The sequence below is a fragment of the Halorientalis brevis genome (assembly GCF_023077655.1).
Window position 1 is genome coordinate 1 of record NZ_JALLGV010000007.1, and the last position, 57671, is coordinate 57671.

Annotated in this window: 52 protein-coding genes, 1 tRNA gene and 2 rRNA genes (1 of these 55 running past the window's edge); 32 read left to right on the forward strand and 23 right to left on the reverse strand. The window is 65.8% G+C overall.

The window, feature by feature from the left end; all coding sequences use genetic code 11:
- The 4 genes from MU553_RS15525 to MU553_RS15540 form a co-directional block, all read right to left on the reverse strand.
- Positions 1 to 107, reverse strand: a 23S ribosomal RNA gene (locus tag MU553_RS15525); the annotation flags it as partial.
- Between the two features lie 262 nt (positions 108 to 369).
- Positions 370 to 441: transfer RNA gene (locus tag MU553_RS15530), tRNA-Ala, on the reverse strand.
- A gap of 140 nt (positions 442 to 581) precedes the next feature.
- Positions 582 to 2053, reverse strand: a 16S ribosomal RNA gene (locus MU553_RS15535).
- 856 nt (positions 2054 to 2909) lie between these two features.
- On the reverse strand, positions 2910 to 3221 hold the full coding sequence (locus MU553_RS15540) for a non-histone chromosomal MC1 family protein (protein ID WP_247379064.1): 312 nt from the start codon (positions 3219 to 3221) through the stop codon (positions 2910 to 2912).
- 281 nt (positions 3222 to 3502) lie between these two features.
- Between MU553_RS15540 and MU553_RS15545 the strand changes: the two genes are divergently transcribed.
- From MU553_RS15545 to MU553_RS15555, 3 genes are all read left to right on the forward strand, one after another.
- A complete protein-coding gene (locus tag MU553_RS15545) occupies positions 3503 to 3700 on the forward strand; it encodes a hypothetical protein (RefSeq protein ID WP_049995293.1) in 198 nt (65 codons plus the stop codon).
- Positions 3701 to 3754: 54 nt separating this feature from the next.
- A complete protein-coding gene (locus tag MU553_RS15550; protein WP_247379066.1) occupies positions 3755 to 4810 on the forward strand; it encodes a quinone-dependent dihydroorotate dehydrogenase in 1056 nt (351 codons plus the stop codon).
- Positions 4811 to 4924: 114 nt separating this feature from the next.
- Positions 4925 to 5914: a hypothetical protein gene (locus MU553_RS15555; RefSeq protein ID WP_247379068.1), complete on the forward strand. Its 990-nt coding sequence runs from the start codon at positions 4925 to 4927 to the stop codon at positions 5912 to 5914.
- A 210-nt stretch (positions 5915 to 6124) separates the two neighbouring features.
- Here MU553_RS15555 and pheT read toward each other — a convergent pair whose 3' ends face one another.
- Both pheT and pheS read right to left on the reverse strand, forming a co-directional pair.
- Positions 6125 to 7840 carry a phenylalanine--tRNA ligase subunit beta gene (pheT, locus tag MU553_RS15560; protein WP_247379070.1) on the reverse strand — a complete coding sequence of 572 codons (1716 nt, stop codon included), beginning with the start codon at positions 7838 to 7840 and terminating at the stop codon, positions 6125 to 6127.
- On the reverse strand, positions 7840 to 9351 hold the full coding sequence (pheS, locus tag MU553_RS15565; protein ID WP_247379072.1) for a phenylalanine--tRNA ligase subunit alpha: 1512 nt from the start codon (positions 9349 to 9351) through the stop codon (positions 7840 to 7842). The genes pheT and pheS overlap by 1 nt, the downstream gene beginning before the upstream one ends.
- 373 nt (positions 9352 to 9724) lie before the next feature.
- On the opposite strand from pheS, the gene MU553_RS15570 reads away from it, so the two are divergent.
- Positions 9725 to 10162 carry a hypothetical protein gene (locus MU553_RS15570; RefSeq protein ID WP_247379074.1) on the forward strand — a complete coding sequence of 146 codons (438 nt, stop codon included), beginning with the start codon at positions 9725 to 9727 and terminating at the stop codon, positions 10160 to 10162.
- 14 nt (positions 10163 to 10176) lie between these two features.
- Here the strand turns inward: MU553_RS15570 and MU553_RS15575 are convergent, their stop codons facing one another.
- From MU553_RS15575 to MU553_RS15595, 5 genes are all read right to left on the reverse strand, one after another.
- The gene (locus MU553_RS15575; protein ID WP_247379076.1) at positions 10177 to 11823 is read right to left on the reverse strand and encodes a tryptophan--tRNA ligase; all 1647 of its coding nucleotides are present in this window, start codon (positions 11821 to 11823) and stop codon (positions 10177 to 10179) included.
- Positions 11824 to 12038: 215 nt separating this feature from the next.
- Positions 12039 to 13064: a tRNA-intron lyase gene (gene endA / locus MU553_RS15580; RefSeq protein ID WP_247379078.1), complete on the reverse strand. Its 1026-nt coding sequence runs from the start codon at positions 13062 to 13064 to the stop codon at positions 12039 to 12041.
- A gap of 47 nt (positions 13065 to 13111) precedes the next feature.
- Positions 13112 to 13837 (reverse strand): PDDEXK family nuclease, encoded by a 726-nt coding sequence (locus MU553_RS15585; protein ID WP_247379081.1) that lies wholly within the window; start codon positions 13835 to 13837, stop codon positions 13112 to 13114.
- A gap of 241 nt (positions 13838 to 14078) precedes the next feature.
- Positions 14079 to 14369 carry a DUF8028 family protein gene (locus MU553_RS15590; RefSeq protein WP_465262014.1) on the reverse strand — a complete coding sequence of 97 codons (291 nt, stop codon included), beginning with the start codon at positions 14367 to 14369 and terminating at the stop codon, positions 14079 to 14081.
- 210 nt (positions 14370 to 14579) lie between these two features.
- The gene (locus tag MU553_RS15595; RefSeq protein WP_247379085.1) at positions 14580 to 16970 is read right to left on the reverse strand and encodes a DEAD/DEAH box helicase; all 2391 of its coding nucleotides are present in this window, start codon (positions 16968 to 16970) and stop codon (positions 14580 to 14582) included.
- A gap of 259 nt (positions 16971 to 17229) precedes the next feature.
- On the opposite strand from MU553_RS15595, the gene lipA reads away from it, so the two are divergent.
- Entirely contained in the window at positions 17230 to 18159 is a 930-nt protein-coding gene (lipA, locus tag MU553_RS15600; RefSeq protein WP_247379087.1) for a lipoyl synthase, read from the forward strand.
- Positions 18160 to 18174: 15 nt separating this feature from the next.
- Here the strand turns inward: lipA and MU553_RS15605 are convergent, their stop codons facing one another.
- Positions 18175 to 19317, reverse strand: coding sequence for a hypothetical protein (locus tag MU553_RS15605; RefSeq protein ID WP_247379089.1), 1143 nt, complete (start codon positions 19315 to 19317; stop codon positions 18175 to 18177).
- 284 nt (positions 19318 to 19601) lie between these two features.
- On the opposite strand from MU553_RS15605, the gene pdhA reads away from it, so the two are divergent.
- Genes pdhA through MU553_RS15620 form a run of 3 tightly spaced genes read left to right on the forward strand, consistent with a single transcriptional unit; the run spans position 19602 to position 23320 of the window.
- Complete coding sequence (pdhA, locus tag MU553_RS15610; protein ID WP_247379091.1) at positions 19602 to 20708, forward strand: pyruvate dehydrogenase (acetyl-transferring) E1 component subunit alpha; 1107 nt, start codon at positions 19602 to 19604, stop codon at positions 20706 to 20708.
- A 15-nt stretch (positions 20709 to 20723) separates the two neighbouring features.
- On the forward strand, positions 20724 to 21725 hold the full coding sequence (locus MU553_RS15615) for an alpha-ketoacid dehydrogenase subunit beta (protein ID WP_282594335.1): 1002 nt from the start codon (positions 20724 to 20726) through the stop codon (positions 21723 to 21725).
- A 2-nt stretch (positions 21726 to 21727) separates the two neighbouring features.
- Entirely contained in the window at positions 21728 to 23320 is a 1593-nt protein-coding gene (locus MU553_RS15620) for a 2-oxo acid dehydrogenase subunit E2 (protein WP_247379093.1), read from the forward strand.
- A 3-nt stretch (positions 23321 to 23323) separates the two neighbouring features.
- On the opposite strand, the gene MU553_RS15625 is transcribed toward MU553_RS15620, so the two are convergent.
- A complete protein-coding gene (locus MU553_RS15625) occupies positions 23324 to 24310 on the reverse strand; it encodes a DMT family transporter (RefSeq protein ID WP_345893393.1) in 987 nt (328 codons plus the stop codon).
- 229 nt (positions 24311 to 24539) lie between these two features.
- Here MU553_RS15625 and MU553_RS15630 point away from each other — a divergent pair, with 229 nt between their 5' ends.
- The gene (locus MU553_RS15630; RefSeq protein WP_247379097.1) at positions 24540 to 25334 is read left to right on the forward strand and encodes a helix-turn-helix transcriptional regulator; all 795 of its coding nucleotides are present in this window, start codon (positions 24540 to 24542) and stop codon (positions 25332 to 25334) included.
- Positions 25335 to 25353: 19 nt separating this feature from the next.
- Here the strand turns inward: MU553_RS15630 and MU553_RS15635 are convergent, their stop codons facing one another.
- Positions 25354 to 25587 (reverse strand): YgaP family membrane protein, encoded by a 234-nt coding sequence (locus tag MU553_RS15635; RefSeq protein WP_247379099.1) that lies wholly within the window; start codon positions 25585 to 25587, stop codon positions 25354 to 25356.
- Between the two features lie 189 nt (positions 25588 to 25776).
- Here MU553_RS15635 and MU553_RS15640 point away from each other — a divergent pair, with 189 nt between their 5' ends.
- From MU553_RS15640 to MU553_RS15685, 10 genes are all read left to right on the forward strand, one after another.
- On the forward strand, positions 25777 to 26244 hold the full coding sequence (locus MU553_RS15640) for a hypothetical protein (RefSeq protein WP_247379101.1): 468 nt from the start codon (positions 25777 to 25779) through the stop codon (positions 26242 to 26244).
- A gap of 43 nt (positions 26245 to 26287) precedes the next feature.
- The gene (gene lpdA / locus MU553_RS15645) at positions 26288 to 27712 is read left to right on the forward strand and encodes a dihydrolipoyl dehydrogenase (RefSeq protein ID WP_247379103.1); all 1425 of its coding nucleotides are present in this window, start codon (positions 26288 to 26290) and stop codon (positions 27710 to 27712) included.
- Between the two features lie 204 nt (positions 27713 to 27916).
- Positions 27917 to 28543 (forward strand): hypothetical protein, encoded by a 627-nt coding sequence (locus tag MU553_RS15650; RefSeq protein WP_247379105.1) that lies wholly within the window; start codon positions 27917 to 27919, stop codon positions 28541 to 28543.
- 47 nt (positions 28544 to 28590) lie between these two features.
- Entirely contained in the window at positions 28591 to 29397 is an 807-nt protein-coding gene (gene pheA, locus MU553_RS15655; protein ID WP_247379107.1) for a prephenate dehydratase, read from the forward strand.
- A 91-nt stretch (positions 29398 to 29488) separates the two neighbouring features.
- Positions 29489 to 29917, forward strand: a complete 429-nt coding sequence (locus tag MU553_RS15660) for an Hsp20/alpha crystallin family protein (RefSeq protein ID WP_247379110.1) — start codon at positions 29489 to 29491, stop codon at positions 29915 to 29917.
- 169 nt (positions 29918 to 30086) lie between these two features.
- A complete protein-coding gene (locus MU553_RS15665; protein WP_247379112.1) occupies positions 30087 to 33287 on the forward strand; it encodes a PAS domain S-box protein in 3201 nt (1066 codons plus the stop codon).
- 49 nt (positions 33288 to 33336) lie between these two features.
- The gene (locus tag MU553_RS15670; RefSeq protein WP_247379114.1) at positions 33337 to 33744 is read left to right on the forward strand and encodes a DUF7344 domain-containing protein; all 408 of its coding nucleotides are present in this window, start codon (positions 33337 to 33339) and stop codon (positions 33742 to 33744) included.
- Positions 33745 to 33904: 160 nt separating this feature from the next.
- Complete coding sequence (gene leuS, locus MU553_RS15675) at positions 33905 to 36826, forward strand: leucine--tRNA ligase (RefSeq protein WP_247379116.1); 2922 nt, start codon at positions 33905 to 33907, stop codon at positions 36824 to 36826.
- 234 nt (positions 36827 to 37060) lie between these two features.
- A complete protein-coding gene (locus MU553_RS15680) occupies positions 37061 to 38530 on the forward strand; it encodes a methyl-accepting chemotaxis protein (protein ID WP_247379118.1) in 1470 nt (489 codons plus the stop codon).
- 125 nt (positions 38531 to 38655) lie between these two features.
- On the forward strand, positions 38656 to 38865 hold the full coding sequence (locus tag MU553_RS15685; protein ID WP_247379120.1) for a DUF7535 family protein: 210 nt from the start codon (positions 38656 to 38658) through the stop codon (positions 38863 to 38865).
- Here MU553_RS15685 and MU553_RS15690 read toward each other — a convergent pair.
- Positions 38862 to 39854, reverse strand: a complete 993-nt coding sequence (locus MU553_RS15690) for an ornithine cyclodeaminase family protein (protein WP_247379122.1) — start codon at positions 39852 to 39854, stop codon at positions 38862 to 38864. The genes MU553_RS15685 and MU553_RS15690 overlap by 4 nt on opposite strands.
- Before the next feature lie 309 nt (positions 39855 to 40163).
- On the opposite strand from MU553_RS15690, the gene MU553_RS23955 reads away from it, so the two are divergent.
- Complete coding sequence (locus tag MU553_RS23955) at positions 40164 to 40448, forward strand: DUF8011 family protein (protein ID WP_465262013.1); 285 nt, start codon at positions 40164 to 40166, stop codon at positions 40446 to 40448.
- 296 nt (positions 40449 to 40744) lie between these two features.
- On the opposite strand, the gene hisG is transcribed toward MU553_RS23955, so the two are convergent.
- Positions 40745 to 41593, reverse strand: coding sequence for an ATP phosphoribosyltransferase (hisG, locus tag MU553_RS15695; protein ID WP_247379124.1), 849 nt, complete (start codon positions 41591 to 41593; stop codon positions 40745 to 40747).
- A 95-nt stretch (positions 41594 to 41688) separates the two neighbouring features.
- Between hisG and MU553_RS15700 the strand changes: the two genes are divergently transcribed.
- From MU553_RS15700 to MU553_RS15720, 5 genes are all read left to right on the forward strand, one after another.
- On the forward strand, positions 41689 to 42981 hold the full coding sequence (locus MU553_RS15700; RefSeq protein ID WP_247379126.1) for an amidohydrolase: 1293 nt from the start codon (positions 41689 to 41691) through the stop codon (positions 42979 to 42981).
- Between the two features lie 129 nt (positions 42982 to 43110).
- Positions 43111 to 43962 carry a hypothetical protein gene (locus MU553_RS15705; protein WP_247379128.1) on the forward strand — a complete coding sequence of 284 codons (852 nt, stop codon included), beginning with the start codon at positions 43111 to 43113 and terminating at the stop codon, positions 43960 to 43962.
- 123 nt (positions 43963 to 44085) lie between these two features.
- Complete coding sequence (locus MU553_RS15710; RefSeq protein ID WP_247379131.1) at positions 44086 to 45363, forward strand: adenosylhomocysteinase; 1278 nt, start codon at positions 44086 to 44088, stop codon at positions 45361 to 45363.
- Between the two features lie 89 nt (positions 45364 to 45452).
- A complete protein-coding gene (locus tag MU553_RS15715; protein ID WP_247379133.1) occupies positions 45453 to 45881 on the forward strand; it encodes a CBS domain-containing protein in 429 nt (142 codons plus the stop codon).
- Between the two features lie 59 nt (positions 45882 to 45940).
- Entirely contained in the window at positions 45941 to 46729 is a 789-nt protein-coding gene (locus MU553_RS15720) for a class I SAM-dependent methyltransferase (protein WP_247379135.1), read from the forward strand.
- Positions 46730 to 46738: 9 nt separating this feature from the next.
- On the opposite strand, the gene MU553_RS15725 is transcribed toward MU553_RS15720, so the two are convergent.
- A complete protein-coding gene (locus tag MU553_RS15725; RefSeq protein ID WP_247379138.1) occupies positions 46739 to 47287 on the reverse strand; it encodes an iron transporter in 549 nt (182 codons plus the stop codon).
- Between the two features lie 90 nt (positions 47288 to 47377).
- The gene (locus MU553_RS15730) at positions 47378 to 48274 is read right to left on the reverse strand and encodes an EamA family transporter (RefSeq protein ID WP_247379140.1); all 897 of its coding nucleotides are present in this window, start codon (positions 48272 to 48274) and stop codon (positions 47378 to 47380) included.
- A gap of 118 nt (positions 48275 to 48392) precedes the next feature.
- On the opposite strand from MU553_RS15730, the gene hjc reads away from it, so the two are divergent.
- A complete protein-coding gene (gene hjc, locus MU553_RS15735; RefSeq protein ID WP_247379142.1) occupies positions 48393 to 48920 on the forward strand; it encodes a Holliday junction resolvase Hjc in 528 nt (175 codons plus the stop codon).
- Here the strand turns inward: hjc and MU553_RS15740 are convergent.
- Positions 48917 to 49600 (reverse strand): SWIM zinc finger family protein, encoded by a 684-nt coding sequence (locus tag MU553_RS15740; RefSeq protein WP_247379144.1) that lies wholly within the window; start codon positions 49598 to 49600, stop codon positions 48917 to 48919. The genes hjc and MU553_RS15740 overlap by 4 nt on opposite strands.
- A gap of 78 nt (positions 49601 to 49678) precedes the next feature.
- On the opposite strand from MU553_RS15740, the gene MU553_RS15745 reads away from it, so the two are divergent.
- Positions 49679 to 49948 carry a DUF7472 family protein gene (locus MU553_RS15745; protein WP_247379146.1) on the forward strand — a complete coding sequence of 90 codons (270 nt, stop codon included), beginning with the start codon at positions 49679 to 49681 and terminating at the stop codon, positions 49946 to 49948.
- A 1-nt stretch (position 49949) separates the two neighbouring features.
- Here MU553_RS15745 and priL read toward each other — a convergent pair whose 3' ends face one another.
- On the reverse strand, positions 49950 to 51050 hold the full coding sequence (priL, locus tag MU553_RS15750; protein ID WP_247379148.1) for a DNA primase regulatory subunit PriL: 1101 nt from the start codon (positions 51048 to 51050) through the stop codon (positions 49950 to 49952).
- Positions 51051 to 51274: 224 nt separating this feature from the next.
- Between priL and MU553_RS15755 the strand changes: the two genes are divergently transcribed.
- A complete protein-coding gene (locus tag MU553_RS15755) occupies positions 51275 to 51550 on the forward strand; it encodes a hypothetical protein (protein ID WP_247379150.1) in 276 nt (91 codons plus the stop codon).
- Between the two features lie 52 nt (positions 51551 to 51602).
- Here MU553_RS15755 and MU553_RS15760 read toward each other — a convergent pair whose 3' ends face one another.
- From MU553_RS15760 to MU553_RS15770, 3 genes are all read right to left on the reverse strand, one after another.
- Complete coding sequence (locus tag MU553_RS15760) at positions 51603 to 52217, reverse strand: alkaline shock response membrane anchor protein AmaP (RefSeq protein ID WP_247379151.1); 615 nt, start codon at positions 52215 to 52217, stop codon at positions 51603 to 51605.
- A gap of 62 nt (positions 52218 to 52279) precedes the next feature.
- Complete coding sequence (locus MU553_RS15765; protein ID WP_247379154.1) at positions 52280 to 54124, reverse strand: formate/nitrite transporter family protein; 1845 nt, start codon at positions 54122 to 54124, stop codon at positions 52280 to 52282.
- 89 nt (positions 54125 to 54213) lie between these two features.
- Entirely contained in the window at positions 54214 to 54957 is a 744-nt protein-coding gene (locus MU553_RS15770) for a DNA polymerase sliding clamp (protein ID WP_247379156.1), read from the reverse strand.
- 238 nt (positions 54958 to 55195) lie between these two features.
- Between MU553_RS15770 and MU553_RS15775 the strand changes: the two genes are divergently transcribed.
- From MU553_RS15775 to MU553_RS15790, 4 genes are all read left to right on the forward strand, one after another.
- Positions 55196 to 55816, forward strand: coding sequence for a hypothetical protein (locus MU553_RS15775; RefSeq protein ID WP_247379158.1), 621 nt, complete (start codon positions 55196 to 55198; stop codon positions 55814 to 55816).
- Positions 55817 to 55846: 30 nt separating this feature from the next.
- The gene (locus MU553_RS15780) at positions 55847 to 56410 is read left to right on the forward strand and encodes a hypothetical protein (protein WP_247379161.1); all 564 of its coding nucleotides are present in this window, start codon (positions 55847 to 55849) and stop codon (positions 56408 to 56410) included.
- Positions 56411 to 56454: 44 nt separating this feature from the next.
- A complete protein-coding gene (locus MU553_RS15785) occupies positions 56455 to 57225 on the forward strand; it encodes a 23S rRNA (uridine(2552)-2'-O)-methyltransferase (RefSeq protein WP_247379164.1) in 771 nt (256 codons plus the stop codon).
- A 211-nt stretch (positions 57226 to 57436) separates the two neighbouring features.
- Positions 57437 to 57671: the 5' end (the start) of a methyl-accepting chemotaxis protein gene (locus MU553_RS15790; protein WP_247379166.1), read on the forward strand. 2153 nt of this gene lie beyond the right edge of the window; only the first 235 of its 2388 coding nucleotides appear in the window; its start codon is at positions 57437 to 57439; its stop codon lies off the right edge, out of view.

The window sequence follows — 57671 nt, forward strand, 5'->3', positions numbered from 1 at the left end:
GTGGTTCTTAGCCTCCGTGCGGCTTCCCACGGCTTATCGCAGCTTGGCACGTCCTTCGTCGGCACCTGAGCCGAGCTATCCACCAGCTGGCATAGTAGCCAATCTGATAGGTGACCCGGACTAGGTCCGGGTCGAATAGTGACTCGGAATGATTCCGAGTCGCGTCATAAGACTCGATAAACTGCACACGAGTCCAGTGGACGCCTGGATCGCACGTACACACAGTCTCATCTGCGCCGCCCGGTGGTAGCCGGTGCGTGCATCAACCCTTCCCACCCGCGTTCACACGGGGTGGTGCATCGGTCGTCCGTACCCATTCGCAACGCCGTATCCCACTTAAGGGACACGGTTCGGAGCGGGCACGGGGTATGGACCCACTGGGATTTGAACCCAGGGCTTCCTCCTTGCAAAGGAGGTGCTCTGCCGCTGAGCTATGGGCCCGTACGGTTCCGCCGACAATGTTAGCCCTGGCAGTTCATAGGTGCTCGGTCGGCGCGAGTGCGTCGAGTAGTGAAGTCACCAGTGCCTGTCCGAAGACAGGACTTGAAAGTGGGCTGGGGCGAACCCCAGTCCCGTACGTTAGGAGGTGATCCAGCCGCAGATTCCCCTACGGCTACCTTGTTACGACTTAAGCCCCCTTGCGAAGCCCAGATTCGACCAGCGCATGCTGGCCTCATCCGGACCTCACTCGGGTGCTTTGACGGGCGGTGTGTGCAAGGAGCAGGGACGTATTCACCGCGCGCTTCTGACACGCGATTACTACCGAATCCAGCTTCATGCGGACGAGTTTCAGTCCGCAATCCGAACTACGACCAGGTTTCGGAGATTAGCGCCCCCTCTCGGGGTGGCTTCCCACTGTCCTGGCCATTGTAGCCCGCGTGTTGCCCAGCACATTCGGGGCATACTGACCTACCGTTGCCCGTTCCTTCCTCCGCTTTAGCAGCGGCAGTCTCCCTAGTGTACCCAGCCACGACAAGCGTGCTGCTGGCAACTAGGGATGCGGGTCTCGCTCGTTGCCTGACTTAACAGGACGCCTCACGGTACGAGCTGACGGCGGCCATGCACCTCCTCTCAGTAGGTCAGGTAAGGTCATCAACCTGACCGTCACTCCTACTGTCGGTGCTGGTGAGATGTCCGGCGTTGAGTCCAATTAAACCGCAGGCTCCTCCGGTTGTAGTGCTCCCCCGCCAATTCCTTTAAGTTTCATCCTTGCGGACGTACTTCCCAGGCGGCTCGCTTCTCGGCTTCCCTACGGCACAGCGCAGGCTCGTAGCCTGCGCCACACCTAGCGAGCATCGTTTACGGCTAGGACTACCCGGGTATCTAATCCGGTTCGAGACCCTAGCTTTCGTTCCTCACCGTCGGGTCCGTTTTTCCAAGGTGCTTTCGCCATCGGTGGTCCGTCCAGGATTACGGGATTTCACTCCTACCCCGGACGTACCCCTTGGATCTCCCGGCCCCAAGCCACTCAGTTTTCGCCGGACGCCTGCCCGTTAAGCGGGCAGATTTCCCGACGAACTTGAGTGGCCGGCTACGAACGCTTTAGGCCCAATAATAGCGGCCATCACTCGTGCTGCCGGTATTACCGCGGCGGCTGGCACCGGTCTTGCCCAGCACTTGTTCCTGTACCACCTTACGGTACAGAAAAGCGAGGACTGTATGCCCTCGCACTCGGAGTCCCCCTATCGCACTGTCGTGCAGTGTAAAGGTTTCGCGCCTGCTGCGCCCCGTAGGGCCCGGTATCTTGTCTCAGATACCGTCTCCGGGTTCTTGCTCTCACAACCCGTACCGATTATCGGCACGGTGGGCCATTACCCCACCGTCTACCTAATCGGCCGCAGCCACATCCTATGGCGCCGGAGCGTTTCCAGCTCCCTGCATTCCAGCATGGGAGCTGTATTCGCGATTAGCCTCAGTTTCCCGAGGTTATCACGATCCATAGGGCAGTTTGGCCACGTGTTACTGAGCTATCTGCCACGGGTCTAAACCCGTGCGACTAGCATGGCTAAATCGGACTCCGATAGCAATGGCCTCCGGCAGGATCAACCGGAATGGTCCCTGGCACAAGGCCAGGGGGGCTGGCGGGAAAACTCTCGTAAGAGAGTATTCCGCTATCGAAGGTTCACGTAGTTCGACGACACACGGACCGACCGAGTGTCACCGAACTGCCAGGGCTAACATCAGATCCCATCTATACGGCGGACCGCAGGGGTGGAATCCTCATTTACTACGGATCCAAACATAGACCACGACAGGGTATAAACCCATCGAAGTCCATCGATCCGTCGGCCGGGCGATCTCGGCCCCGACCGGGCCGCGTCTGCAATCATTCCGAGCGCCCTTAACCACTTAAGGGCGTCGGATCGGTCGTGGCCGGAAATCGACATCCGGCGGGACCGTGCGTATTCATTCGGAAGCCCACGTTAGTACATAAGGGCACCGATGCAGACTGCCGCACGGCAGGTCGCTCCCACCGCGCCGCGTTCGTATTTCTACGGATGGGGGTGATTTACTTAAGAGCGTCGAACCACGGCCACATCGTGAGGAAATTTCATGGTTGAGGCTCACGCGCGATCGCGTTACTGATAGATTTTGTATGTGAGTGTTTTCTGGTAAGTTGGCATCAGAGCGAGCTCGCGAGAGTGCAATGATATCGCGTGGGAGGAGACCGACGAGTCATTCCGCGCGTCTCACGTGCGGTCGGGTCGGGTGCTGTCCACGCACGTGACGCTTCGGGTCGACAGTGGTTATACTGTCGGTTGGCACCGAGAGAGACCAAGACGAATCCAGCGACGGAACAATGGCAGTCGCGATGTCAGCAGACCGAGCTCGCAGCTGCTACGTGGTCGTTGTGTATCTGTACACGCCCACACGCGTGAGTGCGCAAAAGAATCGCCAATCGGAGCGGCTTATATGTCTTCTAAGTGTTCGACACCTTGTTTCTCGACGTTCCCTTTGGTGATCTCGTTCGGCATCCAGTCGGGCTTGTCGTCGGGCGCTTCCTCTTCCCAGGCCCACGCTTCGTAGATGTGGACCTTGTGGGTGCCCTTCTCTCGAAGTCGGATCGTTGTTCTGTCAGCCGCGGACTCGCTGCCTGCAGGATCGAGCCGTCGGGCTGCCTTGAGTGCCGCCTGCCGGGGTGTGCCACCGGAGAAGACACTCGACTCCTCACCACTGTCGTCTCGAAGCGCAAAGTTGCGCTTATCTTCGTCACGTGCCATGGTTTTGGCCTCTCCGTGTCAAATCAGCACATGACCCACCATAAATATACCCCCCAATACTGCCGCCGTCTGGCGGTACATTTTTATACAAGAACGTAAACCGGTCGACAGTTCAGTCGAGATACAGGTATTAGAGCGTGATATTTCGCTCGCCCGCGGGCTGCGGAGTGCCTGTCACCGGTAGAATCATGCGGAAGCAACGACGTGGTGAGTATCGGGACCGGCAGTCGCACGGTAAGCTTAAGTATATCCTACGGCGAACCACGACGTACGATAACGCGATGGTGCGAAAAAAGAAGTTGAGTCCCAGTGGCGCCAAAGACGAGGATGGCGAATACCACAACGTCCACATCAACTTGCACGAGGACGAACTGGCCGTCGCGGGCATGGAAATCGGTGATGAAGTGTTCGTACGGGTCCGTGACAACAAGATCATTATTCAGAAAGCGGACCCGGAGGACGTAGAGCACGAGTTCTAACGTGCCCAGGTACACGAATTCTTTGCGGAGCCGCCCCGTTCAGGAGCTGATGCCGTGACCGTCTACGATCTCGCGAAACCGCTGTTGTTCCAACTCCCACCGGAGACGGCACACGGGCTCGGCCACGGGATGCTCGCGCTCGTCGACGGAACCCCCATAGAGCAGCTACTGGCCCACAGGTACGTCGTCGACGACGAGCGACTCCGCGTCGACGCGTTCGGGCAGTCGTTTCGCAACCCTGTCGGCGTCGCCGCCGGGTTCGACAAGAACGCCGAAGCGCCGGGAGCGCTCGCCGCCCTCGGCTTCGGTCACGTCGAGGTCGGCGGCGTCACCGCAGAGCCACAGGCCGGCAACCCGCGGCCGCGGATGTTTCGACTCCCCGAGGACGGCGGCGTCATCAACCGGATGGGATTGAACAACGACGGTGCGGCCGCGGTCGGTCGGCGACTGGCCGCCGCGGACGTGGACGTGCCGGTCGGCGTCAACATCGCCAAGACCGAACACGTCGACAGTGCGGACGCCCCGGCCGACTATCGAGAGACCTACGAGCGGGTCGCCGAGGGCGGCGACTTCTTCGTCGTCAACGTCTCCTGCCCGAACTCCGAGGGGTTCCGCGAACTCCAGAACCGCGACTCGATGGAAGCGATTCTCGGGGCGCTGGTCGACGCGGGTGCAGCGCCACTTCTGGTGAAGCTCTCGCCGGACCTGCCCGAGCCGGCGGTCGAGGACGCGCTGGAGTTGGTCGACGAACTGGATCTCGACGGCGTCGTCGCGACGAACACGACGACCGACAGACCGGCGTCGCTCCGCAGCCCGAACCGCGTCGAGAAAGGGGGCCTCTCCGGGAAGCCCGTCGAGCATCGGGCGACGAAGATGGTCCGGTTCGTCGCGGAGCGAACGGACGTCCCCGTCGTCGGCGTCGGCGGCGTCTCGACCGCCGAGGACGCCTACCGGAAGATACGGGCGGGCGCGAGCGTCGTGCAACTCTACACCGGCCTGATCTATCGTGGCCCGTCTATCGCACGCGACATCAACCGCGGCCTGCTCGAGTTGCTTGAGCGGGACGGGTTCGACTCGGTCACGGACGCCGTCGGCGTAGACCTCGACTGACGGTGCGACCACCGCCAGCCCACCAGCCGTTCACGGCTGCCGACGAAACCAGTTGTACGACACTACTAATTTAGAGTGGTTTTATTTTTCTGCCGACAGGAAGGGCAGTCGCACATGGCCCTCCACTCTCGTCGGGAGTTCGTTGCGTTGTTCGGTACGGCGGCTGCGACCGGTGTCGCGGGATGTTCCCGACAGGAAACCGATCAACACCCGGAGACCGGACAGCCGACTGAACACGCGACAACTGGGCAAACGACAGCACCGACCGAGCCTGCCGCCGACGCGATGACGACGGACTCGGCGTCGACAACCTCGGCCGAGCAGCCACCGACGGTCGCCAGCGTTCCCATCGGTGAGACGATCGAGTACAGGGACGCACGACTGACGGTAGCGAACCCTCGCGTCCGTCGCTGTGTGATGGCGCGGACCGGCCCCAGTCGCTTCCTTGGCGTACACGACGGCCAGTACGTCGTCGTCGACGTGACGGTCGACGGGACGCTCGACGCGGACCGGTGGACCTTCGGACTGCGGGGGAGTGCCGGCGGAAGTTTCGTCTCGACAGACGAGTCGCACTTCCTCGTCGAGTCCATGCTCGAAGACGACTCCCTCCGAATGGACCCGTCGACGTGGACCGAGCGGCCGGTCGCCGTGCCGTTCCCGGCGCGGTATCTCCCAGCCGCGAGCGTCCAGTGGCGACACGACGACGGTGAGACAGTCGAAACCCGTGGCGAGTGGGAACTCGACACCGAAACTCGGCGGGCGCTCACGCACGCGCCACAGTTCACGCTGAAACGGTACGAGGTACAACGGACGGACGGTGGCGTCCGCCTCGACGTCGTCGTTGAAAACGTGGGCGTCAGTGATGGTCGGTTCCTCGCACGCGCACTCCCGGGTCCGAACATCGCCGACGTGAGCGCCGTCATCGAACTCGACGTCCCCGCCGGCGAAACTGCACGGTACCGTGACGTTCCGTCTCTCTTCGAGCAGTGGCTCGACTCCGTCGAGATCGGCAACGTCACACTCGAGTATCCGGAGCGTGGCCAACGGACGCGCGTCCACCGGGAACTGCCGGAATCGACCGGAACTAGGACCAGCAAGGAGTGACAGCGGCCGTTTTCCCGAACTTTCGTCCCGTTCCGATCAAAAAGCCGCTCGCCGTTCCGAGGTCAGATCACTGCAGCGCGTCCAGTCGGAACTCGAACGCCGCCACCAGCCCACCTTTTTCGGCGTCGGGTCGCGCTCCTCGCGACCACTCCTTGAAAAAGCTGGACCAAAAAATCCACTCGGTCCCGGAGGTCACTCGCGGGTCTACGTCTACGACTGCAGCGCGTCCAGTCGGAACTCGAACGCCGCAACCGGCAGCTCCAGATCGTGTTCGACGATGATTTCGGGATGGACCTCGCCGATGACGCCCACGTCCTCGCCGTCGAGGACGACGCTCGCGGTTCGGCCGGGGATGAACGTGGGGTGTTCCGTCGACGGCGTCTCGAGGTCCTTGTCGAAGGCGTCGGCGATCGCCTGCAGGCGGGCCTTCGCGTCCTCGTAGGACGCCCCGTCGTGACACAGCGCCGCGGCGACGGTGCGGTGTTCGGCGACGTTCGTGTTCTCGGACTCGTCGACCTCGACCGCGAGGCCGATCTCCGCTAAGTCCTGCGGGTACGCGCGGTGCGTGTTGTTCTCCAGGACCATCATGATCGAGGGGAGCGCCCACGAGCGAACCATCGTGAAGTCCTCGCTGTAGGGCTCCTGAATGGTGACGGCCTCGCCGCCGCCGACGACGTCACTCCCTTGTTCGACGCCCATTCGCTCGTAGTTCTGCTCCTCGTCGATGAGGTAGAAGTTCAGCAGGTCCTCGAAGCCGAGGCCGACGAGCGTCTCGCGTGCAGCGCGTTCCAGTCGGGAGCGTTCGTGGCGACCGCCGACCGTCGACACGTCGGGATAGCGGGGTTCGAGTTCGTTGAACCCGTACGCGCGCCCGACGTCGTCGATGAGGTCGACTGGGTGGAGCACGTCCGTCCGGTAGGGCGGCACCTCGACCTCGTAGGACACCGTGTCGTCGGTCTCTTCGGTCGTCGCGTCCATCCCGGCGCGTTCGACGAGGTCGACGACGTCCGTCGGGTCGAGATCGACGCCGAGCATCGTCTCGATGTCGTCGTGGGTGACGGTCTTGGTCTTCGTCTCAAAGTCCGGGCGCACGAGATCGCGGTCCTCGTAGACGACGCGGACCTCCTCGACTTTCCCGCCGCGGGCCTCCAGCGAGTAGCAGACGATGTTCAGCATCTTGTCGATCGTCCACTGGTCGGTGCCGGTCATCTCGATGAACAGGTCCCGGGAATCCTCCGAGACCTCGGTCCGGCGACCGTTGACGACCGGTGGGAACGAGAACAGGCCGATCTCGTCGTAGATCGCCGGGAACGAGTCGTAGTCCTCGACGAGGTCGGCGTACTCCTGGCCGATGTGGTGGTCGGTCAGGACCTCCGCGAGCGTCAACTCGGCGTCGCCCTCTAGCGGGACCATCGTGTCACCCTCCGGGTCGATCCCGGTGTAGGTCACCGACTTCCGGGAGTCCTCGTCGCCGAGGTCCTCACCTTTCAGCATCGTCAGGTCGTGGACGCCGATGGCGCCCTTCGCGCGCTGACGACCCATCGTCGCGTGGAGTTTCTCCTGGACCTGGATCAGGGATTCGAGGGCCTCCTCGTCCATGTCCAGCCCGCGAACGATGGCGCCCGTCACGTAGGGGCGCTCGTCGGGCACGTCCTCGACGTGGATGGACCACTCGGCGCTGTTGGTGTTCGGGACGTAGACGCCCCGGTCGTCGCCGTACTGATACCTGAGAGAGCGGGCGACCCCCTCGACGGAGAGCCGGTCGAGTCGGTCGGGGGCGAACTCGAGCTCAAACTCGCCGTCCTCGGTCTCGCCTTCGAATTCCAGTCCGAGGCCGAACAGGTCGTCTTTCAGCTGTTCGTCGTCTTTCTCGTCGTGGCCGGTGAGCCGGCGGAGTTCGTCGGGATCTACCTCTACTGTAGGCATCAGTAAATCACCTCCTCGCTTCGCAGGTAGTCAAGGTCCAGCAACGTGCCGTGCACGTCGCGGATGTCCTCGGCGCCGGTGACGAGCATCATGAGTCGCTCCAGGGCCAGCCCCCAGGCCATCACGTCGCAGTCGACGCCGAGCGGTTCGAGCATCTCCGGCCGGAAGATCCCGGAGTTGCCGATCTCGATCATCTCGCCCGTCTCGGGGTGGCGACCGAACAGCTCGAAGCTCGGTTCCGTGTAGGGGTTGTAGTGGGGCTTGAACTCGACGTCGGTGATGCCGAACTGCTCGTAGAACTCGGTGAACGTCCCCATCAGGTCGCGCACGGAGAGGTCCTCGGCCATCACCCAGCCCTCGATCTGGAAGAACTCCAGCAGGTGCGTCGCGTCGAGCGTGTCGTTCCGGTAGGCCTTCTCGATCGAGAAGAAGCGCTGGGGCGGTTCGAGGTCGCCCATCGCCTCCCCGGAGAGGTGCCGGGCGGTGAGCGACGTGGTGTGTCCCCTGAGCGCCAGCGCCTTCGCGAAGTCCAGGTCCCACGGCGAGTGGTAGCCTTCGCCGTCGTCGCCGACGCCCTCGCGGTGGGCGGACTCGACGCGCTCGACGAGGTCTTCTGGCAGATCGTCGATCTTCGCCGGGTTGTCCAAGGCGAAGCGGTCCCAGTGATTTCGAGCAGGGTGGTCCTGGGGCATGAACAGGCAGTCGTTGATCCAGAAGTCGGCGTCGACGGTCGGCCCCTGCATCTCCTGGAAGCCCATCCCCACGAGGACGTCTTTGACGCGCTCGGACATCTGCCGGAGGACGTGGGTCTTCCCGGGCGTCAGCTCCTCGGCGTCGGCCTCGACGTTGTACTCGGCGAACTCGACGTCCTCCCACTCCCCGCTCGTGATGAGATCGGACGTGACCTGGCCGACGGTCTCTGCGACCTCGACGCCGGCCATGAGTTCGGTGACGCCCGCGTCGGTCAGAAGCACCGACCGGATCGTCGTCTCGGACCGCTCGACGAGCCCGCGCTTCTCTAAGTCTTCGAGCGCGAGGTCGCTCTGGTAGGCGACGCTCCCCTCCGCGATGGCCTCCAGGGTGGCCGCTTCCGAATCGCTCTCGGGGTCGGCGTCGGGATCGGCTGTGATCTCGCCGCTGTCGATGCTGCCGTAGCCCTTCCGGGCGTAGTTCGAGAGCGCGATGTCGACGGCCGGCCCCTCAAGCCCGGCCTCGCCGATGACCTGGCCGAGCTGGACGGCGTCCTCGTCGGCGCCGAGCGAGACGGCGGCCTCGTACAGGCGGAGTTCGGGCAGACCTTCCTCGACGTACTCCTCGGCTTCCTCGGTCATCGAGACGTCGTCGCTCGTGCGTTCGACGATTTCGACGAGGCCCTCGTCTTCGAGTTCGAAGGCCGCGCCGGTGACGGCGGCGGGATCCAGGTCCGTCTCCTCGGCGATACGCTCGATTGTCTGTTCCTCGTCTGCACTCGCGGTGTTCAACACCGCGACCTGTGCTTCGGGTAGCTTCATGCGTAGTGGTCGTTGTTCAGTAGGGCGCGGGTCGGTCAGTTAACGGTTCTCATAAGGACAGCTGTAAGCCAGTTTCGTCTGTCGCCGACATGCGTCGGCGACGAACGAGGCACCTTACAGGTGTCCGCACAACGTGCGCGGCCGGTTTCATCCCCTTCAGAAGTTATCCGTCGGGAAGTCCACTGCCCTCAGCGCGCGCCGAAAAAGAAGCCGAACCCCCCGGACTGCGGTGGCTGACGGACGGTGCGCCGGCAGTGGGGTTCGGATGCCATGTGCGACCGATTGTGATAGGCCAGTAAAAACGTACCGCTGTCGACCAACGGCCGCTGTCAGCACAAAACAGCTATCAGCACCGACACTGACGTATCGAAACGTGACAACCGAACGCGACGACGACGGCGCGGACCGCGATCGAACCAGGTGGCTCGACGCGATTCCGGGCTCAGGCTTCGAGTTGCCCGGCACGGGCGTGCTCGAGGACCTCGGTGCGGAACTCCGACGAGGAATCGAGGGAATGACGCCGAGCGCCGACGGCATCGAAGCGATCCTCGACGGCGTGTCGATTCCGGACGTTGGCGACATAGACGTCGACGCAGTCGTCCGCCCCGGCGAGACGATCGACGACGAGCAGGTCGACGGCGTCGTCGAGACCGGCGAGCACGCGGTCGAGATCGCCGTCGAACACGGCGAGGACGCCGCGACGGTGCTGGTCGATACCGGTGGCGAAGTGATCGAAATCGGCGTCGAAAACGGCGGCGAGGCGGCGGAGGCGACGGCCGAGTTGCTGGCCGCAGCGCTCGACGGGCTGTAGACGGACAGCGGCGTTCAGTTCCCGCCGGCCCGCTCGCCCGCCACGTCGAACTCGAAGTCGAGTTCGTCCAGTTTCTCGGCCCACTCCTCGCGTTTCTCCTGGTGATCTGCGAGGAATTCCTTCATGAGTTCGGCGGCCTGCTCCTTGCAGCCGCCACAGAGGCGTTCGCCACCGACGCACTCGTCGTAGACCTCCTTGGCGAACTCGTCGTCGTCACCGGAGAGGAGGTACGCGTACAGTTCGTACACGGGGCACTCGTCTGCCTTCCCGCCGAGTTCGCGCTGTTCTTCGGCTGTCTCGCGCCCGCCGGTCGTCGCCGATCGAACCTTGTCGTACCCGTCCTCGGGGTCGTCAAGCAAACTGATGTGGCTCGCCGGCACCGACGAGGACATCTTCCCGCCGGTCAGGCCGGTCATGAACCGGTGGTAGATCGACGATGGCGGAATGAAGCCGTACCCGCCGTGGTCGGCTTCGACCTCGCGAGCGAGTTCTTCGGCCGCCTCGTGGTCCATCTCGAAGGCGTCGATGTGGCTCTCGTACCGGCGCTTCTCGCCGTCGATGGCCTCGACGAGCGCGTCGAACGCCTCGTCGGTCGCGTGTCGCGCGAAGAAACGAACCCGCGGCCGGAGCGGTTCCTTCCCGGCGTTCCGTAGCTTTTCCACCGCACTCTGGCGTGCCTCCGTCGCGCTCGTCTCGTAGTCGGCCAGCCAGTCGCCGGCTTCCCCACAGCGCGGCATCGCTTCGTCCTCGGCGTACTCCTCGCGGTGGTCGTAGGCGACGGCGACGAGTTCGCGTTCGGCGTCGGTCAACTCGAAGCTCGCGAACGCGTCGGTGACCTTGAAGAATCGCATCCGCTCTGCGAGGTCCCGGGCGAACCGCATGTGCGGATCCTGGTCCGGCCCGACCGGGATCACCGTGGGCTTGGGCTCGTCCAGTTGCGGGTAGAGGATGTCCGCCATCTGGGTGGTGACGCTCTGCATGTGCGAGATGTCCGTCTCGCCGTCGAAGCCGTAGATGGCCTGGAACTCCGAGAAGTTCGCTTCGATCCCCAGTTCGAAGGCGAGATCCTGGACCTCGCGGTTGGTGGACTGGCGGTAGAGCGTCCCCTCCTCGGGGTCGAATCCCAGGGCCAGGAGGCTCAGAACGTAGCTCCGGGCGTGCTCGTCGATCTCCTCCCAGGAGAGGCCGCGCGCGCTGTGGGCCTCGAGGTCGGCGATGAGGCCGTAGGCGTCGCCGCCCTGCTGCTGGTGCCAGATGATCTCGTCGAACACCATCTTGTGGCCGATGTGGGGGTCGCCCGTGGGCATGAACCCCGACAGCACCGCCCACGGCTCGTCGTTGCGCATGGCCGCTGCGATGGGTCGGTAGTCGCGGTGGCCGAAGATGACGCCCCGGCGCATCAGGTAGTGGGGGTTGGGCACCTCGTCGAGCACCGCGTCGAACTCCTCGATGCCGAACTGCTCGAACAGTTTGCGGTAGTCCGAGACCGTCGAAGAGCCCCACGGGTCGAGGGCGACGTCGTCGGCGCCCTCGGTGTCCGTCCCGCCATCGGGCAGCGCGCGGTCGGCTCCCCGCTGCGGTGCAGACCCGTCCGCTGCCGGCGGTGTTCGGTCGTTCGAAATCGGTTCCGTCTCCGAATCAGTGTCGTGTTCGCGTGTCATCTGTAATGTCGTGAGTCGCCGTGTCCGTTCGTGCAATCATCAAAAAGCGGAGTGAGCAACGCGAGTCGCGCCCGCGGCGTCAGGGGCACGCGGTCAGGATCGCGAGACTGTCCACTTCCCATGCCGGTCGCCAGCGCCACCGCCCGAAATCGGCGGAAGTGGACATCTTACGATAGCGTAATCGTCAGCAGGCGTTTAACCGTTTCCCATCCGGCTCACGGCGTGAGCCGTCCCGCTTCGAGCCAGGAGATGTGGCCGTCCCCTCCGGTCAGCGCGAACACCATTCGTTTGCGGACGCCGCCCGACAGCCGCACGTCTAGCGCCAGGTCCCGCGGTGCGAAGGCGTGTTCGTCCGGCAGCACTCGCACCAGCAACTCGGAGTGGGTCAGGTTCGCGACCGATTCGACATCGGCGTACGTCCGGAAGTCCGCCCCGAACTTGTAGCCTGTCTTGGGCACGACGCCGCGCTCCCGGAGGGCGGCGTACACCCGGAGGCGGCGGTCGAACCGGTCGCCCTCGACCTCGCGACCGCACTGCAGGACCGCTTGTTCCCCGCCGTCGATGTCGAGGACGCCGTGCCGGACGAGGTATGCGGCCTCGACCAGCGAGAGCTGGAGCGTGTCGATGCTCCCCTCCTCGCCGTCGCCGGAGAGCGGTTGGCCGTAGAACCCGTGCTGAAAGAGATCCGCGGGCGGGTCCCAGAGGAGAACCCGGTCGTCGAGCAGATCCCCGGTGACACCGGCCGGCGGTTCGTAGTTCGTCGTCCCGCTCACGTCCGGCCGATCCGTGTCGAGGTAGGTGATCTCGCTCTCCTCGTCGACGACCGCGAGGACGACGTCGCCCAGGTCGTCGGCCGAAACGGTCGCGCGCTCGCTGACCACTCGGACTCGATACGCCACCTCGTCGTCCCACGGTCCCTTGCCGCGGGGGTACACGACGAGGTCCGCCCCCGCCGGGTCGTCGACCCAGTCCTCACGGGCGGGCGACAGGTAGAAGCCCCGGTCGCGGAGGTCCTTGTACACCAGAAAGTGCAGGTCGGGACAGGTCGCCGACGCCAGGAACGCTCGGAAGTCCATGTCGTCGACTGAGTCGAGATCGCCGCGGAAGAGGAGGTGTGCGGCCTCGACGGGTGCGAGGACGATGTCCTCGCCGTCCGTGCGGCCGTACCCGCGGGCGTCGTAGAACTGCTCGCGGGCCTGGCGGCCCGCCCGAACCACGCCCTCGGAAAGCGTCGCGTGCATGCGTCCCTGTCGCCTGCCCGGCGATAAATCCCCTGCGGTCGCGCTGCTCACGCCCGTCTCTCAGCGTCACACCCCGTGTCGAGACAGCGCTCACCACTCCCCGTCTCGAACCGGGGCAGCCCGCAGTCACACTCACCGACGACCGTCCCCGCGGGAATCCCCCAACCGGTGTCGCAGTCGGGATAGTTCTCACAGCCTGCCAGCAGGCCGCCGCGGCGAAGGATTCTGAGATCCCCGTCACAGCGCGGGCAGTCCCACTCGCGGTCGAACGCGTCCGTGACGGCCTCGTCCAGCGACTCGCACTCCCGGTCGAGGCACACCTCGAACGCGCGCCCGCGGACGACGCGCAGCCGCGGGAGTCCACACGCGCACTCGCTGTCGAGAACAGTCGCGTCCCGCGGAATCCCGTGGCGCTCGTCGCATCCCACACACCGCACGGTACCATCGGCCCGGATCAGTCGGCCGTCACAGACCGGACAGTCACCGACCGGAACGCCCGCGGCGGAGGTCGGATAGCTGGCGCTGCCGTACTCCTCGTGGGTCTCCACGCAGAGTCGCTGGTCGCCGTCGGTCGCCGTCAGCGTACCGTCGCGGAGCGACACCGAGTCGGCGCGGGTGAGCCAGGCCACGGGCTGATACCCGTCGGCGTCGTGGACCAGAACGGTGTTGTCCGGTTTGCAGACGACGAGTACCTCGCCGCGTTGCTCCCGTTCGCGCGATCCCTCGAAAGTCGTCGTGCACTCACCGGCCAGGACGCAAGTTCCGTCGTGCATAGCCTTGGCTGGGCTGGTGTTGGTATATAAACGTCAGGTCGCGGGCCAGCGAGGCAGCGACAGAGATGCACCGAAACGGAACCGACAGTGGCGCAGTCGCAGAGCGTAATGGCGGGTGGGAATCGGAGGGCTGGGGTGGACGAATGGCAAAAGGGCGTGAAGTGGTTGGATGGTTTGGGGAGGGGAGTGGTGGGGGGACCGCACGGGTGGACAGAGAACCCACCTGTCCGGGAGCAGGTGCTCAGTCGCTGTTGTAGTCGCGACCGACCACGAGGGCCACGACGTTGGCGACGACCAGCGCGGTGAAGGGGGCGAGGTGCTCGCCGGCGACGCCCGAGAACAGCATCGGGAACAGCGCCATGGGGAGCAACACGGCGCTCCAGAACCCGAGGAACTGCACGGGCGCAACGAGCCGGGTGAGGGACTGCTCGGAGACGACACTCCAGTCGCGGGCGGCGGATCGGTCCTGGTGAGGGGATTGCGTGGACATGGTGGGCCTCTCTGCACTCGTCGCTTGGACTGACAACCCCATATAAGGGGTCGAAGCTTCGGACGAATTCAGTTCGTTTCGATGGATTTGGCACCGACTTCGAACCTTTTAGCGGTAAATTGGCTGTATTTTACGTACCAGGAGACGTTTCACAACCGCCCCAGGTTCGTTTAGACGTTTCACGATCCGATCTGAGAGAGTTTGATGGATCAAAAGAACCGAGTTGCGATAGCCCAGGTTGGCCGCCCGATCTCACTCGACGCGGACGGTCCGCGAGTCCGAGACCGGCAACAGCGGCAACTCGGGGAAGAACACTTCGGCCGTGTAGGTCAACTCCTCGGCGTCGCCACCGAACACACCCACCGGCAGCGTCGCGGTGCCGACGTACGAGTCCGTCGCCGTCATCTCGTGGTCGTTGACCGTAATGCGGACGCCCGCGCGGGCACCGTCGCCGACGTTCGTGACCGTCACCTCGCACATCTCGTTGGCCCCGCGGGCGATGCGCTCGGGGAACTCGCCCCAGTCGAACTCGAGATCGGGGAGCGAGCGTGCACTCCCGACGACCTGCTTCGCGACGCCGTCGGAGAGGCCCGCCGCGACGACGCCCTCCACGCCCGCCTCGCGCACGTCGGCGACCGAACTCAGCCCTTCCTTGGCCAGCCGACTCGCTCGCCCGGAGCCGACGCCGTCGAGCGCGGTCAGTTCGACCGCGTCCGCGCTGACGCCGTGTTCGATGCGGGCCTCGACGCGACTGGCGAGGTTCGCCGCGGGCGCACCGGCCAGGTGGTCGAGAAACGACCGGAGGGCGGCCAACAAGCGAAGGGAGTTCTGGCGGATGACCCACGCGTCGCTCCGGAGTTCGGCCGGCGTCGTCGAGTTCATGCTCGACTGCAGGATGGCAAGCACCTTTCGAGGACCGGGGTCGAGGTCCTGCCCGAACTGCCCTAACACTGCTCGAACCGCGTCGCGCTCGTCCCGGCGGGCGCTGGCGCTGTCGAACTCGCCGGCGGTCGCCACTGCTTTGAGAACGTCGTCGCTGCTCAGGGAGGTCGCACTGTCGTCGTCACTGGCGCGCTCTGCCAGCGTCGCGAACTCCCGGGCGGTATCGAGTCGGAGGTAGAACTTCGAGGCGAGGCGGCCGAGGCGCGTCGGCGAGAGGCGAAGGTCGTCGTCCATGTCGACGAACCCGCGGTCGACGAGGCTCTCCAGGGTGTCGCTGACCCGTTCGCGCAACTGCCCCTCGGACTCGTACTCGTCGGGGGCGGACCGGGCGCGGACGGCGTAGAACGTCGTCTCGATCCAGTCGAGCACGTCGTCGAGATCGCGGACGGTTCCGAGGACGATCTCGGCGTTGAGGTGCGCGTCCAGGTCCTCCGCCAGGCGGGACTCGATCTCTTTGCCGTCGCGCAACAGCTGGCGGTACTTGTCGGCGTCGGCGCGGTCGCAGACGACCCAGGCGTACCCGCGGTCGTCGTAGCCGGGCCGCCCCGCTCGGCCGAGCATCTGGAGCACGTCCAGCGGACTCATGTCGACCTCGCCCTCCAGCGGGTCGTGGAGCTTGGTGTCGCGGATGACGACGCATCGCGCCGGGAGATTGACCCCCCACGCCAGCGTCGAGGTCGAGAACAGCAGGCCGAGGGTTCCCTCGCGGAACCACTTCTCGACGAGTTCCTTGTCGCCTTTCGAGAGGCCGGCGTGGTGGAAGCCGACGCCGTCCAGCACTGACTGGCGGAGCGTCTCGTTGTTGACCTCCTGGGCCTCCTGGTGGAAGTCGTAGTCGCCGCGGGCGCCCATCGGGACGTCCCGCTCGGCGATCTCGTCGCGGGCTTTCTTCGCTGCCTGGACGGTGTCCTGCCGAGACGAGACGAACACCAAGCCCTGGCCCTCCTCGCGAAGGTGTGGTTCGACGAGGTCCATCGCTCGGTAGAGTCGGCGGTACTTGTCGGCGAAGGCGTTCTCGCCGTGGGTGTAGGTCTTGACGCCGGCCTCCAGCGGCACTGGGCGGTAGTCCTCGCCGAAGGCGAACGTCGTGTCGGGCGTGGCGTCGAGCCAGTCGGCGACGTCGTCGATGTTCGGCATCGTCGCCGAGAGGGCGACGACGCGGGGGTCACACAGCCGGCGGAGCCGCGAGATAGTGACTTCCAGCACCGACCCGCGCTTGTCCGAATCCAGCAGGTGCACCTCGTCGATGATGCAGGTGTCGACGTCGGTGATGAAGCCGTAGCGGGGCGAATCGTGTTTTCTGGTCGCGGAGTCGGCCTTCTCGGGCGTCATCACGAGGATGTCGGCGCGCTCGGCGCGGCGCGGGTTGAGGTCGCGCTCGCCGGTGACGACGTACACCGAGTAGCCCAGTTCCTCGAAGCGCTCCCATTCGCTTTCCTTCTCGTTGGTGAGCGCGCGCAGCGGTGCGAGAAAGAGGGCGGTTCCGTCGTCGTCGATGGCGCGACAGATGGCGGCTTCCGCGAGCGCGGTCTTCCCGCTCGCGGTCGGCGCGCTGACGACGACGTTCTCCTCGCGCTCTACGATGGCGGGGAGCGCCTCCGACTGCATGCGGTTGAACGAATCGAAGGGGAACGCGTCCGCGTAGCCCGGAAGGACCTCCCGTACCGCGACCTGCGGCTCGTACTCCGTGCGACCTGGCACGAAGGAACCAGCGAGGGCTGGGAGTATAGGCGTTTCCGTAGCGAGCGAGGTGCGACCGCAGGGAGGCCTCGATAGCGAGCGGCGAAGCCGCGAGCAGGGCGAGGTGCGACCAACGGGAGCACCTCGGAAAGGTGAACGGTGAGCGGATGCGAGCCGTGAGTGAGGCGGACGTGAAACGCGTGCGGGGGACGGTGCTCGCGACGCGTGTCGGTCCAGTGGAACCGCACGTTTTTCACCCGACAGCCCCCACTATCCGGCAATGAGTCGCGCCCGTAAGCCCGACTGGCTGAAGATGCGACCCCCGTCGGGCGAGCGTTTCACGGACATCAAAGAGACCCTGCGGGACCACGACCTCCACACGGTCTGTGAGGAGGCCAACTGCCCGAATCTGGGGGAGTGCTGGTCGGGCAGGGACGGCCCCGGTACGGCGACGTTCATGCTCATGGGCGACCGCTGCTCGCGGGGCTGTAACTTCTGTGACGTGCAAACCGGCGGGATGGAACCCCTGGATCCAGAGGAACCCGCGAACGTCGCCGACGCCGTCGCGGAAATCGGCCTGGACTACGTCGTGCTGACCAGCGTGGACCGCGACGACCTGCCCGACCAGGGCGCGGGCCACTTCGCCGAGACGATCAGACAAATCAAGGACCGCAACCCCGGCATCCTCGTCGAGGTCCTCATCCCCGATTTCCAGGGCGATCCCGACCTCGTCCGGAAGATCGTCGACGCCGAGCCGGACGTCATCGCCCACAACGTCGAGACCGTCGAACGCCTCCAGTGGCCGGTGCGCGATCGGCGGGCGGGGTACGAGCAATCCCTCTCTGTGCTCAGGCAGGTCCACCGCGAGTCGGACATCTACACCAAGACCAGCCTGATGCTCGGCGTCGGCGAGTACGACCACGAGATCTACCAGACGTTACGGGACCTCCGGGCAGTGGGCGTCGACGTGGTGACGCTGGGCCAGTACCTCCAGCCCTCCCGGTCGCATCTGGAAGTCAGCGACTACGTCCACCCCGACGCGTTCGATACCTGGCAGCGCGTCGCCGAGGAGGAGTTAGACTTTCTCTACTGTGCGTCGGGGCCGATGGTGCGCTCGTCGTACCGCGCCGGCGAGCTGTTCGTCGAGTCGGTCCTCCGAGACGGCACGTCCGTCGAGGCAGCGCGGGAGACGGCGCGGGCAAGCGAATGAGCAGGTGCGGTCCCGTCAGTCGCTCCCCAGGAGTCTGTCGGCAGGGGCCAGCACCAGCGCCGGTCCGTTAGTCGACTCCGGACAGCGGTCGGCGCGTCGGACGGGAACAGTGCCCAGACTACGCAACTGTTCGGTCGAGAGCCCATCGACGTGTTCCAGCAGGAGAGCGACCGTGTATTCTCGGGTCTCGCCGCTCGCGAGGCGCGGGTCGTCGGCCGGACTGACCATCGACCCGCCGTCGACGATGGACGCCGACGCTCGGCCGACGGGTCCCGATCCCGACGGCCCGGTGTACAGACAGGCGTCGTACGCTGGTAACCGTGCCGTGCGACCGAACTCGAACTCGTTTCGAACCGTGACCGTGCCGACAGAGACCAGTCGCTCTTTCTCGGCGTGGTCGCTCACGGCGTACCACCGCTCGTCGGTGGTCGAGAGGTTCACGGACGACGCGGTGTCGAGCGTGACCGAAGGTCGCGGGCCACCGAGGTCGTACGCGTACGTGCCACCGCTGACCGCCAAGAGCGCCAGGACGAGCGACACCGAGACGCGGCGGTCGATGGAGCCAACGGCTTGCAACCGCCACCGCGCCGCGAGCAGTGCTGGCATCCCGACCGCGGCGGCGACGACCATGCCTTGCCAACCCAGCGGGCGCAGCAGGACGGCCGACAGGACGAACGCGTAGATGGTCGCCCCAGCAGTGGACAGCGTCGTATCGACGCCCCGAAGCGCAACTGCGTTTCCCGCGAGGACGAACGCGACAGCAGTCCCAGCGAGTACCCCGACCGGTATCACGGTCGAGAGATGGTCGGGAACGGCGAACACGAGTAACGCTCCGAGGACGGCTCCCTGAGCCGCGCCGAGAATCGACGACAGCGGGATATACTCCCACACAGAGCTCGTCGTGCTGTCACGGAACTGCGAGCGGTCCGCGGTTCGCCTCGGTGCGACCACAGCGGTGAGCGCGAGCGTTGCGAAGTACAGCAAGACCTGGACCGCGATCAGTAAATTGGCGAATCCCGTCAGAAACACGAGCGGTTCCAGCGTTCCGAGCGGGATCCCGACCGCCAGCATCAGGACCAGCGCCGTCAGCGCAGCGCCGAACTGCATGACGACCAGCACTGCGTCGGCGACCGGCGGTCGTTGCTGCGCCGTCGACATGTGCGAGCGAAGAGTCTGACCGCCGGAATAAGCCTTGTGTAGTTGTCACGATGGAGGAGCGCGCGCGAGCGACCGGCCCCTGAATCACGTTAGCCGCCAACACGCCACACGGAGAACATTCGTCCAGATTCTTCGATCATACCGGGACGTTCTTGGCCGTTCTTCGAGAATTTTTAACCCACCCATACAATCGGCGAGGCAAGATTAGCAGCGAGCGAAAGGTATTTGGGAAAACAATATTACCGAGGCAAGAGACGTTGTAGTATGCCTCGGAGGTTTTTCGTGTGAGTACCCTACAACGAGACCCGGGCGAGCGGGTCGAAATCTTGGACGAGGACGGACAGGTACGGGACGGTGCGACGGTCCCGGACCTCTCCGACGAGCAACTCGTCGAGATGTATCGAGAGATACGACTGGCGCGACACTTCGACCGACGGGCGGTGTCGCTACAGCGCCAGGGGCGGATGGGGACGTACCCGCCGCTCTCGGGACAGGAAGCCTCGCAGATCGGGAGCGCCCACGCGCTGGACGACGAGGACTGGCTGTTCCCGAGCTACCGCGAGGCCGGCGCGGCGCTCATCCGCGGGATGACGTTGAAGCGAATCCTCCTGTACTGGATGGGCCACGAGGTCGGGAATCTCGTTCCGGAGGACGTCAACATGTTCACGATGGCGGTGCCCATCGCGACGCAGATTCCCCACGCCACGGGGGCGGCCTGGGCCTCGAAACTGAAGGGCGAAGAGAAGGCCTTCCTCTGTTACTTCGGCGACGGTGCGACCAGCGAGGGCGACTTCCACGAGGGACTGAACTTCGCCGGCGTGTTCGACACGCCCACCGTCTTCTTCTGTAACAACAACCAGTGGGCGATTTCGGTCCCGCGGGAGCACCAGACGGCGAGCGACACGATCGCGCAGAAAGCCCACGCCTACGGCTTCGAGGGCGTCCAGGTCGACGGCATGGACCCGCTGGCCGTCTACAAGGTGACCAGAGAGGCCGTCGAGAAGGCCAAGAACCCCCCAGAAGACGAGCCGCGGCCGACGCTCATCGAGGCCGTCCAGTACCGCTTCGGCGCGCACACGACGGCCGACGATCCCTCGGTCTACCGGGACGACGACGAGGTCGAGGAGTGGAAGCGCAAAGACCCCATTCCGCGGCTGGAGACGTTCCTGAAAGACCGGGGTATCCTCGACGAGGAGCGGATCGACGCCATCGAACGGGAGAACAGCGACCGGGTGGCCGAGGCGATCGACGCCGCCGAGTCGGTCGAACGGCCCGACCCCGAGGAGATGTTCGCACACGTGTACGCAGACATGCCCAAACGCTTACAGCAACAGCTGGAGTACTTCGAGCGCATCAGAGACACGCATGGCGACGACGCACTGCTGGAGTGAGACCGGGAGGAGACAATGAGCCAAACGACAGACACCAGTACGCAGGATTTGACGCTCGTCCAGGCGGTTCGGGACGGGCTGTACGGCGAGATGGAACGCGACGAGGACGTGCTCGTGATGGGCGAAGACGTCGGCCGCAACGGCGGCGTCTTCCGCGCGACGCAGGGCCTCTACGAGGAGTTCGGGGAGGATCGGGTCATCGACACACCGCTGGCGGAGTCGGGCATCGTCGGCACCGCCGTGGGCATGGCCGCCTACGGTCTCCGCCCGGTCCCCGAGATCCAGTTCATGGGGTTCATCTACCCCGCGTTCGACCAGATCATCAGTCACGCCGCGCGCCTGCGCACCCGAAGCCGGGGCCGGTTCACCTGCCCGCTCGTCGTCCGGGCGCCCTACGGCGGGGGCATCCGCGCGCCGGAACACCACTCCGAGTCCAAGGAGGCCTTCTTCGTCCACGAGGCCGGCCTCAAGGTCGTCATTCCCTCGACGCCGTACGACACGAAAGGACTGCTCGCGAGTGCGATCCGTGACCCCGACCCGGTGATCTTCCTCGAACCGAAGCTCATCTACCGGGCCTTTCGCGAGCCGGTCCCCGACGAATCCTACACGGTACCGCTCGGCGAGGCCGCCGTCCGCCGCGAGGGGTCCGACGTCTCGGTGTTTACCTGGGGCGCGATGACCCGGCCGACGCTGGAAGCCGCCGAGCAGTTGGCCGAGGAGGGCATCGACGCGGAGGTCGTCGACCTCCGGACGCTCTCGCCGCTGGACGAGGACGCCATCGTCGAGTCGTTCAAGAAGACCGGCCGCGCGGCCGTCGTCCACGAGGCGCCCAAGACGGGCGGCCTCGCCGGCGAGATCATCGCCACCATCCAGGAGGACGCCCTACTCTACCAGGAGGCTCCGATCACCAGAATCACGGGCTTCGACACGCCGTACCCGCTGTACGCCCTGGAGGACTACTACCTGCCGGAGGCCGCCCGAATCAAAGACGGCATCCGCGAGGCCGTGGAGTTCTGACCATGTCGGTCGAGTTCAAGCTCCCCGACGTCGGCGAGGGCGTCGCCGAAGGGGAGATCGTCCAGTGGCTCGTCGAACCCGGCGACGCCGTCAGCGAGGACCAGGCCGTCGCCGAGGTCGAGACCGACAAGGCCGTCGTCGAGGTCCCCTCGCCGGTCGACGGGACGGTGAAAGAACTGCGAGCCGAGACGGGCGAGGTCGTCCCGGTCGGCGAGGTCATCATCGTCTTCGAGACGGAAGGCGAGGCACGGAGTGCCTCGGGACGAGCGACCGGTGAGGAGACCGAGCCGGGAGCAGCGGAAGACGTCGAGGGAGAGCCCGACGCTGCCGAGGGCGACGAAGAGACCGCGACGTCGCAGACCACCACGAACGGCCGCGTGTTCGCCGCCCCGAGCGCCCGGCGACTCGCTCGCGAACTCGGCGTCGACATCGGGGCCGTCGAGGGAACGGGACCGGGCGGGCGCGTCACCGAGCAGGACGTGCGAGCGGCCGCCGAGACCCCCGAAGAGCCGTCGGAAGACGGAACGGAGCCGGCCACCGCTGCTGGAGCGGAAACGGAGGGCGCCGGCGGCGCACCCGAAGCCGAGGGCGCACCGGGCGCAGGGGAACCAGCGGCTGCAGGCGAAGCAGTGGAAACGGCCCCCGGGGGAGGACGAGGGGGTGAGCCGGCCGGGCGCGACCGGACGCTCGCGACGCCCGCGACGCGCCGCGCCGCCGACGAGGCAGGCGTCGACATCGACGACGTGCCGGCGACCGAACAGCGTGACGGCGAGGCGTTCGTCACGGCCGAAGCGGTCCGGGAGTACGCCCAGGCCCAGCAGGCCGCCCAGGCCGCCGACGCCGAAGCGCTCGCGGCAGCAGCGCCAGCCAACACGGGTCGCGAAGGCGTCGCCGCCGGCGAGGAAGAGCGGATTCCCTACCGCGGCGTGCGCCGGACCATCGGCGAGCAGATGGAGCAGTCGGCCTACACTGCCCCGCACGTCACCCACCACGATTCGGTCGACGTGACCCCGCTGGTCGAGGCCCGCGCAGAGTTGAAAGAGCGAGCAGCGGACCGAGGCGTTTCGCTCTCGTACCTCCCGTTCGTCATCAAAGCCGTCGTCGCCGCGCTCAAGGAGTACCCCATCCTCAACTCCCAGCTCGACGAAGCAAACGAGGAGATCGTCCAGAAGGGCTACTACAACGTCGGCGTCGCCACGGCGACGGAGGCCGGTCTGATGGTCCCCGTCGTTCAGAACGCCGACCGGAAGCCGCTCCTGCAGGTCGCCTCCGAGGCGAACGAGTTGGCCCAGAAAGCCCGAGATCGCTCGATCGCTCGCGAAGAGATGCAGGGCGGAACGTTCACGATCACCAACTTCGGGGCCATCGGCGGCGAGTACGCCACGCCGATCATCAACTACCCCGAGACGGCGATCCTGGGGCTCGGCGCGATCAAAGAGCGGCCGTGGGTAGTCAATGGAGAAGTGGAAGCCAGACATGTCATGACCCTCTCGCTGTCGATCGACCACCGCGTCATCGACGGCGCCGAGGCAGCCCAGTTCACGAACACGCTCAAAGAGTACCTGGCGAATCCGACGCTCCTGTTGCTCGAGTGAGCGTCAATCCCCTTCTGATCCGTACCGGGTCGCCGAAGACGTCGGAGACTCCGAGCGCTGGGAGCGCGACCGAGACGGGAGGTGCGGAGCGACCACGTCCCGGAGCGTCTCGAACCCGATGACGGCGAAGCCGACGACGACCACGCCGAAGCCCGCGACGGTCATCGTCGAGATGGACTCGCCCAGTACCGCCCACCCGCCGAGCGTGGCGAAGACGGGGCTGACGTAGAACACCAGGCTCGACTGGATGGCTCCGACCTCGGCCAGCAGGCCGAAGTACGCGATGTAGGCGACGGCGCCCGCAAACACGCTGAGGTACCCCAGCGCGACGAGGGCGGGGAGCGACCAGACGACCGCGCCGAACGACTCACCGGCGAGCGCGCTCCCGGCGTGGAGCATGCCCGCACTCACCGGCAGCGCCCAGGCGGTCTGGACGACGCTGGACAGCGAGGCGTCGGCACGGCGGATCAGTACTGCCCCCAGCGCCGAGCTGACCGCCCCGCCAAGCATGAGCACCATTCCCTGGCTGCCGCTGCCAACCAGCATCGCCGGATCGAATCCGACGACCAGTGCGACGCCGACCAGACCCAGGACCGTCCCGGCTGCGCCGCGGCGCGAAAGCCCCTCGTCAGCCAGCAGGAGCGCGGCGAACACGGGCGTGAGGATCGGCGCGAGACCGAACAGGATCGATCCGACAGCGCTGGTCGTGGACTGCTGGCCCACGAACAGCAGCGCGTTGGTCAGCCCGATGGCGAAGACGGCCGTCGCGAGTACGCCAGCCACGTCCCGTCGGGACCTGGGGTAGCGGTCAGCGGGAGCAGTCGTCAACGCCACGAAGCCCAAAAGCAGGACCGCCGCCACGTCGTAGCGAATGGCGACGAACAGGAGCGGCGGGAAGTACGCCCCGCCAGCCTTGACAGCGACGTACGTGCCGCCGAAAAACACACTCGCCAGGAGGAAGAAGGCGAGCGTCCGCAGTCGCGTCACGATCGGGGAGCCACCCCCGCAGTCGGCTCGAACCGAGTGCCGTCCGAGAGCCCGAACGGCGACGAAATATCAGTGAACATTGCGTATCAGGAACTCCGCCGTCGTCCCTGATAAGATAATTTAGAAAACATTTCATGGGGGACAACACCGGTACGGCGTGGCCGACTTTTGTGACGTGAAACAAATTCACGACGCGAAACGCCTTTGATGAGCGGGGGACGAATCGGGAGACATGGACGCCGCGCTCGAAGAGATCGAGTTCCTCGCGCTGTCGGAAAACCGGATCGAGGTGCTGGCAGCGGTGAGCCAGGAGCCGCTGACGCGGGGCGAGCTGGCGGCCGTGACCGACGCGTCACAGCCGACGCTGAGTCGGATTCTCGGGGACTTCGAGGAGCGCAACTGGATCGAGCAGACCGGGAACCGCTACGAGGCGACGGCGACGGGCCGTCTGGTCGCGTCCGGCATCACGGACCTCTGGGAGACGATGGAGACCGAGCGGAAGTTACGGGACGTGGTCGAGTGGCTGCCGACCGACGAGATCACGTTCGACCTCGACCACCTCCACGACGCGGAGATCACCGCCCCCACGCGAACGAAGCCGAACGCGCCGGCGCAGCGATCCGCGGAGTTGCTCGCGGCGGACGACCACGTCAGGATCGTCTCCCACACCCTGAACGAGCAGAACCTCTCGGCCGTCCACGAAGCTACAGTCGACGGCAACCAGCGGTTCGAGGGCGTCCTCTCGCAGGAGGGCATCGACGCCATCACCGCGGACCCGACGCTTCGGCGGCAGCTCCGCGACGTCCTCGTCGCCCCCGAGGCGTCCGTTCGCGTCGCGGCCGACGACGTGCCGCTCGCCGTTTCGATCACCGACGACGCCGTGCACCTGTTCGTCCGCAACGACGACAACGTGCTCCAGGCGGTGCTGGTCTCGGAGGACCAGACGGTCCACGACTGGGCCACCGAGATCTACGAGCAGTACCGGAGCGACGCGACGCCGCTGGGCGTTGCCGATCTGAGCGAGTGAGAAGCGACCGCGTCGGCGCTTACCTGACCGGACAGGTGTCGATGCCCAGCAGCGAGTTGAGCGGGCACTTCTGGGTGAGCGCCGTGCCGAGGAACACGACGCCGATCAGCGCGGCGATCGCCGCCAGCGCCGTGCCCGTCGTGCCCTCAGCCAGCGTCACCATCCCGGCCAGAGCCGCGATTCCCAGCGCCAGGAGTATCGGTCCGGCGACGAGCCGTGCGATGCGATCGTAACCACCCACGTTCTTGTCCATAATTGTCCCTCGTGAACATGATAGCGTGCCCGAAAGGTAAAGCTGTCTGCCGTTCTCACCTCGTGAGAGTGCGAGGTTACGACGAGTGGCCACTGGTCAGAGCCGACTGTGTCCCACGTGAGGCACAAACGCAGCGTGCGTTCGAATGGGACCGGTACTGTTTACACCATTGTCATGAAAGTATCTGGCATGCCCTCCCCACTGGACGCGCGTCGACTCGTCGAGGAGAGCGTTCCCGCCGCAGTCGTGCTGCTGTTCTGGAGTGTCCTGGCTGCGATCGCCCAGAGCGGCGTCGCGCTGGGGCTCAGAATCGCCGGCGTCGTCATGGCGCTGCTGTACGTCGTCGTTCGCGCGCTCACGCTCGCCGATTCGCTCGCCGATGACGGGCAACCGATCGAATCCGAACCCATCCTGCGGGAGAACGCGACCGTCGCGGTGGCGTCCGGCGTGTGGTTCCTGGCTGCACTGCTGTTCAGCGCCCCGCTCCCAATACCGAGATCCATTGACTATCTATTTGGGCTCTTCAGCGCCATCTCGTTCGCACTCGCTGCGACCGGCGTCCTGACAGTCGTCCTCTACGCCGTCGCTGTGGGGATCGTCCGGATGCGTGCCCGGTCGGACGCGGCGAATCCGACGGGGCAGCCGGCGGCAGAGTGACCAACCCGCACACTCAAACCCCCGGCGGTCGATTGGCTCGCGTATGGTCGTCGGCGACATCGCAACTGGAACGGACGTACTCGTCGTCGGCGCGGGGCCGGGCGGGTACGTCGCCGCCATCCGCGCCGCACAGCTCGATCTGGACGTCACGCTCGTCGAAAAGGACGCCTTCGGGGGCACCTGTCTGAATCACGGCTGCATCCCCTCGAAGGCGCTCATCTCCGCGACCGATCTCGCCCAGCGCGTCCGCGAGGGCGAGCACATGGGCATCCACGCGGACCCCGCCATCGACATGGCCGGGATGGTCGCCTGGAAGGACCAGGTCGTCGACCAGCTCACCAGCGGCGTCGAGAAACTCTGCAAGGGCAACGGCGTCACTCTCATGGAGGGACGGGCGGAGTTCGCCGACGAGCACACGGCGCGCATCGCCCACGGCGGCGAGGGCCAGGGCTCTGAATCCGTCGAGTTCGAGCACGCCATCGTCGCCACGGGGAGCCGCCCGATCGAACTCCCCGGCTTCGAGTTCGACGGCGAGCACGTCCTCTCCTCGAAGGAGGCCCTGGCGATGGACCGGGTCCCGTCGAGTCTGGTCGTCGTCGGCGCGGGCTACATCGGGATGGAACTCGCGACGGTGTTCGCCAAGGCCGGGAGCGACGTCACCGTCGTCGAGGCGCTCGACCAGGCCCTGCCGGGCTACGAGGCCGACGTCACGCGCGTCGTCCGCAAGCGCGCCGAGGAACTGGGGATCGACTTCCACTTCGGCCAGGCCGCCGCCGAGTGGACCGAGTCCGACGACGGCATCACGGTCGTCACCGAGACCGAGGAGGGGAGCCGCTCGGAGTTCGACGCCGAGAAGGCGCTCGTCGCCGTCGGTCGCCAGCCCGTCACCGACGCGCTCGGCCTCGACGCCGCGGGCGTCGAGACCGACGGAAACGGCTTCGTCCCGACCGACGACCGCGCGCGGACCGACCAGGAGCACATTTTCGCCATCGGCGACGTGGCCGGCGAGCCGATGCTCGCTCACACCGCCATGGCCGAGGGACACGTCGCCGCCGAGGTCATCGCCGGCGAACCCGCCGCGCTGGACCACCAGGCGATCCCCGCCGCGGTGTTCACCGACCCCGAGATCGGCACCGTCGGCATGACCGAAGCCGAGGCCGAGGACGCCGGGTTCGAGCCGCTCGTCGGGACGTTCCCGTTGCGCGCCAGCGGCCGCGCGCTCACGATGGACGAGACCGACGGGTTCGTCAGAATCGTCGCCGACGCCGACAGCGAGTTCGTCCTCGGGGCCCAGATCGTCGCCCCCGAGGCCTCCGAACTCGTCGCCGAGGTGGGCCTGGCCATCGAGATGGGCGCGACCCTCGAAGACGTGGTCGGGACGATCCACACGCACCCCACGCTCTCGGAAGCCGTCATGGAAGCCGCCGCGAACGCCCGTGGCGAGGCGGTCCACACGCTGAACCGCTAACCCCAGCAGGTCCGTCACCCACGAGCCCCAGCGGACGACCCAGCACTTCTCGCCAGTGTGACGACATCCAGGGAGAGACGTTTTCAGCTAAACGCAACTGGTACGTAAAAATTACAATCAGAACCCGGGATCTGCCCCAGGAATCAAAAGAAATATAGCCTTAATTTGGAAAGGTCGGAATACGCACCGCGAGGGTGTACCAGCATGGCCCAGGACACGACCACGGACGACGACCGGATCACGGACGCAATCCTCTCAGGCTCGGCTTACGAGCGACTTCGGCTCCAGCGGCCGACGTATTTCGCCCAGCCGGTGCCGACGAAGTTGACCTGGCAGAGCGTGCTTCTGGCGGGACTCGCACTGCTCGCCCCGCTGTACGTCCTCTTTCCCGAGACCGTGGCGTCGTATCTGCCGGCGACCAATCCGACGCTGGCCTCGCCGAAGGTCATCGTGCTGGGACTGGTCGGGGCCGGCGTCGAACTGTTCGCGGCGGCGCTCCTGATCGGGGCCGCCCTCTTTCGCATCCGGCACTACCCGCTGTCGGAACCGCAGGCCCGGACCGTCCTCAACGTCGAGGACTTCGCCTCCTATCTCGGCTTCGGCACCGGCGGCATGGCAATCGCCATCACGCTGTGTTACTTCGCCCTCGGCCTGGCGGGCGGCGAGGCGATCGCGAGCTACGTCGCGGCGATGAACGGCATCAACCCGTTCGTCGACTCGGGGCTGGGGCTGTCCGTCGCCGAACTCGCCGGGCTGTCCTTCGTCGGCTGTCTCGGGCTCTTGCTCGTCGGGCAGTACCTGCGACGGCGGCTCGTCGCGCTGTCGGCGTAGCGGCGACACCGCGGCGTTTTTCAGTCACTGGAGAGTTACCGGAACGCATGGAGACACTCACGCTCGGCCCGGCGGGGACCTACTCCCACCGGGCGGCCACGGCCGTGTCCGACGACGTGGCGTTCACCGAATCGGTGACGGCCATCGTCGAAGCAGTCGCCGACGGGGAGTACGACCGCGGCGTCGTTCCCGTCGAGAACAGCATCGAAGGGAGCGTCACGGAGTCGCTCGACGCCTTCGCCGAGTACGACGTGGCCGTCGTCAAGGAACTCATCACGCCGATCCGCCACGCGCTGCTGGCCCAGAACGAGGGGTTCGAGCTGGTCGCCAGCCACGCCCAGGCGCTGGCGCAGTGTCGCGGCTACCTCGAAGCGGAGTATCCCGACGTGGACCTGGAGGCGGTCGCCTCGACCGCTCGCGGCGTCGAGCGCGCGCGAGACGATCCCGCCGTCGCCGCGATCGGCCACCCCGACACGGCGGGCGAGGACCTCCAGATCCTCGCCGAGGACATCCAGGACCAGGCCTCGAACGCGACGCGGTTCGTCGTCGTCGCGCCCGCCGACGAGCGCTCGGACGCCGGCGGGAAGACCTCGCTCATCGTCTACCCGAACGCGGACTATCCGGGGCTCCTGCTCGAAATGCTCGAGCCGTTCGCCGACCGCGACATCAACATGACGCGCGTCGAGTCCCGTCCCAGCGGCGAGCGCCTCGGCGACTACGTCTTCCACATCGACATCGCGGCCGGCCTCTACGAAGCGCGCACGAAAGAGGCGCTCGCCGACGTCGAGTCCATCGCCGAGAACGGGTGGGTCCGCCGCCTCGGGTCGTACGACACGGAGCACGTCCTGAACTGATCGCGCGGAGACCTGTCGAGAACGCCACCTACGGACAGCATTTTAGCGTTCCCGTGGTACACTGTGACGGGACGGTATCCCGTGAGGCTCCATGAACAGACAGAACCCCTTTACCGAGATCGAGCGGATGTTCGACCAACTCAGCAACCAGTTCGGTGAGTTCGAGCCCGGGACGGAGATGGGGGGCTCGATCGCGATCGACGTTGCGGACACCGGCGACGCCTTCGAGGTCACTGCGGACGTGCCGAGCTTCGAGAGCGACGACATCCAGGTGACCCTGCCCGACGCACAGACGGTCCGCATCGACGCCAGCCGAACCTCCGAAACGGAAACCGAAACGGACGAGCAAGACCGTCACTACATCCGTCGCGAGCGCCAGGAGCAATCGCTCAGCCGAACGATCCCGCTGCCCGACGACGTCGCCGAGGCCGACGCCACAGCCGACTTCGACAACGGGATGCTCACGATCCACCTGCCGAAAGTCGAACGCAGCGACAGCACCAACATCCCGTTGAGCTGATCGGCCGGCACGCCCGCGAGACCGTGCTGGCCGTCCCCGACGATCGTCCGGTGAGCGCGGGCCCCCGGAGCGCCGTCGGACGAGAACGAGACACCGGACGTGTTGCCGCGCCATACTATGGCATTCATTGACAGATATTTATTGTCGGAGCCACAAGAGGTGGAATAAGATGACGAGAGAGGTGGAGATGGGGTCGCCAGAGAAGTCAACTCAGGCCAGCGTCGAGACAGGAATCACGGGGAGGCGTCCTGCTGGGAGCGAGCGGGCGCGCTACCAACTCGATTCGAGCGGACGGTTCGTCGACGTCAACGACGCGTTCACCGATCTCGCAGGGAGGGACCGCGAGGCGTTGCTGGGGGAGCACGTCTCGACAGTGATCGACGAGAGCGACGCCGATCGGTACCGGGTCGCGGTCGGCAAGCTGAGACAGAGCGGCCCGCTGACCGACACGGACCTCGCAGTGACGCTCGGTCGACCCGACGCGGACCCGCTGGCGTGTACCGTCCACCTCACGGCGCTGGCCGGCGACGAGAGCGGCTGGAACAGCCTCGGCGTAGTCCACCCGCGCACGGGCGACCCGCAACCTGCGACGAACGACTACGCGGCCGTGCTCGACGACGTGCTGGGGAGCAACGGAGACGTCGGGGTGTTCCTGTTCGACGAGTCGGACGCACTTCGCTGGGCGAACGAGTCTGCCGCCGCCTACTTCGACGTCGCTCGCGAGCGCCTCCTCGGCGCGGACAGGCGCCGACTCGTCGAGGAGGAGTTCCGTGACGCGGTGGCCGAGCCGACGGCGTTCACCGACGCGATGCTGACGGCGGACGAGGACGCCGCGACGTTCGAGTGTCGGGTCGAGCCCGGGACGGGCCGCCGGGAGCGAGTCCTCGAACGCCGGCGCCGACCGATCACGGGCGGGCAGTTCGCCGGCGGCCACGTCGAACTGTTCTACGACGTGACGGAGCGCCGCCGGCACGAGCGCGAGCGCAAGCGATACAGAGCGATCGTCGAGAACGCGCGCGACATCGCGTACACGATCGATTCCAACGGGCGGTTTTCCTACATCAGTCACCGGATCAAGGACGCACTCGACGTCGCCCACGAGGAGTTCGTCGGCACCTCGGTCGAGACGATCACTCGCCGGATGGTCGACGACGACGACGACCAACGGGCGTTCCTCGAACTCGTCGACGACCTGCTGGCGGGCGAGAGACGCGACGGGCGGCTGCAGGTGACGATGACCGACTCCGCTGGCGAGGAGATGATCGTCGACGTTCGGCTCTCGACGGTCGAACTCGACGGAGCCGTGGAACTGCTGGTCGGCACGACGCGAGACGTTACCGACGAGGTGCATCGGCGAACCGAACTCCGACGCGAGCGCGACCTGAACGAACACCTGCTGCGGACGGCGCCCATCGGAATCGTCGTCCACTCCCCGGACGGGGAGATACTGCGCACGAACGACCGCGCCGAGACGATTCTCGGCGTGGGGCAGGCCGAACTGACCGGCCGGGACTGCGACGACCTCTCGAGTACGCTGGTCGACGCCGACGGTGAGCCGATCCCGACGGATCACCTCCCGTCCAGACGGGTCGTCGACACCGGCGAGCCGGTGTTCGACTACGAGTGCGGCGTCGTCCAGCCCAGCGGGGAGACGCGCTGGGCCCTCGGCAACGCCGCACCGGTCCACGGCCCCGACGGCGAGTTAGACCGCGTGGTCGGCGTGTTCAGCGACATCACCGAACACCGCGAGCGCGAGCGCGAACTCGAAACCGAGCGGGCGTTCACGGACGCGGTCCACAACTCGATTCCCGACCTCGTGTACGCGTTCGACGATCACGGTCGGTTCATCCGCTGGAACGACCGCGGCGCCGAGGTCAGCGGCTACGACGACGGGGAACTCGCGGGGAAACACGTGCTCGATTTCATTCCCGAGGAGGACCACGAGATGATCTGGAACGCCATCGAGGACGTCACCGAGGGGTCCGTCGAGCGGCGGGAGACGCGCATGGTGACCAAGGACGGCACGGAGATTCCCTACGAGTTCAGCGCTGCGCCGATCGTCGACGAGGACGGCGACCTGTTCGGGTTCGCCGGCGTCGGGCGCGACATCTCCGAGCAGAAAGAACGCGAGCGGACGCTCAAAGAACAGAACGAGCGGTTAGAGCGGCTCAACCGCATCAACGCGGTCATCCGCGACATCGACCAGGCGCTGGTGAGTGCCTCCAGCAGGGACGAGATCGAGGCGGCCGTCTGCGAACGGCTGGCAGCGGCCGACACGTACCGGTTCGCCTGGATCGGGCGCGAACAGCAGACCGACCGGACGATCACGCCGACGGCGACGGCCGGCCGGGACGACGGCTACTTAGAGGAGATCACCGTCCGGACCGACGAGTCGCCGGCCGGGCAGGGGCCGGCCGGCCGTGCCTACCGGACGCGCGAGATACAGGTCTGCCAGAACGTCCGGGCAGATCCAGTGTTCGAGCAGGTTCGCGACGCAGTCGACAGTTACGACTTCCAGTCGATCGCGTCGATCCCGATCGTCTACGAGGACACGCTGTACGGCGTGCTCTCGGTGTACGCCGACGAGCCGTTCAGTTTCGGCGAGATGGAACAGGCCGTCCTCGCGGAGCTGGGCGAGACGATCGGCCACGCGATCAGCGGGCTCCAGGCCAAGCGGGCGCTGTTGACCGAGCGGACGACGGCGGTCACCGTCGAGTTCCGCGACGACGACACGTTCCTCTTCGCGCTCTCCGAGCGGATCGACTGCACCCTCACGTTCGAGGGCGGCGTGTACCGGTCCGACGACGCGCTCCTGTACTACGTCACCGTCGACGGGGCCACCGCCGAGGAGATCCGGGCCGTCGCCGCCGAGTTCTCGTACGTCGAGAACCTGCGGATCGTCAGCGAGTACGACGACGTCTGCGTCATCGAACTGGAACCGCCGTCGCCCCCGATGCTCGAGATGGTGTCGGACCACGGCGGCACCATCACGGAGGCGTCGGCCAGTGACGGGACTGCGACGATCACCTTCGAGTTCCCGAGCGGGAGTGACGTCCACGAGCTGCTGGCGCGGTTCCGAGAGCGGTTCGACCACGTCACGCTCGTCTCCCAGCGCGAGACGGAACAGTCGGTCCAGACCCACCACCAGTTCCGCGAGGCACTGACCGAGCGACTCACGGACCGACAGCAGGCGGCCCTCGAGATCGCCTACTACGCGGAGTACTTCGACTGGCCGCGCGGAAGCACGGGCGAAGAGCTCGCGGACACCCTGAGCGTCTCTCCACCGACGTTCCACAAACACCTCCGCCTCGCAGAGCGGAAACTGGTCGGCGCGATCCTCGACGACGTCGGCAGGGAGAACCAGGGTTAATTCTTTAGCCAACTAAACTATGGGAGTAGCCGACAAATCTGTACTTGTAATGTCTGAGAATGGGGGGATTCGGAGTTGCAGCGATGCAGTCGGAGGAACGGCACGGTTACAGCGTGACGGCGCGTCGCGGGACGACCTGTTCGAGGCGCTGGCACACGCCCGCCGGCGCCGGAGTCTCGCGTACCTGCGAGCCACCGAGGAGGACGTGGCAGTCGACGAACTGGCGAAACACGTCGCGACCGCCGAGCGGAGCGGCGGCGAAACGGTCACCGCCGCGGACCGGCAGCGCGTCGCAACGTCGCTGTATCACGCCCACCTGCCGAAACTGGTCGACGCCGGCCTCGTCGCCTGGCAGGACCCGGACGAGCGAGATCGGGTGACGACCACCAGGGCCGGCCAGTCACTGCCGACGGAACTGTCCTGGATGCCGTCGAGTTCGGACACGGGCGGCGAGTGAGCGATTCAGGGGCGCCCGCCACGAGCTCCGGCGTGGGGAGATCGGTGCGACCACGGGTCGCTCGCGTGGGGGCGAGCGATCGGTGAGCGCCGCACGACGCAGCACGGCGGGCGTGCCGGGATGGGAGATATTTTAGGCAGTCAGGCCAGAACCGGTACGTATGGATTACGAGCCTCACGAGATAGAGGCAGCGTGGCGCCAGCGGTGGGCCGACGAGGGGCGATACGAGGCCGACCCCTCCGACGAGGATGCGACCTTCATCACCGTGCCGTATCCGTATCCCAGCGGCGGGATGCACATCGGCCACTGCCGGACGTACACCGTTCCCGACGTCTACGCTCGCTACCGGCGACTGCAGGGCGACAACGTTCTCTTTCCGATCGCCTGGCACGTCACCGGCACGCCGATCATCGGCGCCGTCGAGCGCCTGAAGAAAGGCGAAGAAGACCAGCTCTCTGTCCTCCAGGACACCTACAACGTCCCCAAGGACACGCTCGAAGACCTGGAGACGCCGATGGGCTACGCCCGCTACTTCATCGAGAACCACTACAAGAGCGGGATGAAACAGCTCGGGCTCTCGGTCGACTGGCGCCGGGAGTTCACGACCAACGACGAGCGCTACTCGAAGTTCATCACCTGGCAGTACGAGACGCTCAAAGAGCGGGGGCTTCTCGAACGCGGGCTCCACCCCGTCAAGTTCTGTACCGAAGAGGAGAACCCGGTCACCACACACGACCTCCTGGAGGGCGAGGAAGCCGAGTTTCAGGAGTACACCCTCGTCAAGTTCCAGGCCGAACTCGACGGCGAAGCGGTCATCGCGCCCATGGCGACGCTCCGTCCCGAAACCGTTCGGGGCGTCACGAACGCCTACGTCCACCCCGAGGGCGAGTACGTCCGCGCGCAGGTGGACGAGGAAGAATGGGTCGTCTCCGAGGCGGCCGTCGAGAAGCTCCGCCTGCAGGACCGCGAGGTCGAGGTCACCGACACGCTCACGGGCGACGAACTCGTCGGGAAGACGGTCACGAACCCGATCACCGGCGACGAAGTCATCGTTCTGCCGGCAACCTTCGTCGACACCGAGAACGCCACGGGCGTCGTCATGTCCGTGCCGGCCCACTCGCCGGACGACTACATGGCGCTCCAGGAAGCGAAAGCCGACGACGAGCGCATGGAGCAGTACGGCGTCGACCCGGCCGACGTCGAGGCCATCGAGCCGATTCCGATCCTCGACATCGAAGGCTACGGAGACGTTCCGGCGAAGTCCGCGGTCGAGGAGGCCGGCATCGAATCTTCCGACGACCCCGAACTGGAGGACGTGACGGCGGACCTCTACCAGGACGAGTTCCACAGCGGCGTGATGCACGACGACTACGGCGAGTTCGCGGGCATGACCGTCGAGAACGTTCGCGACGAGTTCCGCGCCCACTACCAGGGCTCGGGCGAGTTCGACGAGATGCACGAGTTCACCGAGGAAGTCGTCTGTCGCTGCGGCGGCGACGTCGAGGTCGCCAAACAGGACACGTGGTTCCTCCGTTACAACGACGAAGACTGGAAGGCGAAGGCCCACGAGGCCGTCGCGAACCTTGAGGCCATCCCGGAGAACACGCGCGAGCAGTACGACCACACCATCGACTGGCTCAACGAGTGGCCCTGCATCCGCAACTACGGGCTGGGCACCCGACTGCCGTGGGACGAGGACTTCGTCATCGAGCCTCTCAGCGACTCGACGATCTACATGGCGTACTACACCATCGCCCACCGGCTGCAGGACATTCCCGCCGAGGACCTCACGCCAGCGTTCTTCGACGCGCTGTTCTACGGCGAAGACGCCGTCGAGGACGCCGACGAGCGGGCGCTCGAACTCCGCGAGGAGTGGGACCACTGGTACCCGGTCGACTTCCGCTGTTCGGCCAACGACCTCATCCAGAACCACCTGACCTTCTTCCTGTTCCACCACGCCGAACTGTTCGATCCCGACAACTGGCCGGAGGGGATCACCATCATGGGCATGGGCCTGCTGGAGGGCCAGAAGATGTCCTCCTCGAAGGGCCACGTGGTGCTCCCCGGCGAGGCCATCGAGCGCTTCGGCGCGGACACCGTGCGCTTTTTCCTGCTCAACTCCGCCGAGCCGTGGCAGGACTACGACTGGCGGGCCGACGCGGTCTCCTCGACGCGCGACCAGCTCGAACGGTTCTGGTCGCGCTCACAGGAGGTCATCGACTACGACGTCGAGGAGATGGTCGAGATCACGCTGGAAGTCGAAGGAGAGGAAACGACCGACGTGGCGATCGACGAAGAGGCGCGGCCGGACCTCGAACACATCGACCGCTGGCTGCTCTCGAAGCTCCAGGGCACGATCCGGGACGCCACCGAGGCCATGGAAGGGTTCGAGACCCGCACGGCGAGCCAGACGATCTACTACAACTTCGAGGAACACCTCAAGTGGTACCGCCGCCGTGCCGACCTCTCCCGGCCCGGTGCGAAGTGGACGCTCCGGGAAGTCCTGCAGACGCGGCTACGGCTGCTCTCCCCGTTCGTGCCGTTCATGGCAAACGAACTCCACGAGCAGCTGACCGGCGAACCCGCCGAGGAGGCCGCGTGGCCCGAGGTCGATCCCGAGTTCGAGAGCGAGCGCACCGAACGCGAAGAACAGCTCATCGAGCGGCTGACCGACGACGTCCACGACATCATCGACGTGACGGGGACTGACCCCGAGACCATCCGGGTGTACACCGCCGCCGACTGGAAGCACGACGTGTTCGACACCGTCCGCGAGACCGGCACCAACGTCGGCCAGGTCATGGGCGAGGTCATGCAGGACGAAGAACTTCGCGAGAAAGGCGACGCCGTCAACGACCTCGTGCAGGATCTGGTCGAGGTCGTCCGCGAGCGGAGCGAGGCGGAACTCCAGGCGCTCGCGGACATCGACGAACAGGCAGTCTACGCCGAGGCCGAGGCGTTCCTCGAACGCGAGTTCGACGCCGACGTCGAACTGTACGCCGAGGACGCCGCCGATGTCGAAGACCCGGAGGGCAAGGCCGACAACGCCGTTCCCTTCCGGCCCGCGATCCACCTGGCGTAACGGACCGCCTGCGTGTGAGCCGTCACCACGATTTCCCCCTCGAAACGAAACAACTCGTTTGTTGTGTGCACTTCTCCCAATTTTCCACGCCGTATGAACTGGTATAAACAATACGATGGTTTATATGGATACGTCTCAACACAACGACTATTGGGAGCTAATGGCGTGCCGTTGGTAGGCAGGTAGCGTACCGAGCGGTGAGTCGGACGCGGACGGCACAGGAGCGGATCACACATGACTGCACACACAGACGGACACACGGCAGGGACAGACGACACAGAGGCAGCGTTTTCGCTCTCGTTTCGACCGATACTCAACCACCTCGACGTGGCGGTGTTCATTCTCGACACGAATCACGACATCGTCATCTGGAACACGGCGATTGAGGAGTTGACAGGGCACTCGGAAGCGGAAGCGAAATCGATGGAGATGGCGAGTCAAGCCTTCTATCACGACGGGCGACGCGGGAAGACGCTCGCCGACAAAGTGCTCGACGCGCCGGAGAGCGCCGACGAGGAGTACGACGTCCCCCAGATCGACGACGTGGACTACACGCTGTACGGGGACACGAGTACGATGCTTAGCGGCGCGGGGATCGAGCGCCACATCAGGTTCACCGCGGCGCCGCTGTACGAAGACGGTGACCTCGTGGGCGTGGTCGAGATGGTCGAAGATCGGACCGAAGAGGTCGAAGAGCACGCCCAGCTCGAAGGGCTCGTCACGGAGCTCACCGGGACGATGGAACAGATGGCTGCCGGGGACCTGAGCGCGCGCGCGTCGATCGACGAGGACTCGTACCTCGACGACGAGATCCTGCAGGTCGTCGGCGCAGTCAACGACATGGCCGAACAACTCGAGAACACCGTCGCGAACATCGGGAGCCAGAGTGAGGAACTCAAGACGTCGGCCGAGAACGTCGCGAACAGCGCACAGGAGATCAGCGACCTGGCGGCCGAACAGTCACAGGACGTCCAGACGGTCTCCGAGGAGATCGGTAGTCTGAGCGCGACCGTCGAGGAGATCGCCTCCACGTCAGAGGAAGTCGCCTCGACGAGTTCCCGCGCCTCGGAGCTGGCAGACGAGGGCCGCGAAGCCGGCAGAGAGGCCATCGAGGTGATGGACGACGTCAACGAGTCCGCGGACGCGGTCACGGCCGAAGTCGACGGTCTGCAGAACCGGATCGACGAGATCGACGCGATCGTCGAAGTGATCAACGACATCGCCGAGCAGACGAACATCCTGGCGCTGAACGCCTCCATCGAGGCCGCCCGCGCCGGGGAAGCCGGCGAAGGGTTCGCCGTCGTCGCCGACGAGGTCAAACAACTCGCGACCGAGTCACAGGACAACGCCAGCGAGATCGAGTCGATGGTCCAGGAGATCCAGGCCGATACGGACGAGACGGTCGACAGTCTCCAGGAGATGACCGAACAGGTGGCGACCGGCATCGAGCAGGTCGAGGAGACGATGGACCGCTTGGACGAGATCGTCGACACGATCACCGAGGCCGCGCGGGGGATCGAGCAGGTCGCCGACGCGACCGACGACCAGGCCGCGACGACCGAAGAGATCGCCAGCATGGCGGATCAGGCAGTGGTCAAAGCCGAGAACGTCTCCGAGGAGATCGACGAGATCGCCGCGGCGAACGAGCAACAGACGACCAACATCGCCGAGATCAATCAGGCACTCAACGACCTCCGGCAGTGATCCCGCTGCGACCCGTCGGGTTCACGGTCGGCACGCACGGTCGCTAAGTATCCCGCAACAGTGAGGGAACCACTCCTAGGCGAGTGGAACAGGCGCTTATTCGTCCGTCCGTGGACTATCCAGGTATGAGCAGCGAGGAGCCCAGCGACTCCCCCCGCGAGCGACTGCGGACAGTGACGCCCTCCTATCTCGGCCGCCCCGACCTCGAAATGGACGTCGTCGGCTGGGGAATGTTCCTGTTGCTGCTCATCGTCGTGTTGCCACTGTTACCATTCTTCGCGCTGTTCTGGCTGGTCTCGAAGGTAATCGAGTTCCTGAGCCGCCAGACCGGTTAGAGGTCCGTCCCGACGAGTTCCATCGCGGTCCCGACGTCGTTGTCCTGTGCGTACTCGTAGACGACGTGCGCGCTGGCGACGTCCTGGATCGCCAATCCGGTGCTGTCGAAGACGGTGACGCCGTCGGCGTCGGTCCGCCCCGCGATGTCGCCGACGACCACGTCGCCGAGCGCGCCGTGGATGTCGTCGTCGGTCAGCACGCCCGCGGCGTAGGGGACGTTGATCTCGCCCGAGTGCGTACACTGGGCGTGGTCGTCGATGACGAGTTTCGCGTCCAGCAGAATCTCGTCTGCGAGTTCGTGTTTGTCCTCGGCGTCGGCCCCCATCGCGTTGACGTGGGTGTGCTCGCCGACGGCGTCGCGGGGAACGATCGGGTCTTCGACCGGGGTGGTCGTCGAAACCACGTCGCAGCCGACGGCGTCGGCGATCGACCCCTCGCGAACGTCGAAGTCGTCGCCGTACTCCGCGACGAACCGGTCGACGGCGTCCGCGTCCTGGTCGGCCACGACGACGGTCTCGATGTCCCGGACCGTGGCGATGGCCTCCAGTTGCGAATGGGCCTGCACGCCGGCGCCGACGAGGCCCAGCGAGGTCGCGTCCGCGACGGCGAGGTGCTTCGTCGCGACGGCGGCGGCCGCGCCCGTCCGCTTCATCGTCAGCGTCGTCCCGTCGAGGATCGCCAGGGGCACTGCCGTCTCGGGGTCGGAGTAGATCATCGTCCCCATCACGGTCGGCAGGCCGTGCTCCTCGGGGTTGTTCGGGTGCGAGTTGACCCACTTGATTCCGGCACCGTCCCAGTCGTCGCTCTGGATGTAGGCCGGCATCGACCGGAAATCCCCGTCGTACTGGGGCAGGTCGATGTAGGATTTGGCGGGCATCTGCGCGTCGCCGCTGGCGTAGGCGGCGAAGGCGTCTTCGACGGCGGATACGACGGCCGGCAACTGCGTGGCCTCTTCGACAGCAGCCGGGTTCAACAACAGCGTCTCCATGGCGGCAAATGTCGCGCGCCGGCCTTACCACTTTTTACTCCCTCGGGTGTCCTCGGGCGCTCAAAGAGCGCCCTGCGGGCACCACTCGGTCGCAAAACCTGGACTAAAACTGCTCCAGACTCGCTACGCTCGTCTGGAGTGAACCGTGCTCGCTGCGCTCGCACGGATGCTTGCTCATTGTATTTGCATATTTCGCACGACACCGGTGTCAGAGAAAGTCGGCAGAATCGGTCAGTTCAGGGGAGAGATACCGTCGCCTGCTTTTCAGTCATCCAAACTGGTTATTTAGTTAGATCGTCACTTGCAACTATGGAGATATACCGACGGGTACTGTTCCGTGAGCCAGATGGACGAAGGAAGGGGTTCGTCTTCTTGTTTGTATCGTTCATCTCCCTTCTCGGGTGGGTGTATATTGGTAGACTACTCGCTGGTCCTCCTAACTTGCTCTTTCAGGGTATTGCGTTTGCTTTCATTGGGTTCGCCGAGTCTCTGCCTCCGGAACGTCAACGTTCAGCAGGAGTACTGCGCTTACTAGCCCTCAGTATTGCCGCCATCTTACTCATTCTCCTCGTTTCGGAATTGATACTGGACTAGACGAGAGGGATCTATTTTGACCGTTATCCGACGTACCCCGGTGATTTGCCGAGACGTCCGGTCGGTACCGAAGCACTCACACTGACCAGCTGATTCAACGGGAGGTATCAGAAAGAAACGAAGCCGCTGCGCTGACTGTACGCTCTGTACTGACCACCAGCATCCGCGGCGCGAAGCGCCGCGGTTCCCCGCGAGCGCGCCCTCGGCGCGACTCGCGGCTTTTTTAGCGTAGATTTTTTCGAGGAGAGGTTCGAGCGCGGCTTCGCCGCGACTCGAACCCGACGAGAAAAAAGGTACTATTTGACCATGCGCTCGATCTCGGTGACGAGGATACCGGTCGCACCCTCAGCCTTGAGATCGTTGATGGTCTCGAAGACGTGGCGCTCGTCGACGACGGCGTGGACCGCGACCATCTCCTCGCCGGCGATGTCCATGATCGTCGGGCCGCCGAGGCCGGGAATCACGTCCTCCACAGCTTCGAGATTGTCCTCGGGGACGTTCATCATCAGGTAGCGTTTGCCCTCGGCGGACTTCACCGAGCGCAGCGCCATCGTCACCTGCTGGACCTTCTCGTCGTCGGTAACGTCCTCACGAGCGAACAGGCGGACGGAACTCTCCAAGACGTCGTCGATCACCGCGAGGCGGTTCATCCGCAGGGTCGTCCCGGTGCTGGTGATGTCGACGATGGCGTCGGCGATGTCGACGTGGGGCGTCAGTTCCGTCGCGCCCGAGACCTCGGCGATCTCTACGTCGATCCCCTGCTCGTCGAAGTAGTTGCGGGTGATGTTCGGGAACTCGGTGGCGACGGTGCCGCCAGCGAGGTCCGCGACGGACTCGATGGCGCTCTCTTCGGGCGCGGCGAGGACGAGTTTGCAGGCGCCGAACTCCAGGTCGAGCATGTCGACGAGGTCGCCGGCGTCGGCTTCGCGGACCTGGTCGAGGCCGGTGATGCCGACGTCGGCGGCGCCGTCGCTGACGTACTCGGGGATGTCGGCGGCCCGGGCGTAGAGGATCGTCACGTCGGGATCGACGGTGTCGGCGTACAGTTTCCGGTCGGCCCCGTCGACGACGTGGAGGCCGGCCCGATCGAGCAGGTCGACGGCCGGGTCGTGCAGACGCCCTTTGTTGGGCACGGCAATGCGCATATCTGGTCGTCGTCACGCGCGGGCAACTGCTTTTCGCACGCGGAACCCCAGACAGACCCGGTGGATTAACGCACCCGGCCGCGAAAGCGAGCGGTATGACCACGCTTCGAATCGCAGACGGGCAGGTGCTCCGCCCGGACATGACGATCGAACGCGCCGACGTCCTCGTCGACCAGGACGCGGGGACGATCCTCGACGTCGGCGACGTCGACGAAGGTGACGTCGGCCTCGACGCCGAGGGCGACCTCGTCATTCCCGGCCTCGTCAACGCGCACACCCACGTCGCGATGACGCTCCTGCGAGGATATGCCGACGACAAGCCCCTCGACGCCTGGCTCCAGGAGGACATCTGGCCCGTCGAGGCCGAGCTCACGGCCGAGGACGTCCGCGTCGGGACGCGCCTGGGCGTCCTGGAGATGATCCGCTCCGGGACCACCTGCTTCGCGGACATGTACTTCGACATGCCGGCGGTCGCCGAGGTGGTCGAGGAAACCGGGATGCGAGCCATGCTCGGGTACGGCGCCATTACGGTCGGCCAGGACGACGAGGCGGCTCGCCAGGAACTCCAGGACAGCCTCGCGTTCGCGAAAGAGTACGACGGCGCGGCCGACGGCCGCATCTCGACGGCGTTCAAGCCCCACTCGCTGACCACCGTCGGCGAGGAGTACTACCGGGAGTTCGTCCCGGAGGCGAACGAAGCCGGTCTCCCGATCCACTTCCACGCTAACGAAACCGAAGGGGAAGTCGACCCGCTCGTCGACGAGCACGGGGAACGACCGCTCGAGTACGCCGACGACGTGGGCCTGCTCGGCGAGGACAGCTTCATCGCCCACGGCGTCCACACCGACGCGACCGAACACGAGCTGCTGGCCGAACGCGGCACGGCGGTCGTCCACTGCCCGGCCTCGAACATGAAACTCGCCAGCGGCATGGCGCCGGTCCAGGACATGCTCGACGCGGGCGTCACCGTCGGCCTGGGCACCGACGGCGCGGCCTCGAACAACGACCTCTCGATGTTCGACGAGATGCGCGACGCCGCGATGCTCGGCAAGCTCGCGGCCGACGACGCCAGCGCCGTCGACGCGCCGACCGTCGTCGAGATGGCGACCCAGGGGAGCGCGGCCGCCATCGGCGTCGACTCGGGCCGCATCGAACCAGGCGCGAACGCCGACCTCGCCGTGATCGACCTGGACGAGCCACGACTCACGCCGGGTCACGACCTGGTGAGCCACCTCGCCTACGCCGTGACCGGCTCGGACGTGCGCCACACGGTGTGTGACGGCCAGGTGCTCATGCGTGACCGCACCGTTCTCACGCTCGACGAACAGCAGGTCGTCCAGGACGCCACCGAGCACGCACGGGCGCTCGTCGACCGCGCAGAGGAGTAGACCAGGTCGCCGATTAAACGCCGAGATCCGTTTGTAAACGATATAAACGCTTCTACGACAGTTTTGGAGCGTCTGAACGGGGTGAACGGGAATCCGGGTTTATACTGGTAAGTTCCATGCAACCAAGTGATGAGTTCAAGACGATCACTGCTCGCACTCGCATCGGTTGCACTGCTGGTCGCGGCGGCCGTCGGACCGGCCGCGGCGGCGTCCGGACCGACCGCTGTCGAGTCGACGAACGCGCTCGCGATCGCGGGGAACGACAGCACAGACGCGACCGACGGCACGAACACCACAGACGAGAACGAAACCGACGACGACACTAACGAGACGGAGTTCGACGGGAACGAAACCGACGTCGAGGAGAACGAAACGAAGGACAACGAGACAGAGTTCGAAGCAGATCCGTTCGGCCTCATGCTGGGCGAGTACAAGGAGCAGCTCCGCGCTGAGCTGACCAGCACGAACGACACGAACAGCACGAACGAGACGGAACTGAGCGACCAGCCGCTCGGCCGCATGATCGCGTCGTTCGTCACGCAGCACAACCCCGGGAACGCGCCCGCCCACGCCGGCCCACCGACACACGCCGGGCCGGAAGGCGATGACGACGAGAACGAAACCGACGACGACCGCCGCGGCCCGCCCGAGTTCGTCGAGGGAGACGAAGATGAGAACGAAACCGACGACGACCGCCGCGGTCCGCCCGAGTTCGTCGAGGGAGACGAGGATGAGAACGAAACCGACGACGACCGCCGCGGCCCGCCCGAGTTCGTCGAAGATGACGACGAGAACGAAACCGACGACGAGAACGAAACCGACGACGAGACGGAGACGGAGACGGCAACGACCGAGGAGTCAGCGTCCGCTGCGGAAGCCGAAAACGATGACGACGAGGGAGAGCCCGACGAGGAAGAGGACGAAGAGAGCGGCAACGGCCCGCCCGCGAACCGCGGGAACGGCAACGGACGCGGTCGCTGAAGCTGAGCGGCGCGATCAGGCGGAACGGTCACGCGAACGGTCTCTTTCTGCGGGACGCGACGATCGGCGCACCTGTTGGGTCGGTTCGGCAGTGTTTTGAACGCCCTGTCCTTTCGTCCGGCAATGACTGCGCCGATCAGCGAGACGCTCGACGACGTCGAAACCGCCCGACAGGAAGGGCGGCGAAAGATCGACTGGGCGCGCGAACACATGCCCATCATGGCCTCGCTCCGGGAGGACTTCCAGGACGAACAGCCCTTCGCGGGCGAGCGCATCGGGATGGCGATGCACGTCGAAGCGAAGACAGCCGTCCTCGCGGAGACGCTGGCCGAAGGCGGCGCGGAGGTCGCCATCACCGGCTGTAACCCGCTCTCGACCCACGACGACGTGAGCGCCGCCCTCGACGCCCACGGGAACGTCACGTCCTACGCCGAGCGTGGGGTCGACGACGACGAGTACTACGCGGCCATGGAAGCCGTCATCGAGCACGAACCGACGATCACCGTCGACGACGGGATGGACCTCATCGCCGCGATCCACGAGGACTACCCCGAGCTCATCGACACCATCGTCGGGGGCTGTGAGGAGACCACCACGGGCGTCCACCGCCTGCGCGCGATGGACGACGACGGCGCCCTGGAGTACCCAGTGTTCGCCGTCAACGACACGCCGATGAAGCGCCTGTTCGACAACGTCCACGGCACCGGCGAGTCCTCGCTCGCGTCGATCGCCATGACGACGAACCTCTCCTACGCCGGCAAGACCGTCGTCGTCGGCGGCTACGGGGACTGCGGCCGCGGCGTCGCCAAGAAGGCCGCCGGCCAGAACGCCCGCGTCATCGTCACGGAGGTCGACGCACGCCGCGCCCTGGAGGCCCACATGGAGGGCTACGAGGTCATGCCCATGCGCGAGGCCGCCGCGGAGGGCGACGTGTTCATCACGACGACGGGCAACCGCGACATCATCACCGAGGAGGACTTCGAGGTCATGAAAGACGGCGTCCTGCTGGCCAACGCCGGCCACTTCGACGTGGAGATCGACCTCGTCGCCCTCGAAGAGATGGCCGAGGAAGTCACCGAACCACGCGACGGCATCGAGGCGTACGTCATGCCCGACGGGCGCGAACTGAACGTGCTGGCCGAAGGCCGCCTGGTCAACCTCGCGACGCCGGTCGCGCTGGGCCACCCCGTCGAGGTCATGGACCAGTCGTTCGGCGTCCAGGCCGTCTGCGTCCGCGAACTGGTCGAGAGCGGCGAGGAGTACGCCGCCGGCGTCCACGACGTGCCCGACGACCTGGATCGAGAAGTCGCCGAGATCAAACTCGCCGCCGAGGGCGTCGGCTTCGACGACCTGAGCGACGCACAGCGCGAGTACATGGGCTCCTGGCAGCACGGAACTTGACTCGAATCGCACTTCCCCAGCAGACAGCCCGCTTCCGCCGGAGTCAGCACGGTCAACACTGTTAACTCTCGGTCCGTGGACAGGGGACCATGATCGACATTCCCGTGGCGAACGTGATGACCCGCGGTGTCGAAACGATCACCGGGGAGGAGACCGCGGCTGGAGTAGCGCGCCGGTTCGCCGAGAGACAGCTCGGATCGCTCGTGGTGGTCGACCCTGATTCCGGCACGCTGACGGGAATCGTCACGGAATCGGACGTCATCCAGCAGGTCGCAGCGAACGGTGACATGGAGACGGTGCCGGTGTCGACGTTCATGAGCGCGCCGGTCGTCACGATCGAGAGCACCGAACCGATCCACGCCGCGGCAGACCTGATGAAACGACACTCCATCCGCCGCCTGCCAGTCGTCGATGGCGGCCAACTCGTGGGTATCGTGACGACGACGAATCTGACTCACTACCTGCCCAAGCTTCGAAACACGATTCTTCGGGAGCGAGGCACGAACCAGAACCGCTGAGGCGCGGCGGTGAGGTGTCACGCCGATTGCTTTTTGCCCGCGGCCGCGAACCGCGTCGTATGACCGGCGGGAGCGAGTCGACGAACCGGTGGAACGCGGCCGACTACGACGACGATCACGCCTTCGTCTTCGAGTACGGCGAGAGCCTCCTCGACCGCCTCGATCCGCAGTCCGACGAGCGCGTCTTGGATCTGGGCTGTGGCACCGGCCACCTGACGGCCGAGATCGCCGACCGCGGCGCGACGGTACTGGGCGTCGATCAGTCAGCAGCGATGATCCGAGAGGCCCGCGAGAGCTATCCCGACCTGGCGTTCGAGCGGGCCGACGCCCGCACCTTCGTCCCCGACGAGTCGTTCGACGCAGCGTTCTCGAACGCGGCACTCCACTGGATTCCGGACGGAGACCAGGACGACGTTCTGGAGACGGTGCGGGACGCTCTCGTCCCCGGCGGCCGGTTCGTCGCCGAGATGGGTGGCGCGGGGAACGTCGACCGCGTCGTCTCCGCGACGCGCGACGCGCTGCACGACCGGGGTTACGACGTGCCTAACCCCTGGTACTTCCCGACTATCGGCGAGTACGCACCGCGGCTGGAGACCCACGGGTTCGAGGTTCGGCGGGCAGTGCTGTTCGACCGCCCGACGGAACTGGAGGGTGGCGAGGCCGGCCTCAGAAACTGGCTGGGGATGTTCGGCGACAGCCTGTTCGCGGACCTCGCGCGCGAAGAAATCGACGAGGTCGTCGCTGCCGTCGAAGATCGACTCCGCTCCGCGCTGTTCGACGAGAAAACCGAAACGTGGACGGCCGACTACCGTCGCCTGCGATTCGTCGCGGTTCGCCGTCCCGGGTGATCGGGCCGACTACTTCCGGCCGGGTTCGATCTCCACGTTCTGGAAGTGCGCTTCGATGGGTTCGTCGAACCGCTCGCCGTTCTGTTCGTCGTGCCGCGGGAACGCCGGCGGGTCGAGTTCGATCGTGATCTCGTAGGTGCCCGCACCGGGCAGTTCGAAGTTCCGTCCGTAGTGGAGGAGCCCCGGGTGCCACACGAACGGAACCTCCATCGGACCGGTCTGGTTGCCCTCCTGGTCGGTCAGCGTCGCGCGCGGGGACATCTCCGGCAGGAACCGACCGGTTTCGGTCTCGGCGACGAGGACTTCGAGGTGACAGTTCTGATTCTCGGCGGGTTCTTCCCACTGGAGGGCACCGTCCCGCACGTGATACAGTCCCTCGGCTTCCTCCTGGGCGAACCCGACGACGTAGTCACCGACCTCCGTCATCGCGCCGGTGTGAGCCACCTCGTCGACCATGTGCTTTGCAGCCCGTTGGTAGGCCTCGCCCTCGTGACGTGCCAGTTCGAGGTGTCGCTCGTCGACCTCCTCGCTCGGTTGTAGCGTGTGTTTCCCGCTCATCTCCGGACCCACACCGACTTCGGGACCGACAGGGAAAAACCGCAGGACGACGTGCTGATTGGTCGCAGTTCGACTGTGAGTCGGTTGCGGTCAGACCGTCACTAACACGGCACCGACGACCACGAGCGCGGCACCCAGAACGACGCCTCTGGTGACCCGCTCCACGTCCTGCAAGAGGAACGCCGAGAAGACAGTCGTAAACAGCGGCGCCGTCGCGGTCAACGGGTCGACGATGGCGACTCGGCCGGCTTCCATGGCCAGCGCCGCGAAAAAGGACAGGAGCGCGACGGCAGTCAGCAGCCCGCTCCCCGTGAAATAGCGGTAGGAAGCCCGGGGTGCCGAGAGCACGTCGGTGCGTCCCTTCGCCAGCGCGTACCCGGCGAGCGCGACGAACGCCGCCGTCTCGTTGATGGCGACGGCCTGCAGCGGCGTCGCCCCCGTGTCCACGAACCCGTATCGGCGCAGGACGTTCCCCATCGCGAAGACCGCCGCCGCGCCGACCGGGAAGAGGATGTCACGGGGCTGCCAGCCCGAAACGTCGCCGCCCTTGGAGTAGGTGAGCGCGACGAGTCCGCCCACGAGGACGACGATGCCGACGCCGGTCAGCGGCCCGAGCGGTTCGCCCAGCGCTGCGACGGCGAGCAGCGTCGCGAACAGCGGCCGCGTGCTGATCCCCGCGCTATTGATGCTGGCACCGACGCGCTCGACGCCGGCGAACACGAAGATACGCCCCAGCGCCGTCCCGAACAGCCCAGCGACGGCAAACGTCGCGACGAGCGGGAGCGTCAACCCGGAGAGCGGGTCCGGCCAGGAGCGCACCAGGAGCGCCAGCCAGTACAGCGTCGAGTCCACGACGACGACCACGAGCGCCGCCTGGAGGGAACTGCCGCCGGCTGACATCCCCCGCTTGTCGAGGATCGGGCCGAAGCCCCAGAGCACGGCCGGCAACAGCGCCAGCGCGTAGACGACAAGCGGCGTCTCCGTCACGCGAGCAGCCACCCGTGTTTCATGCGTCCGACACTGTGGCCGGGAGGAGCAAGTGGGTTGCGTTCAGTTTCACTGCGGTTGCGTGTTGCTTTTTGCCTCCCCCGGTCAAGCCGAGAGCATGTCGAGCAACCGAAAGGGAGATCGCAGAGAGCGCGAACTCGTCAACGCGCTCGACGAGTCCGGGTTCGCCGTCATGCGCGCTCCCGCCAGCGGGAGCGCCACCGAGCGGGAACTCCCGGACGTGCTGGCCGGCGACGGCGAGACCTTCTACGCCATCGAGGCGAAATCCTCTGCGGGCGACCCCATCTATCTCGAGGGGAGGGAGATCGAAGCGCTCCTCTTTTTCGCCCAGAACTTCGGCGCGAAACCACGCGTCGGCGTGCGGTTCGACCGCGAGGACTGGTACTTCTTCCATCCCGGCGACCTCTACACGACCGACGGCGGCAACTACCGGGTCAAAAAGGAGACGGCGCTCTCCGAGGGCGTCGACTTCGCCGAGTTCGTCGGCGACTCCCAGAAGGTCACGCTCGCCGAGGCCGCCGACGCCGCCAGGAGTGACGACGAAGACGACGAAGACGCGCGCGAAGTGCTGGAGGCTCTAGAGCGCGGCGACATCTCCGTCGACGACGCCGTCGCGATGCTCTAGTCGAGCAGCGCCGCGTCCTCGCTGTGGTCCAGCCGCGAGTAGGGGAACGCGTACGTTCGGGGGTCGTCCCGCCGCGCTGCGTCACCGAGGTACACCACCTCGACGACGAGGTCCTCGGCCGGGTAGCCCTCGTTCGTCGCGAAGTCGGCGATCGTCTGTCCGACGGCTTCGACGACGTACTCGTCGGCGCGCTCGGGCGTGACTCGCGTGACGACGAGGCGGTCACCGGCTCGCGGTTCACTTCGTTCACCGCTCGCGTTTTCCGAGGCCTCCCCGAGGTCGGCCTCGCCCGTTTCCCTGTCCCGGACGATGTCCCCGGGTTCGAGCCGGCAGTCGTCGCACAGCGGCGGGTCGGACAGTTCGGGCACGAACGATTCGGTCGCACAGACCGCACAGTCGGCGACTTCCTTACCGGGCGGCGGCACTAGCTCCTGGGTGACCTCGATGGCGACGCGCCGGAGGTGTTTACACTGGACGCCGCGGTACTGGTGGTCTGGACAGGTACAGCGCTGGCCGGGCAGGTCGACGCTGTAGCTGTGGTCCTCGTGTGTCTCGACGCGATAGACGCCGCCACCGAGCGGGACGACGGCCATCGGCTCCGTCCACGCGCGGACGGCGCGCTCGTCGAGTTTCCGGAGGTCCGGTGCAAGTGCAACTTTCGGAGAACGTACCTGTGACATAGCGCTCAGGACGCGGCTGTGTTCTCGTGCGTCCAGTCGAAACGTAGGTTCTGGAGCTACCTAAACCGCTCGCCCGCCGTGGAATCGGGCGGACGCGACGGCATCGAAGCCCTTTTGCACTGGCCGGGGAAAGCCGCGGACATGGAAATCGAGCGGGAGACAGTCGTCGAGGCCGCCGTCTCGTTTGTGGCCGTGCTAGTCTTCATCGGCGCTGTCGCCCTCGTCGGTATGGAGTTTCAGACGAACGGCGGGATCAGCGAGACCGGTGGCCTGGCCATCGTCGGGGCGATCGTCGTCTTCGTGTTCGTGATGGCCGGCGTCGGCGTCTGGTTCGCCTCGCAGGAATAGTTCAGTCGGCCGCCTCTTCTTCCTCGTCGCCGTCCTCGCGCCAGTCAGTGAGTTCCTCGTCGTCGGCGTCGTCGATCCGGTGTTCGTAGTAGTTCAGGGGATGGGACTCGTTGATGACGTCCTCGCAGATGTCGTCTTTCCCGATACAGTCACCGTACGACTGCATGGTCGCACACGCCGGCGTCGAGTACTCGGTGGGACTCGTGTCCCCGCGGATGTGGTCGACCTGATAGCGCGTCTGTTCCTCGCCGAATCCGGGGTTCACCTCGAACAGTTCGACGATCTCGTCGGTCGTCATGCCGATGCTCGTCAGGAACGCCGCGATGGCGAACCGCGAGTGGTGTTCGAGGTGTTCGCCCTTCTGGACCTTGTCGAGCAGGTGTTTCATACACGGCGGGAACAGGTCCGGGACGACCGTGTCGATCTCCCGCGTGAGGTCCAGGTCGTCCAGCAGTTCGCGAATCCGCTCGACTTCCTCGGTGAGTTCGTCGGCGATCTCGTCGGGCACCTCGAACGGCAGGCCGTCCGTGACGCGGCGCTGGACCGCCCGCCGAAGCAACACGAGCAGTTCGTCCTGGTCGATGGGGACCTGCCCGTCGCTGAGCGGCCGGTTGACCAGCCGCCACTCGTCGCCCCACTCGCCAGCGGCGTGTTCGAGATACGGCCCCACGTCGATGCGATACTGCCCGTCGTCGGCCTCGCCGACCTCGTGGACGCTGTCCTGCAGGTCGAACTCCGCGAGCAGCGTCTCCAGGTCCAGCCGCTCGGTTCTGGTGCTCTGGAACTCCGTCGTCGTCGCGAGTTCCTCGGAGAACCGGTCGTAGGCCGCCCGTGCTTCCGCGCGACTGTACCGTCGCAGGAGAATGTGTTGGTCGACCAGCGAGACGAGCACGCGCGCCACGGGATAGGACAGCAGTTCCACGCGCGTCCGGCGGTGTCGCTCGCCGATCGTTCCCTCGGTGATCGCCCACTCGATACGTTCCAGCCCGCGCTCGACGACGGCGTCCTCGCTGGCGACGAGGTCTGCCAGGTCGACGCCGGCGGCCTCGACGGCACCGCGTGCGGCCGACAGGAACGGGTAGCGGGCATGGAGCGCCTTCATCGGACACAGGGTTGCGACCCAGCCAGAATAAACCCGGCGGTCTGAAAGACCCGAATCGATCACGGGTTCGAAGCCAGCGTCCGCGTGGTGAATTCACGACTTGCCGGGCCACGCCCGACACGAAGCAGTCGAGCGTGAACAGCGATCGAGTCGGCGCACGGAGCGAAAGTATCCCTTACATTTGCCGGCCGTTCCCACTTCCAGCGGGACGGGCAATCGCCGATATGTCGGAACCTCACTCGGTCAACGAAGTCGAACAGGGAGATGACTACTATCACGTTCGCTACCGAGACCCGGACGACTTCGACGAGATCCGGACGCCGGACTGGGCGGAGAACGCCGCCAGTTCCGTCGTCACGGGGAGCGAAGTCCGTACCGGCGACGAAACGGGTAACGAGGACTGGGCGGTCCAGAGCGTACTCATACCGGTGGATGCAGTGAGCGAGGAATCGGACGCGAAAGAAGCCGCTCGCCAGATCGTCGACGAAATCGAATCCTGACGGCGAGTCTGGCGCGACTGCGCAGCGGGGATCGAATCGCTCCTGAGAACAGTTACTCCCCGCGGCGCTCGTCGATCTCGGTCAGGAACTCCTCGGTGCTGCCGCCGTCACTGACCATCGACTTGTAGCGGCGAAACTCCGACTGGGAGACTTCGACGCGGCGGGTTTCGCCTTCCTTCTCGATTTCGAGGGTGACCCGTCCGTGCGGGCTGTTGCGCCGGCGGAAATTCGCCAGCGCGACGAACACGAACCACAGCGCGACGAAGCCACCGAGGAAGTAGACGATGGCCGTCTCGAAGACCAGCGGGTCGGACGACGTGATCCAGTGGGTGGGATACGCGTACGAGAACAGCCAGACGCCCGCCGTCGAGATCGCAGCGCCGGCGACGACACCCAGCTGCTGGCGTCGCTTCGAGGGGAGGACGGCGACGACGCCGAGCAGGATGGCCGGCCCACCAAGCCCGGCGAGGACGCCGGCGAGATGCTTCGCTGCCAGGGGGTCACGGAGCCCGAAGACGGCGGCCAGCGGCGTCGTCACCACCAGCAGTGCCGCCACGAGCGCCCCCGCACCGGACAGGGACAGCCCAGCGCCGAGCGCCACACGGCGCGGGTCCCGCCCGTCGCTGTCCCCACGTTTATCACTGTATGCCTCCGAGAGGCTCGGCATACCCCAGTATGGTCGTTCCACCTACATAACGCTACGTCAGACGCACGCGTGACGGAGCGTCGTCACCGTCGCCCGAACAGTCGGTCACGGAGGCTCCGCGGCGTGTCTCGTTCGGCGAGGAGCACCGAACAGTCGACGTCGTGAACGACGTCGAACGTGAGCGAATCGTGGACGAGTCGGGAGAGCAGGCCCCGTTCCGTCGCACCGAGGATCACAAGCGAGTGGTCGCGGGCCTCGCGAGCGATCGCGCGCTCGATGTCGCCGGAGGTGTCGACCGTGCGGACGGCGTCTTCGATGTCGTGTTCACTGGCCCAGTCGGCGAGGAACCGTTCGCCGACCTCGCGTTCGTCGTCGCCGTCGACGACGTGCAACAGGGAGAGGTCGGCGTCCACGGCCGACTGGAGCGTGCGTGCGATCTCGGCGCTCAGGTCGCAGTTGTACCCGTCTTCGGTCGGCAGCAGGATACGCGAGGTGTCCAGGTCGCGGTTCTTGAGAACGAGAAAGTCACAGGGGAGTTCCCTGGTGAGATCGGAGAGCGACCGGTTCGCGCGGGCCGCCCCCCAGAGCCGATCGTCGCCCCACTGCATCAACACGAGGTCGGCCCGTTTTCGCGTCGCGATGTTGAAGATCTCCTCGAACGAGCGGTGTGAGACGACGGTCGACCCGTCGTAGTCCACGTCGTACGCCGCCGCGATATCTCTGATTTCCGACATCAGCTCGTCGGACTTGTCGATGATGCGGCGGCTCTGGGCGGCCCCGTAGCCGCGCGTGCGGTCCGGAACCTGCACGATGTGGACCGGGTGGACGACGGCGTCGTCCTTCTGGCTGGCGAGCGTACAGGCGAACTCGACGAGTTGGGTCTCGGTCCGTGGGTTCGAGATCGGCACGACGACGCGATACGGGCCGTCCGAATCCGGCGCCGTCGCCTCGGCCGTGTCGATGAGCGGCACGTACGAGCGGCCGACGAGCCCTCCGTACAGCCACTCGGAGATCGACAGCTGTCGTTCGGCCCCGTCGAAGCGCGCCGATTCGAGGCGGCGCTCGGTCGTCTGGAAGTAGTTGACGACGGTCACCAGCACGACGCCACCGATCGTGTTGCCGAGCAGGACGGGGAGGACGAACTCGAGGAGGCCGACCGTGAACGCGAGGTCGCCGTGCAACACCAGGTACGTCATCTCGGTGAACGACACCACGGAGTGATACAGTCCGCCCAGCGGAATGGCCAGGAACGCGAGGTACACGACGACGAGCCGCGAGATCGTCTCGCGAGCAGCGTACTCGACCCAGACGACCCCGGCGACGATCAGCCCCGCGAACGCCGCCTTCGAGAACAGGCTCCACCAGGGCGTGTCGATGCCTTTCTGTGCGATGGACGCCGCGGCTGCCGCGGCCTCGGGCGAGAGGACGCCGCCGAACACGAGCGCGACCGCCCCGAGCGCCCCACCGGTGAAGTTCCCGATCAACACGACCGTCCAGTTGCGCAGCAGCGCCGGAATGCTCGCCAGACGTTCGAGCGTCAGCGCCACGGGCGGGAGCGTGTTCTCGGTGTACAGTTGATAGCCACCGATGATGATGTAAATGAACCCCAGCGGATACAGCATAGCGCTCACCACTGGATCGCCGCCGGTCGTGGCCAGCAAAGAGACGTACAGCAGGAAGGTGATCGTGATGGCGAAGCCAGCCGCGAGGGCACTGAAAAACAGTTCGCGGCTCCCGGAGGTGATCTCCTCGTCTGCGGCCGCGACGATCCGCTGGAACACTTCGTCCGACGAAAAGCGGTCCCGAACGACGCGTCCGACCGCCGGCGCACCACTGCGAGAGCGCTCGACGGCTTCGCGGACGGACTCTTCGGAACCAGGCCCGCCAGCCCCGCCAGTTCCGGAGTCACGCCCATCAGTCTCACTCATCGTCTGGGCTTGTCGAGAGACGAACTAAGCGTTTGGCATCACACGTCGACAGAACCGGTGTAAACCGACCGACGGGAAAACGGCGCCGACTACTCGCTCTGGATACGGGGCGCGAGCATGTAGGTGACCGTCCCGTCGCCTTCGGCGATGTCGAAGTGCATCTTGACGGGGAACTCCTCGCCGAGTTCCATCTCGATCTCGGCGTCTTTCGGGATGGCCTTGTTCATGTCCTTGAGATAGTCGAGCGAGAACAGCGAGTGGGCGTTCCCCGCGACGAGATCGATGAGGTCCTCGCGGCCGAGTTCGAAGTGGACGTCGTCGGTGTCGCCCTCCGCGTCGACGTAGAACACCTCGTCGCCGGCTTCGACGCCGAGCGCGATGTGGTCGGACACCATGTCGGCGGCCTTGACCGCGCGGTCGATGTCTTTCCCTTCCAGCACCACGTCGGCGGGCAGGTCGAGGTCGGGCAGGTCCGGTTCCTGGCGGATCGAGTCTGGGTCGATCAGCGCGAGGGTCCCTTCGAGGCCCTCGATCTGGACGTGGAGCTTGCGGGTCTCCTCGTCGAGTTCGAGGTGAATGAGCTGTCCGGCGTCGGCCATGCCCGCGAACTCTTCGAGGCGAGAGAGATTGACGCCGATGGTACCTCCATCTGTTTCGTAGGATTCGAAGGCCGCAGCGTCGAGTCGGAGGTCGACCATCCCCACGTTCGCCGGGTCGACCGCCCGGATCTCGATGCCGTCCTCCGTGAGGTGGATCTTGCACTCGTCCACCAGCACACTCACGGAGTCCAGCGTCGTCCGGAGCGTGTCCGCACTCACGATGGCGTTGAACATCTTGGCACCCGCTACGCCCCCATCTCTTAAAAAGTCCCGTCTTTCCGCTCGCGCGCGCACGACTGCTGGTAGCGAATCGTTACCGTGCAGCCAACGTGCCACGTACCTCGGAACGATCACGGACAGAGACCGAACTGGCCCGCGACTAGGTGTTCGTCACCCAGCCTCCGCTGGGTTTGCAGGCCAGGTAGCCCCGGAAATCCGAATTCTTAGGCGACAAAACGGTGGACCAGCCCTGATGGCATCACCATCCGGCGGTTCGGCCCACTCCCGGCGGACAGTGCTTCGGCATCTCGGTATCGGCGTCGGTGCGCTCGCGGCGTCGACGGGACCCGCGGCCGCACAGGAGCAGGGAATCACGAGCCGAGCAGTCATTCCGGAGCAAGAACAGTTCCCCGTCGAGGAACTCCCGGGGTTTTTCATCCACGTGAACCCGGACACCGCGCCGCTGAAGGCGCAGGTGTCCGACCAGTGTGAGTACGCCACCTGGCCCCCCGAGCAGTCGCGCTCCTACGACGTCTGGCTCATCGGCCGGAAAGCCAACGAACACGGCTCACAGAAGACGACGCTGTACGTCGCGGACGATCGAACGATCCCCGGCGGCGCACTGTACGTCGTCAACAACGCCACGCAGTGTGCGGCGGGGTACGTCGGCATCCAGATCGAACAGTTGAACCGCGAGGGCAGCGGCGTGCTCGGAACGCGAAACGCCGAGGCGGACCCGGCCGCAGGCGTGGCGGCCGAGGACGGCGGCAGCGGCGACGACAGTACGGGCGTCTTCGGGCCGGGGTTCGGCGTGCTGGGCGCACTGAGCGGGTTGCTCGGCGGTGGCTGGCTCGCCCACCGACGCAGGGAGTAACGTTTCCTGTCAGGACTCCGAAGGCGGGCTATGAGCGAGGAGACGACCCACGAGCGCATGCAGCGGTACGAGGTGCTCGCCGAGAAGGAACGGGAGTTTCGCAAGCAGAAAACCACGGTCCTCGACGACGTCGGCGAGGAGTTGATCGACGCCGTCGAGCAGGCGATCGAAGGCGCCGGCGTCGCCATCGAGGTCGACAGTACGTCGCGGGACGGCACCCACCAGACGCTCCGTGCGCGCCTCGACCGCGCAGCGCTCGTCGCCGCTGTCACGACCCACCTTCCGGACGGCTTCGTCGTCGAGCACGTCAACGACGACGGCACGCTCACCGTCCAGTGGGACGAACGCGAGGGCGTCTCGGAGGGCCGGCGCGCTGCAGCCGTCCTGAAGGCCATCGTCGCCGAGGAGACGACGACCGACAGAGACGGCCTCTTCGTCGAGGTGCCGACCCGCGAGCAGGTCGTGACGCGAGCGACGGCCCTCGGCATCGACGAGGACCTCGCCGAGCGACGGCTGGCCCACCTCTCGGACATGGACGTCGTCGACGTCGTCGAAGACGAGGTGTACCCGGACCGAAACTTCTCGAAGTTCTAGTTCGACACCCGTTTACCGCTCGACCGGGTACGTACGCCAATCAGATGTCGGGAAAGGACAAATACTACAACAAGGCCAAACAGGAGGGGTATCGCGCCCGCTCGGCCTACAAGCTCAAGCAACTCGACCAGCAGACGGGGTTACTGGGAGACGGCCGGACGGTCGTCGACCTCGGTGCCGCGCCCGGCGGATGGCTCCAGGTCGCCGCCGAAGAAGTCGGGAGTCGCGGCACGGTCGTCGGCGTCGACCGCCAGCGCATCGACCCGCTCGAGGACGCCGACGCCACGGTCGAACTCGTTCGCGGTGACATGACCGACGAAGACACCAAAGCGGAGGTCATCGAGCGCGTCGGGAAGGCCGACGCCGTCGTCTCGGACATGGCACCGAACATGACCGGCGAGTACAACGTCGACCACGCCCGGTCGGTCCACCTCGCTCGCCAGGCGTTCGAGGTCGCCCTGGACGTGCTCGACACCGGCGGCGACTTCGCCGCCAAGGTGTTCGACGGCCAGGACGTCGACCCGCTCAAAGAGGACGTCGACGCGGAGTTCGAGTACGTCCGCGAGGTCCGCCCGGACGCCTCGCGCGATTCCTCCTCGGAGCTCTATCTCGTCGCGAAACACCGCCTGACCGCCCCGGTCAGAGAAGGCGATCAGGTGGAAGTGACGATCGAAGACATCGGGAGCGAAGGCGACGGCATCGCCAAAGTCGAGGGATTCACGCTGTTCGTCTCCGGCGTCGAGGAGGGCGACACCGTCGAGGTGCGCGTCGACGACGTGAAACCGAAGTACGCGTTCGCCCAGCCACTCGACTAACCGACCCCCGGTCTCACGACCGAACCGGTCACTGAACGTCGCACCTAGTTTTCAGCGCTGAGAATCCGAGAGGTAGTTTATTCAAACGGTGTCGAAAACCGTTCGCCATCCTGAAATGAGATTCAGTTCGGAAATATTGAAGAAACTCGGATTGAAGTTAACAATTCTGCTGTTAGTGTGTAGTTTAGTACCTCTTGGCGTGACGACGTTCATGGCGGTCACCGAGGCACAGGGAGCGTTGGCAAACAGCTCGGAGGCCAAGATGGCAGCCGAGGTCGGGAACGTCGCCGAGAACGCGGAGATGCGTTCGGAGCTCTCTCGGAGCCAGGTGCAGGCCGTTCGAGAGCATCCGGCGGTCCGAGACCTGGTCGCTCACCGCTACGGAAACGAGACGATCGAGGAGCGAGCCGACCAGTACGAGCAGGGAGCGGCGTACGCGAGCACGC

Coding starts and splice junctions, on each gene's coding strand:
- MU553_RS15540 (WP_247379064.1), bottom strand. CDS start 3,221: ATGGCACGTGACGAAGATAAGCGCAACTTTGCGCTTCGAGACGACAGT.
- MU553_RS15545 (WP_049995293.1), top strand. CDS start 3,503: ATGGTGCGAAAAAAGAAGTTGAGTCCCAGTGGCGCCAAAGACGAGGAT.
- MU553_RS15555 (WP_247379068.1), top strand. CDS start 4,925: ATGGCCCTCCACTCTCGTCGGGAGTTCGTTGCGTTGTTCGGTACGGCG.
- pheT (WP_247379070.1), bottom strand. CDS start 7,840: ATGCCTACAGTAGAGGTAGATCCCGACGAACTCCGCCGGCTCACCGGC.
- pheS (WP_247379072.1), bottom strand. CDS start 9,351: ATGAAGCTACCCGAAGCACAGGTCGCGGTGTTGAACACCGCGAGTGCA.
- MU553_RS15575 (WP_247379076.1), bottom strand. CDS start 11,823: ATGACACGCGAACACGACACTGATTCGGAGACGGAACCGATTTCGAAC.
- endA (WP_247379078.1), bottom strand. CDS start 13,064: ATGCACGCGACGCTTTCCGAGGGCGTGGTTCGGGCGGGCCGCCAGGCC.
- MU553_RS15585 (WP_247379081.1), bottom strand. CDS start 13,837: ATGCACGACGGAACTTGCGTCCTGGCCGGTGAGTGCACGACGACTTTC.
- MU553_RS15590 (WP_465262014.1), bottom strand. CDS start 14,369: ATGGGGTTGTCAGTCCAAGCGACGAGTGCAGAGAGGCCCACCATGTCC.
- lipA (WP_247379087.1), top strand. CDS start 17,230: ATGAGTCGCGCCCGTAAGCCCGACTGGCTGAAGATGCGACCCCCGTCG.
- MU553_RS15605 (WP_247379089.1), bottom strand. CDS start 19,317: ATGTCGACGGCGCAGCAACGACCGCCGGTCGCCGACGCAGTGCTGGTC.
- MU553_RS15615 (WP_282594335.1), top strand. CDS start 20,724: ATGAGCCAAACGACAGACACCAGTACGCAGGATTTGACGCTCGTCCAG.
- MU553_RS15620 (WP_247379093.1), top strand. CDS start 21,728: ATGTCGGTCGAGTTCAAGCTCCCCGACGTCGGCGAGGGCGTCGCCGAA.
- MU553_RS15630 (WP_247379097.1), top strand. CDS start 24,540: ATGGACGCCGCGCTCGAAGAGATCGAGTTCCTCGCGCTGTCGGAAAAC.
- MU553_RS15635 (WP_247379099.1), bottom strand. CDS start 25,587: ATGGACAAGAACGTGGGTGGTTACGATCGCATCGCACGGCTCGTCGCC.
- MU553_RS15640 (WP_247379101.1), top strand. CDS start 25,777: ATGCCCTCCCCACTGGACGCGCGTCGACTCGTCGAGGAGAGCGTTCCC.
- lpdA (WP_247379103.1), top strand. CDS start 26,288: ATGGTCGTCGGCGACATCGCAACTGGAACGGACGTACTCGTCGTCGGC.
- MU553_RS15650 (WP_247379105.1), top strand. CDS start 27,917: ATGGCCCAGGACACGACCACGGACGACGACCGGATCACGGACGCAATC.
- pheA (WP_247379107.1), top strand. CDS start 28,591: ATGGAGACACTCACGCTCGGCCCGGCGGGGACCTACTCCCACCGGGCG.
- MU553_RS15660 (WP_247379110.1), top strand. CDS start 29,489: ATGAACAGACAGAACCCCTTTACCGAGATCGAGCGGATGTTCGACCAA.
- MU553_RS15665 (WP_247379112.1), top strand. CDS start 30,087: ATGACGAGAGAGGTGGAGATGGGGTCGCCAGAGAAGTCAACTCAGGCC.
- MU553_RS15670 (WP_247379114.1), top strand. CDS start 33,337: ATGTCTGAGAATGGGGGGATTCGGAGTTGCAGCGATGCAGTCGGAGGA.
- leuS (WP_247379116.1), top strand. CDS start 33,905: ATGGATTACGAGCCTCACGAGATAGAGGCAGCGTGGCGCCAGCGGTGG.
- MU553_RS15680 (WP_247379118.1), top strand. CDS start 37,061: ATGACTGCACACACAGACGGACACACGGCAGGGACAGACGACACAGAG.
- MU553_RS15685 (WP_247379120.1), top strand. CDS start 38,656: ATGAGCAGCGAGGAGCCCAGCGACTCCCCCCGCGAGCGACTGCGGACA.
- MU553_RS15690 (WP_247379122.1), bottom strand. CDS start 39,854: ATGGAGACGCTGTTGTTGAACCCGGCTGCTGTCGAAGAGGCCACGCAG.
- MU553_RS23955 (WP_465262013.1), top strand. CDS start 40,164: ATGGAGATATACCGACGGGTACTGTTCCGTGAGCCAGATGGACGAAGG.
- hisG (WP_247379124.1), bottom strand. CDS start 41,593: ATGCGCATTGCCGTGCCCAACAAAGGGCGTCTGCACGACCCGGCCGTC.
- MU553_RS15700 (WP_247379126.1), top strand. CDS start 41,689: ATGACCACGCTTCGAATCGCAGACGGGCAGGTGCTCCGCCCGGACATG.
- MU553_RS15705 (WP_247379128.1), top strand. CDS start 43,111: ATGAGTTCAAGACGATCACTGCTCGCACTCGCATCGGTTGCACTGCTG.
- MU553_RS15710 (WP_247379131.1), top strand. CDS start 44,086: ATGACTGCGCCGATCAGCGAGACGCTCGACGACGTCGAAACCGCCCGA.
- MU553_RS15715 (WP_247379133.1), top strand. CDS start 45,453: ATGATCGACATTCCCGTGGCGAACGTGATGACCCGCGGTGTCGAAACG.
- MU553_RS15720 (WP_247379135.1), top strand. CDS start 45,941: ATGACCGGCGGGAGCGAGTCGACGAACCGGTGGAACGCGGCCGACTAC.
- MU553_RS15725 (WP_247379138.1), bottom strand. CDS start 47,287: ATGAGCGGGAAACACACGCTACAACCGAGCGAGGAGGTCGACGAGCGA.
- hjc (WP_247379142.1), top strand. CDS start 48,393: ATGTCGAGCAACCGAAAGGGAGATCGCAGAGAGCGCGAACTCGTCAAC.
- MU553_RS15740 (WP_247379144.1), bottom strand. CDS start 49,600: ATGTCACAGGTACGTTCTCCGAAAGTTGCACTTGCACCGGACCTCCGG.
- priL (WP_247379148.1), bottom strand. CDS start 51,050: ATGAAGGCGCTCCATGCCCGCTACCCGTTCCTGTCGGCCGCACGCGGT.
- MU553_RS15755 (WP_247379150.1), top strand. CDS start 51,275: ATGTCGGAACCTCACTCGGTCAACGAAGTCGAACAGGGAGATGACTAC.
- MU553_RS15760 (WP_247379151.1), bottom strand. CDS start 52,217: ATGCCGAGCCTCTCGGAGGCATACAGTGATAAACGTGGGGACAGCGAC.
- MU553_RS15765 (WP_247379154.1), bottom strand. CDS start 54,124: ATGAGTGAGACTGATGGGCGTGACTCCGGAACTGGCGGGGCTGGCGGG.
- MU553_RS15770 (WP_247379156.1), bottom strand. CDS start 54,957: ATGTTCAACGCCATCGTGAGTGCGGACACGCTCCGGACGACGCTGGAC.
- MU553_RS15775 (WP_247379158.1), top strand. CDS start 55,196: ATGGCATCACCATCCGGCGGTTCGGCCCACTCCCGGCGGACAGTGCTT.
- MU553_RS15780 (WP_247379161.1), top strand. CDS start 55,847: ATGAGCGAGGAGACGACCCACGAGCGCATGCAGCGGTACGAGGTGCTC.
- MU553_RS15785 (WP_247379164.1), top strand. CDS start 56,455: ATGTCGGGAAAGGACAAATACTACAACAAGGCCAAACAGGAGGGGTAT.